A 56277-nucleotide genomic window follows, 5' to 3' on the forward strand; every position below is an offset into this window, starting at 1 on the left:
GCACTGGCCGGAATGGGGCGTCGCCTCCATCTCGCGCAGGAGTGCGTTCATTTCCTCGGCGCGCATCCAGCGGCCCGAGCGGATGGAGCCGTGGCAGGCGACACGGCTCAGGATCGCCTCGATCTTTGCTTGCACCGACTGGCTGGAGCCGAGGTCGGACAGCTCATCAAGGATGTCGTGGATCATCGCCTTGGCATCGACCTCGCCCAGGATGGCGGGGGTTTCGCGCACGGCGATGGCGTCGCCACCAAAGGCCTCGATCCCGAGGCCCATGCGGTGCAGATCGTCCGCGATGTCGAGCAGTTGGGCGCGGTCACCCGGCGAGAGCGTGATGATGTCGGGGATCAGCAGGGCCTGCGCGGCCACCCCGTTTTCGGCCATCTGCGCCTTCAGCTTCTCGTAGACCAGCCGTTCGTGTGCTGCGTGCTGATCGACGATGACCATGCCCGTGGCGGTCTGTGCGACGATGTAGTTTTCGTGGACCTGCCCGCGCGCGACGCCCAGCGGCAGGTCTTGCGGGTCCGCCGCGACCTCGGTTTCGACGACCTGCGCGCTATAGTCCTGCGCCATCTCGGCAAAGCCTGTGCTTGGACGCGGCCCGAGGCTGGGCCGATCCATCTGGTAGATGCGGGGTTCGACCGGCTCGGGGCGCATCGCCCCCAGAGTAGCGCCTGCGACGGTCGAGGAGGCGCGGTGCCCGGCATCGGCCAGCGCGTGGCGCAATCCCGACACGATCAGCCCGCGCGCAAGGCCGGGGTCGCGGAACCGTACCTCGGACTTGGCGGGGTGTACGTTCACGTCGACCAGCTGTGGGTCGCAATCCACGAACAGGGCCGCCGCCGGGTGGCGGTCGCGGCTGAGGAAGTCGAAATAGGCGGCGCGCAGGGCACCCGTCAGCAGCTTGTCCTTGACGGGTCGTCCGTTTACGAAGAGGAACTGCGCCACCGCCGCGCCACGCGAATAGGTGGGCAGCGCGGCATAGCCGGTCAGGTGCAGCCCCTCGCGTTCGGTGTCGATGGCGATGCTGTTTTCGGCGAATTCGCGGCCCAGCACATCCGACAGACGCCCGCGCAGCGCGGTCATGGGATCGCCTGTCTGCGCCTCGGCCTTGAAGACGGTGCGCGGATCATTCGACACATCGCGCAGCTCGAACCGCACGAAGGGTTCGGCCATGGCCAGCCGCTTGATCACGTCGGTGATCGCCTGCGCTTCGGCCCGGTCGGTGCGCAGGAATTTGAGGCGCGCGGGCGTGGCGTAGAACAGATCGCGCAGGGTGATGACGGTGCCGGTGTTGAGAGCGGCGGGTTTGACGGCGCTGATCTGGCCGCCTGCGACGGTGATCTCTGCCGCCGCCTCACCGGGCACGCGGCTGGTGATCGTCAGGCGGCCGACAGCCCCAAGGCTCGGCAGCGCCTCACCCCGAAACCCGAAAGTGTGGATGTTGAGCAGGTCGGAACCGTCGATCTTGGACGTCGCATGACGGCTGAGCGCGAGGGGCAGGTCAGCGGCGGCGATGCCGCAACCGTCATCGGTCACCCGGATCAGCGTCTTGCCCCCGTCTGCCACGTCAATCCCGATACGGCGCGCGCCTGCGTCGATGGCGTTCTCGACCAGTTCCTTGACCGCCGATGCAGGGCGTTCGACCACCTCGCCCGCGGCGATGCGGTTGACGGCCGCCTCGTCCAATTGGCGGATTACTGGTCTTATGTTGGGGGTCTGGTCGTTCATCCCACAAGACTTAGCACGCCTGGGCGCGATTCGACCAGCGGGTGTGGCGGGTGATCAGCCGCCGATGGCGTTGCGATACCAGGCGACGATGGCGGCCCGCTCGTCCTCTTCCATGTAGCTAAGATTGGCGGGCGGCATGGCGTGGCTGACCCCCGCCTGAAGGTAGACGGCGCGGGCGTAGCGGCTCAGATCCCCTTGGGTTTCCAGCGCGATCCCCTTGGGTGCCCAGAGCAATCCGTTCCATACCGGTTCCGCCGCGTGGCACATGCTGCACCGGCCCAGAACGATGTCGTGGACCTGTTCGAACCCATCCGCTTCGGCAAACCGCGTGACAATCGCGGCCTCGCGCTGCGGGTTCGGCGCGACACTGAGCCAGACAATGGCGATAAAGATCAGCGCGGTGGCGGCCCATGTCCAATGCGGGTTGCCCTTGCGCGCGTGATGCGTGTTGAACCAGTGCCGGATAGTGACGCCCATGAGGAAGACGAGGCTGGCGATCACCCAGTTCCATTCGCTCGCAAAGGCCAGCGGGTAGTGGTTGGACAGCATCAGGAAGATCACCGGCAGGGTGAGGTAGTTGTTGTGGGTCGAGCGCTGCTTGGCGATCTTGCCGTATTTGGCATCCGGCGTGCGCCCCGCCATCAGGTCGGCCACCACGATTTTCTGGTTCGGGATGATGATGAAAAACACGTTGCCTGACATGATGGTGGCCGTGAAGGCCCCCAAGTGCAGCAAGGCAGCGCGCCCCGTGAAGACCTGTGTGTAAAACCACGCCATACCCACCAGCACCACGAACAGCGCCACCATCAGCACCGTCTGATCGGCATCAACGAACAGCTTGCACAGCTGGTTGTAGACCATCCAGCCAAAGCCGAGCGAGGCGAGCGAGAGGGCGATGGCCTGCCATGTGGCCAGCTCCATCACATTGGGGTCGATCAGATAGAATTCGGCCCCGAGATAGTAGACCAGCACCAGCAATATGAAGCCGCTGATCCAGGTCCAGTAGCTTTGCCATTTGTGCCAGATCAGCCTGTCGGGCATGCCTGCGGGCGCCACGAGGTACTTCTGGATGTGGTAGAAGCCGCCGCCATGGACCTGCCACTCCTCGCCATCCGCGCCGGAGGCGAGGTTACGGTCGCGGTGCAGGCCCAGATCAAGCGCGATGAAGTAGAAGGACGAGCCGATCCAGGCAATAGCGGTGATCACGTGCAGCCAGCGCACCGCGAATTCGATCCATGCGCCAAGCGCGGCTAAATCATACATGGCTGGCGTCCCTTTGGTGTCCCGCCCGCCAGAATAGACAGGGCGCGCGGGATACGAAAGGGTGGACGGGGCTCTGCCCCCGGCCTGCGGCCTCCCCCGTGGTATTTTTGGTCAGAAGAAACCCTAGTCGTAGCGCAACTCGGCCGCCTTGCCCTTGAACACCGTGTAGGCCAGCGCCGTGTAGCCGCCGATCATCGGCAGAACAAACACCGTGCCCACGAGGATGATGAACAGGCTTTCGGGGGCGCTTGCCGCCTCGTAGATCGTCAGCTTTTCGGGGACCACATAGGGGTAGAAGGAATAGGCCAGACCGCCAAAGGCCAGCACGAAAAGGGTGATGGCATAGAGGAACGGCGTGCGTGCGCCCGTGTCTGTGGGGTTGGGCAGACGTTGCAAGGACCGCCAGAGCAGAAAGACGGTGAGCGCGGACAGGATGGGCAGTGGGGCCAGCAGGAAAATCTCCGGAAAGGTGAACCACTTGTCAAAGATGCGCGGGCTGACCAGCGGGGTCGCCAGCGAGATTGCGCCGAGGCCCAGCACGAGGCCCCATATGCCCCCCTTGGCCCAGTCCACAGCCTTGGATTGCAGGGTGTATTCGGTTTTCAGGATCAGCCAGCAGGCCCCGATGAAAGAATAGGCGACCGTCAGGAAGACAGCCGTAATCATCGCAAAGGCCCATGTGCCCAGCGTGCTTTCCAACCCCATCACGTATTTGCCGAGCATGAAGCCCTGAGACAGGGACGTCATGAGCGAGCCGAGAAAGAACAGCCAGTTCCATGTCGCCTTGTGCGGGGTCGGCGCCTTGACCCGGAATTCAAACGCCACCCCGCGCAGGATCAGCCCGATCAGCATGATCGCCACCGGCAGGTAAAGAGCGGTGAGGATCGTGCCGTGGGCGGAGGGGAAGGCCACCAGCAACAGGCCGATGGCCAGGACAAGCCAGGTTTCGTTCGCATCCCAGAACGGCCCGATGGAGGCGACCATCGTGTCCTTTTCCTCATCACTGGCGAAGGGGAACAGGACCCCCACGCCCAGGTCAAAGCCGTCCAGCACCACGTAGATCAGGATCGACACGCCCATGAGTGCGGCGAAGGTGAAGGGCAGCCATTGGGCCGGGTCGCCAAAGAGGTCCATCATGTCACTACTCCGCCGGAACTTGGCGCGCGATCGCTTCGCCCGATTGTGGGGTGCGGCGGCGCGGCACATCTCCGTCCACGCCCTTGCGCGCAAGGTAGAACAGCACGCTGATATAGGCGGTCAGCAGCAGCACGTAGATGGCGAGGTAGGACGCAAGTGTCGTCGCCACGAAGGGCGCGGGCACATCGGCCACGGCCATTTCGGTGGTCATGACCCCCTGCACCAGCCACGGCTGGCGCCCGATTTCGGTGGTGTACCAACCGGCCAGCGTCGCCACCCAGCCCGAGAAGGCCATGGGCACCATCGCCAGCGTGACGATCTTGGGCAGCCCTTCGGGCCCGCGCCCCTTGCGCAGCATCAGGAAGGCCGCGCCCCAGCTGAGGAACAGCATGGCAAAGCCGGTGCCGACCATAATGCGGAACGACCAGAACACGGGCGCGACGGGCGGGTGCATGACCTCTCCGTCCTCGGTCACAAAGTCGTTGAGGCCGGGCACGACGCCGTCCGCTTTGTGCTTGAGGATGATGGAGGCCATGTTGGGAATGCCGATCTCCATCCGGTTTTCGCGCGCTTCCTCATCCGGGATCGCGAACAGCAGCAGGGGCACGTTGGACTGGGTTTCCCAGTTACCTTCCATCGCAGCAACCTTTTGCGGCTGGTGTTCCAGCGTGTTGAGGCCGTGCATGTCGCCCATGAAGATCTGCACGGGGATCAGCAGCGCACCGAGGTAGACGCCGGTTTTCAGCGTGGCACGCACGCCCTGCGATCGGTCCCCAAGCAGCCAGCGGAAGGCCGACAGACCCGCGACAAGGAAGGCCACGGTCAGACCGGAGGCCAGCAGCATATGGGTAAAGCGGTAGGGCATCGAGGGGTTAAAGATGATCGCCATCCAGTCGGTGGCATGGGCCACGCCGTCGATCATTTCGTAGCCCTGCGGCGTGTGCATCCAGCTGTTCAGCACGATGATCCAGAAGGCGGACATGGTGGTGCCGAAGGCCACGAGGAAAGTGGCCGTGGTGTGCAGCCAGCCCGGCACGCGGGAGAACCCGAAGAGCATGATGCCGAGGAACACCGCCTCGAGGAAGAAGGCGGTGAGCACCTCATAGGCCAAGAGCGGGCCAGCGATGTTGCCCACGGTTTCCATGAACCCGGGCCAGTTGGTGCCGAACTGGAAGGACATGGTGATGCCCGACACGACGCCCATGGCAAAGGACAGGGCAAAGACCTTGACCCAGAAGCGGTAGGCATCCATCCACTTGCCGTCGCCCGTCGCGTTGAAGCGCAGTTTGAAGAACAAGAGCACCCAGCCCAGCGCGATCGTGATCGTTGGGAACAGGATGTGGAACGAGATGTTCGCCCCGAATTGGATACGGGACAGGATGAGGGTATCCATGGATGGCCTCCGCTCGGAAAACAGTTGAGATCGTATATCTTGACGCTGATATAGACCGTGCGCGCGCAGGGTCAGCGGGGGTGCGACAGGGTGCACATGCGCGTTTTGTCACACAAGGTTGTCGGGTTTGCAGGCGCGGGGTGAAGGGACCGCGAGGGGTAGTGGCCCAGATGCGGTGTTCGTTATGCGGGACAAAGCTACCGATCCCTATGCTGCCGGTAATGACTGCTTTTTACGAGTTGATTGTTCACTTGGGGAAACAAACGACACGTGCCGTTTTGATCACGCCTCTACTTCCTTAACGAAGTAATCATGACTAACCCCAGCAACCATTAGAACCTTTCCAAGCGGGATTTGCGCAGCCCTGGCACGATTGTAGACCCCTATCAGATCTTTAGTGTCAGGATCAGCGTTCAGGGCATCGCGAGCTTGCTCGCGGCGATGCTCCTCCCGCATATCAATGACTTGAAAGGGGTCATAGAAGCGCTTGGCGTTCGACCGCAGGCAAGAGTTGATTACAGTGTCATCATCTAATTCTTGGCAAACAAGCCTTTCCAGAAGCAGGCGCAAGTCGACACTTTTGGGAGCGCGCAACTGCTTCACAATACTGCTGTCGCGCGCGTATTTTACGATTAGGTATTCGGTCGCTTTTCCCATCACATCGCCCTCTGCCTAAGCCTCACCGATATTGACCGTCGGTCTTGTAGCCGACTTTCGCGTCACGTGCAGCATTTGGCAGTTAGGGCTCATTGCCGACCGCGGAGGCAGCGCAGCATTGCCAATGGCCTGACATGAGAGGCACGTCGAGGGTGGTCCAAAGCTACTCTTCGTTGTGCCGGTCAATTTTTCGGTCCGATAATGCGAAGGCGGACATTTACGACCAGCATCGCAGCAACAGTGTAACTTGGCCGCTTGCTATACTTGGGATGCCGCAATGAGCGGCAGATATTCGGGCGAATGCCTCTTTGGACAAGACGAAGACCGGAGGCTTCAGCGGTTTTTGTCAGGTGTTCGCCTTCTCAGGTCGCGCCGATGTTCTGATACGGGTTTTCAAGGCCGATGTTCGGAGGTGCGAACCGTCCGTTCATTTGAGAGCTGCAAGGAAGCGATCAATCACCGGGTTTCGCTGGGACTGGGCTCGGACGATGGCTCCAAGAGGGCGATGAAATTGCGGGTGATCGAAGGACAGGAAGGACAATCGGTCTTCCAGGTAGGGCCGCGTTGTCGCACGTGGCATTGTGGTTATCAGATCGGTGGACGCAATGATTTCAAGCACAGACCGGATGGAGTCGGTCTCGCAAACGATGCGCATCACTCCGACGCCGGATGCGACCATTGCGGATTCGGTCTGCTGGCGCAGCAACGATCCGCGCGAATGCGCAAGCCAGCTATGATCTTTCAGGTCCGACGGCATGACACGTTTCAGCCGCGTCAACGGATGATCCACCCGACACAGGATGCCCACCCGGTCGTCGATGATCGGCTGAAACTCCAACCCGTCCGACGGCTCGGCAAGGCTGTTTGGACCAAAGACCACATCCACCTGGCCGCGCTCGACCATTGAGCGCAATTCATAAACAAGACCAGTGCGCAACTCCACGACACAATCGGGGTTCTCGCGCATGAACTGTGCCAGCGATGTGCTGAGGAAGCGGCCGGCGACAATCGGTGGGGCTCCGATGCGCAATTCCCCAACCGCCCCGCGCGCTGATTGTTCGGCCAACACGCCGGCCTGTTCCTCTGCCAGTCGGATCGCCTGTCCGTTCCGCGCAAGCCTGTGGGCCAGCGCATTCGGAACGGATTTGCGCCCGTCCCGATTGAACAGTGCCGCGCCCAAACGCTCTTCCAGTGCCTTCATGTTGCGGCTCAGTGCTGGCTGGGTCAGGCCGATGCGATCTGAGGCTGTTTGAAAGGAGCCCGCCTCCACGATGATCGAAAGCTGTGCCAGGTGTTTGGGATCAAGTTTCATATCATTTCTTTATGTAAGCCGCCCGATGTTTGATTATTTTGGATGATAAACGTTTGCTAGAATAGGTCAAAATCAAGGGAGGGACCCAATGTTCAATTTCAGGATTACTGTCGCCGTCGCCTGTCTCGCTGCGCTGACCTTCGCCCCTGTGGCAAATGCCCAGATTTTCAAAGGGGAGACCGCAGGTGTAGGTGACCCGGTGCACACCATGTTCGTGACCTTTGCCAACCAGGCTGGCAAGGCAGGCGTGGAAATTCAGGTCAATGCCGGGCAGACACTGACCAAGTCGATGCTAAAAGGCGGTCGCCAGGAGATCGACTTTTTCTCGACCGTGCCGTCGCTGGTGAACCTGATGAAGGGCCAGAAGCGCATGTATGAGAAGGTCGAGGATTCCGCTGCGGCCGCGGGTGAATTGCGGTCCATCCTTGGCTTCAAGGCGGGGGCTTACCACCCGGTCACGCTGTCAGGTTCGGGCATCGAAACCTGGGAAGACCTCAAGGGCAAAACAATCTTTACCGGCCCACCTGCCGGGTCGGCTTCGGCCACGTCCGAGGCGCTGATCAAGATCATCACCGGGTATGAAGCTGGCACCGATTACAACGCGGTGCGTCTGAGTTGGGGGGAAGGCTATGCCGCACTTGCCGATGGCAAGATCGACATGATGGTACGCCCTGCCGAGATCGGATCGTCGAACATCGAACAATTCGGCCTGTCCGGTGAGTTCCGCGTGCTGTCCATTCCTGAGGAAGTTGTCGGTTCCGAGCCGATGCAGGCGCTCTTTGGCCGTCCCGGGCGGGGCATGATCCAGTTTGATGGCGGCGTCTACAAGGGTCAGCTGACATCGGGCGAGATCACGGCGCTGGGTTTCACCCAGTTTGTGGGGACGCATTCGGGCGTTTCCGAGGAGGTGGTCTACAAAGCGACCAAGGCGTTCTGGGATAATCTGGACGAGGTGCATGCAACCGCCTTTTTCCTCAAGGCAGTAACGCCGGAAACTGCGTTCACTTCTGTCAATGTCCCACTGCATCCCGGTGCGGCGAAGTACTATGACGAGGCCGGTATCGCGATCCCGGACGAATTGCGCCCGTAAGGCCAGTGTAATGGGGCGGACGATCAAAGCGCCGCCCCACAGAAACCTTTGGACACAGGTAGTCATGCCATGACCGCACCCGCTCATCCAAAAAGCGGCACAGATAAGCTGTATGCACTGCTATCGGCAGTAGCCTGTTTCTTGCTGGGGGCCATGGCGCTCTACAGTTCGGGGATTGACCTTGTGGAGCCCAAGTTCCATCGCGCAGCGGGCTTTGCGCTGGCATTGTTTGTCGGTGTTGCGGTGTCTCGTGCGCGGCGGGAGGAGACCGGCCCCGCGATCGGCGCGCGTGCAACCGTTCATCTGGCTATCGACGCTCTGCTGATCGCAGGTGGTTTGTGGTCCATCTGGTCCTTCTATTCCGTTCAGGCCCAGATGGAGACAGCACTCTATGACGTGACCACGGCAGATGCCTGGCCCGCCCTTGCAGGGCTGGTGGTGTTTCTGGAGCTGTGTCGCAGGCTCTGGGGCTGGGGTCTTTTTGGTGTCGGCACCTTCGGGGTGCTTTATCTGTTGTGGGGTCAGGACCTGCCCGGCATCATGGCCCACACCGGCTTTTCACTCAAAGAAGTGGCAGAGGCCCTTTGGTACAACACCAACAAGGGGGTATTCGGGTCGATCACGAATATCGTCCTGAGCACCGTTTTTATCTTTATCGTCTTTGGCGTCTTGCTGGAGGGCACCGGCGCAGGGGACACACTGCTCAAGTTCGCCTTTCTTGCCACGCGGCGCACGCGCGGCGGCCCGGCCCACGCGGCGATCCTCGCATCTTCGATGTTCGGCACAATGTCGGGCTCAACCGTGGCCAACATCGTGGGCACAGGCACCTTCACCATCCCGATGATCAAAAAACGCGGGTTCACACCGACCTTTGCCGCGGGGATTGAGGCCACGGCCTCATCTGGCGGACAGATCATGCCGCCGATCATGGGGGCCGCAGCCCTGGTCATGGCGGACCTGACCGGGGTGGGATACCTCAACATCATCGTTGCAGCCCTGTTCCCGGCGCTTTTCTACTACTTCAGCCTGTTCTCAGCGGTGACCGTCGAAGCCCGACGTCAAGGGATCGAGGTGCAGGCCATGTCCGTGGATGACAAGATCACCCGGCTGGATCTGATCAATTCGGTTCTGTTCATCGGTCCAATTGCCACGATCATAAGCCTGCTGGTTGCCGGGTTCTCAACCTCTGCCGCAGGCTTCTATGCCGTGGTCGTCCTGCTGGCACTGTCGGTCGTCAATCCGCAAGTGCGCCGCGATCCGATGCGTGTCTGGCGCTCGTTCCTGAAAGGTGCTGCGTCCGGTGCGACCCTGCTCATCGCTATTGCGGCGATTGGCATTCTGGTGGGGTCGCTTGATTCAACCGGCCTCGGCCTGAAACTGGCCAATGTGATTGCCGCCGTTCGCGGTGAAAGCCTGTTCTCCGCGCTGCTGGTGGCCATGGCGGGGGCGTTGATCCTGGGCATGGGGATGCCCACACTGCCAGCCTACCTGATCATCATTCTCGTAATGGGCCCGGCCATCCAGGCGCTTGGTGTGTCAATGCTAACGGCCCATATGTTCGTCTTCTACTACGGTGTGGCGTCCTCACTGACTCCGCCCGTGGCAATTGCCGCCTATGCGGCAGCGCCAATCGCAGGGTCGAACCCTTTGATGACGTCGTTCATGTCGTTCCGTCTCGGGATGGCAAAGTTCATCATACCATTCGTCTTTGCCTTTTATCCGACCATCCTGATCATCGAGGAATTTAGCCTGCTGCCCTTCTTGTGGATTGTGGCGCGGACTTGCTTTTGCATTTGGTTGTTCTCGTCAGCCCTGTCCGGCTATGACCGGCGCAAGTTGACGGTGGTCGAAATCGCGGCGCGCTTTGCCATTGCCTTCACTATGCTGGCCACGAACCCGGCAATTCATCTTCCGGCAGTGGTGGTTGGTCTTGCGCTGATCGCGTGGGACGTCCGCGCCGCGCGCGCGCCCACACCAAAGGCGGGTACATCCACATGACCAAGCGCCCCAACTTTCTGTTCATCATCACGGACCAGCATCGGGCTGACCATTTGGGTTGCAGCGGCAATGATGTGGTGCGGACACCGAACATCGACGGGATTGCCGCGAAAGGCACGCGCTGGGAGCGCTGCTATGTCGCCAACCCGATTTGCATGCCCAACCGGGCATCAATCATGACGGGCAGGATGTGTTCCGCCCATGGGGCGCGGCATAACGGGATACCGCTGTCCAAGGATCACACGACCTTTGTGGAGCTCCTGCAGGACGCAGGCTATCGCACAGGGCTGATCGGCAAATCACACCTGCAAAGTTTCACCGGGCTGCCCGCGACGAACACGTACACGCCCGCCGAAGGGCTGCACACGCCCAGCCCCCACTTGCGCGACGCGCACAAAAACAACCGCCATGGCCCGGAGTATGATCTTGAGGTCGCAAACAAATGGGATCGACCCTTGGCGGCGCGCTCGGATGGCGATTTCTATGGCTTTGAGCATGTCGAAGTTGCCGCTGATCACGCCGACAAGGCCTGTGGCGACTACCTGCTTTGGGCACGGGCACAACGGGCGGACTTTGACAGTCTGGTGGGCCCTGAGAATGCCTTGCCTGACAATCGAATTCAGGCACCCCAGGCCTGGCGCACGGCTGTGCCGGAAGAGCTTTATTCGACGTCCTGGATCGCAAACCGCGCCGAGGCCTACCTCGCAGAGCGCGCCAAGGATAGCACGCCGTTCTTCCTGCAGATGTCCTTCCCTGATCCGCACCATCCCTTCACTCCGCCCGGCAAGTATTGGGACATGTACAACCCGTCTCAGATTGTCCTGCCCGATACGTTCGGCAAAGGCGATCTGCCGCCGATCCGTGCCATGCGCGAGGCGATGGAACAAGGCACCGATCCGCGCGATAACCAGAACCCTTTTGCGGTCACAGAGGATGAGGCACGCGCCATCATCGCGCTGACTTACGGCATGATCACGATGATTGATGATGCGATCGGCCGCGTGTTGCAGCGGTTGGAGACCTTGGGGCTGGCAGAGGACACAGTGGTGATCTTTACCTCGGATCACGGGGATTACATGGGCGATCACGGCTTGATGCTGAAATTGCTGTTGCATTTCCAAGGCATTATCCGCGTGCCATTCGTCTGGCACGATCCGCAGGCGCCGGGTACAGGGCGGTCTGTCAGCGATCTTGCGTCGTCGATCGACATTGCCCCCACCATCCTCGCACGTGCTGGTGTTCAGCCGTTCAACGGCATGCAGGGACGAGACTTGCTGGGGTCTTTGCCCCCTGAGGCCGTGATTATCGAAGAAGACAGTCAACGCACCATGACCGGCTTTGACCGCCCCCAACGCGTTCGGACAGTTGTGACAGACACGCATCGCATGTCGTTGCGAGAGGGCGAAGACTGGCACGAACTCTACGACCTTGCCGCCGACCCGGGAGAGACACGTAACCTTTTTGATCTGCCAGAGGCGGCGGGGGTGCGCCAGAAGATGACGGAGGCCATGCTGCGCCGGGTCATTAATCTACAGGACCGCTCACCACTTCCCGCTTACAGAGCATAGGGCCACAGGATCGCTCCTCCATCTGTTAGGAGCACCTGATCCTGCAACGGATCCAAGTGGCAGGTATGGGCAATCGCGGGCATGGACAGCATCACCCGATCCCCGCCGCCTGGAACATCGACGCAATAGCCATCGGGCTCGTCCAGAAAGCGCACCAGCCGGATGCGGCCCTCATATCCCTCGGCCAACGCAGCACCTTGCGCCACGGCAGTCCCCGCTGTGACGGCTGCCACCACAGCAAAACCCGCAAGCCCCGCAACGCTAACACCGGGCCCTCGCACAGCGTCTTGATGAGCCCGCGTGTTTGGCAAGCACATCAATTGAAAGCGAAGTCCAGAGGCTACCAGTCTCTTATTTGGCTCAGCGACTACCAAGCGGCCCATCCCCGCCGTTGGCCAATGGGTCAAGATAGTGCGGCGCGGCCCGTCAAAGCCGCCATCCGCTGCAAGTGCAAAATCTCGAACGAACGGAACTCACAGTCCGCTGGACTATGTTGCCGTTCGCATGGAGTTGGTCCTATCCTGACTGAATGGCGATACTAGTGTCCCTCTCAGGGCTTTCCGGAGTCGGCAAAACAACGATCTCACAGAGCTTGTCCGCGCAGAGCAAGGCCATGCATCTACGTGTAGACTCTGTTGAGGCTGCGCTAAAGAGAAGCGTGCTGAACATTCGCTCAGCAGAAGATGCAGGTTACTTGGCAATCGCTTCTGTCGCGAAAGACAACCTCTTACTTGGTTTCGATGTAATCGCGGACACGGTGAACCCGGTTGAAGTCACAAGGGAGTTGTGGGCCCTGACCGCTGCTGCCGCATCGGCCCAACTCTTGAATGTAGAAGTCGTGTGTTCAGATACAGATGTCCATCGGCAACGGGTCGAGACCCGCAAGAGCGACATCGAGGGGCTTGAAGTCCCCAGCTGGAAGGCCATTTCTCAACGTGAGTTCTAACAGTGGCGCACGGACCGACTCATCGTGGATACAGCCATCAGTAGCATCCAACAATGTGCTGCGACTATTGCATGCGAGATGGAAAAGATGAGGTCGACGGTTCGGTAGGTTTGGAACCTTCCTGGACATTAGCCGCGGGATGTCGCTGTGACGGCAAGGTAGACCTCGCCGCCCCTCGCCCCTCGCTGACGCAGTATCGCTTTGCATATGCGGCTGGTTTCTTGGTGATCAGCGCAAAGGGCTGGTTTGCAGATGCAAATCCAGCTGCCTTGGCGATGATTTCAGACGCGTGTTCTGTGTAACTCGGATGCTCAAGCTGCGACGTCTTCGTTTACGGCATCCGCAAACGATTTGAAGAACTTGGCGGCGAGTTTCTTGGCTGTGCTCTGGATCAGCCGGCTGCCAAGTTGCGCGAGCTTGCCGCCAATATCAGCCTTGGCTTCATAGCGTAGAATGGTCGTGTCAGGCCCGTCCGCTGTCAGCGTTACATCTGCCCCACCTTTGGCGTGCCCCGCGGCACCGCCATTCCCTTGCCCGGTCAGAGAAAACGCATCCGGGGCACCTGCGGTATCAAGTTGTACGTCGCCGCTGAACTTTGCCTTTACCGGGCCAACTTTCAGCACAACCTTTGCCTCAAGTTCCGTGTCTGAATGTTTGATCAACTCTTCGCAACCGGGGATGCACTGTTGCAAAATTTCAGGATCGTTGAGTGCTGCATACACACGGTCTTTGGGTGCATTGATGATGATTTCGTCTGAGAGTTCCATGGTTTGTCCTTTTGTCAGCAACAGGGGAATCTAATGTTTTCAGCTTGTTGCGGTGTCAGTGCCAACTTGCGGCGCAACCGTCTTGTTATTCTTATGAGGGCGTTCATGATGTCCCCTCCAGTTTTGTGGCGCTCAGCGCGTCGTAGGCTTCGGGCGTGTCCACATCCGTGTAAAAACCGGCCGCAGGCAGTGCGTGAAACTGCACGTGGTCCGGGTTTGCCCGTGTGAAGGTCTTGCATCCCGGCGATCTTGGATCAGCCAGCAAACGGTCGCGCAGCACACCCGGCACAAGGATCGGATTGCCGCGTTGCCCGTCCAGCAAGGGGATTGAGATGCGCCGGGGATCAGCTGCCTTGTGTGCGTCCAAAAGAGTTTGAAGGTCGCGGCTTGTCAGGGCGGGCTGGTCGCCCAACCCGATGAGGATCTGTTTGGCCTGTGTCACAGCACGCAAACCACAGGCGACCGAGGTCTGTTGACCCTCCGCGTAGAATGGGTTGTGGGCGACTTGAATGTCACAGCCATCCAGGCATGCCACTATCGCGTTAGCCTCATGCCCGGTCACGACCAATACGGGCCCGTCGGTAACCGCATGGTAGGTCGTTACCATATGCCGGATCATCGGCACACCATTGATGGGTAACAGCAACTTGTTGCGCGCGCCCATGCGCCGCGACAGACCTGCAGCCAATATGATCGCTATGACGTCACGCATTGGTTTTCTGCACTGAAAGACGACGTTCTTTGACAAGTTGCGCAAGGATCGACAGGGCAATTTCTTCGGGCGTGACTGCGCCCAGATCAAGCCCGGCAGGGGCATGGACACGGTCAATGAACGTCTGTGCAATTCCGGCTTTGGCCAGCTTTTCCGAAAGGGCCGTGTATTTCCTTTGGCTGCCGACAAAGGCCACATAGTCCGGGTCCGCAGCACATGCAGATGTCAGCGCGTCGATGTCGCCTTGCCCCTGGGTCGCAATCACGACAAAGCGCTGCTGATGCGGTTTGCTGTCATCCAGCGCGGTTGTGACGGACCAATGAAACTGCGGTGCAAGTGCTGCAAGCGCCTGTGCGACCGGAGACACGCCCATGACCACAAGCTGCGGCGTTGGAATGCAAGGTTCTATGAAGATATCGACCGTCCCGCGTGATGGGCAGCCATTGCGGGCAAAGCGTGTGCCATCAACCTCGTCGCCAGCGCTCACACCTTTTTCGGCAAGCAACTCTTCGGGTGCGACCGAGATGAGCTGCGGCGTGCCGTCGCGCAATGCCTGCACGGCGGCGCGTTTCACTGCTCCGCGTGTACATCCGCCTCCCAGCCAGCCTTGCAGGATCGTCCCATCCGCACTCAAGAGCGCTTTCGCCCCCGGTTTGGCTGCGGTGGCCCCCGCCGTCCGCACAATGGTGGCAAAGGCAAAGAGCTCATGACGCTCGCGCAACTCTTGCGCGGTATCGGCCAGATCGGTCGAGAGGACTTCAGCGGGTGTCATAGCGCCACCAGATCCTTCTCCAGTGATGCCAGGTCAGCCAGCGTATTGGCCGCTTTGAAGACATCGAGATGTGGCACAGCCGCCGACATGCCCGCAGCGATGGGGGTGTAATCAGCCCAACCTTTGAGGGGGTTCAGCCAGATCACCTTGCAACCGCGTTTGCGCAGTTTCTTCAATGCGTCGCCAATCATCTCGGGCGCTGCGGTGTCGTAGCCATCCGACAGGATCATCACGACACTGCGCCCGTCGACAAATGCTTTGGCGTAGGTATCGGCAAACCGCATCAAGGACGGACCGATCTTTGATCCACCGCCAAAGCCGTCTGCCATCAGTGACATGCGTCCGATTGCGCGCATGGCATCCTTGTCGCGCAACGCTTCGGTGATGCGCACAAGGCGGGTGTGAAACAGGTAGGCATCCGCAGCGGTATCCGCGCGCATCAACCCGGCGAGGAACGCCAGGAAAACCTTGGCATAAACGGACATCGACCCGGACACATCACACAGCGCCACGATCTTGCGGGTGCGATCCGGGCGTTTCTTGCGCAGCAGGCGCACAGGTTCACCGCCCGTTGCAAGGCTCGCGCGGATGGTTTTGCGAAAATGCAACCTGTCCCCTTTGCGCGCGGCAATGCGGCGACGCGAACGTTGGTCGCGCAGGGCAGCACCGATGCGGCGGGCAACGTCTGCGGCCTCTGCGATTTCTTCGGGGCGCACCAGATCGCGGAGGTCTTTGCGCGCCAGATTGCGCTGTTCGGTTGCGATCAGCTTGCCGGTGCCGTCGCTTTCCGCGTCGCCGTCGCCACCGTCATCCGGGGCAGTCGCTGATCCCGCGGCCCCTGCATCTTCTCCCTTGGTGTCTCGTGAGGAATGTACACCGTCACTTGTTGAGGCTTTGGCCGTCGGCACAACCCTTTGCCGTACCCGCCCCATGTCCATCCAATAGCCGTCGAACAGGTCGTCAAACCGCTCTGCTTCTTCCTTACAGCCCGTGCAAACGGCGCGCAGGGCACGACGACAGTCATCGGGACGGATTGCGTTCACATGGGTCAGGGCCGCCAGCGCGACATCCGCCTCGGCGACGCCCAATCGCAATCCATTCTCACGCAGATACGCGATGAAACCGGCCATGCGCGCGGCCGGTCCCGGGTCACGGCCAGAAAATCTCGTTACCCTGCTCATGCGGCTTTGCCTGCGATGCGACCAGCAACTTCGCGGGTGATATTGGCCTGATCGCTTTGGGTTTTTAGCAAAGTCGTAAGTGTCGATTGCAACACCACCGGGTCTTCGGTGAGGTCCGCAATGCCAAGCCCGATCAGGGCGGCCGCGAAATCCAGCATCTCGGCGATGCCGGGGGTTTTCTCCAACTCCTCTTCGCGCAGCTTCTGCACGAAACCAACAATTTGGCCCGCCAAGTGCGCCTCAACCTCCGGACAGCGGGCCTTGAGGATAGCCAGTTCCGTCGCACGGTCTGGGTATTCTACATACGTGTACAGGCACCGACGACGTAGGGCGTCAGAAAGGTCGCGCGTGCCGTTTGATGTCAGAATGACGATGGGCCGGGTGACGGCCTTGATCGTACCCAATTCAGGTATGGAGACCTGAAAGTCGGACAGCATTTCCAGCAGATAGGCTTCGAATTCCTCATCCGCGCGATCGATTTCATCAATCAACAAAACGGGTGGAGTGTCCTGGGTGATGGCAGCCAGCAAGGGGCGTTCCAACAAGAAGTCGCGCGAGAAGATCCGGTCTTCCACGGCTTTCCCGGTCTCGCCGTCCTCTGCAGCGGCGCGGATGGTCAAGAGTTGGCGCTGGTAGTTCCACTCATAAATGGCTTGGGCCGCGTCCAACCCTTCGTAGCACTGCAAGCGCAACAGACGTGTGTCTTTGACCGCGGATAGCGTTCGCGCGATCTCGGTCTTTCCGACGCCAGCGGCCCCTTCCAACAACAAAGGGCGGCCCAACGACAGCGCCAGATGCAATGCAACGGCTAAGTCGTCAGAGGCGACATAGCCTTCAGCGGCAAGAGCGGATTTGAGATCAGTCCAGGTCATGATGTGCGCTATCTTCGGCAAAGGGGGTGCACGGTGTCGCGCACCCCATCGTTGGTTTAGCCGTGCAGGCCCAGATCATTGGCGGTCTTCCAGATCCGCCAGTGGTCGTGCGGCATGTTCGTATGCGTGTTGCCGAAGGCACGGAACGCATCCTGAACTGCATTGGAGAAGCATGGCACACCGCCCACGTGCGGGCTTTCACCGACACCCTTTGCACCAATCGGATGGTGCGGCGATGGCGTGACCGTGTAGTCGGTCTCGTAGTTGGGCACTTCCCACGCAGTTGGCAAGAAGAAGTCCATCAGCGTGCCGGTCTTGCAGTTGCCCATGTCGTCATAGGCAATCTCCTGCCCCAATGCGACGGCGAGCGCCTCTGTCAAACCGCCATGGACCTGACCTTCGATGATCATCGGGTTGATCCGCGTGCCGCAATCATCCAGCGCATAGAAGCGACGGATATCCGGCACACCGGTGTCCACATCGACATCCATCACGCAGACATAGGCCCCAAACGGATAGGTCATGTTGGGCGGGTCGTAGTAGCTGACCGCCTCCAGCCCCGGTTCGATCCCCGGAATTGCCTGGTTGTAGGCAGCAAAGGCGATTTCCTTCATCGTCTTGAACTTTTCGGGCGCACCTTTGACCACGAACCGATCCACGTCGAATTCGACATCATCATCGTGAACTTCCAGCAAATAGGCGGCGATCATCTGGGCCTTGGCGCGTATTTTGCGGCCCGCCATTGCGGTGGCAGCACCAGCAACGGGGGTCGAACGCGACCCATAGGTGCCCAAACCATACGGTGCGGTATCTGTGTCACCTTCTTCGATGGTGATGCTGTCCGCAGGCAGGCCGATCTCGGATGCAAGGATCTGCGCAAACGTGGTCGCATGGCCTTGCCCCTGAGAAATCGTGCCCAGTCGCGCAATCGCAGACCCGGTCGGGTGAATGCGGATTTCGCAACTGTCGAACATACCAAGCCCGAGGATATCGCAATTCTTGACCGGTCCAGCGCCCACGATCTCGGTAAAGAACGACAGACCGATCCCCATCAGCTTGCGGGTCTTCCCAGCCTTGAAATCCTCGACCCGCTGGGCCTGCTCGGCGCGCAAGCCTTCGTAGTCGACGGCCTTGAGCGCCTTGTCCCAGGCTGTGTGATAATCGCCAGAGTCGTATTCCCAACCAAGAGCGGCGGTATACGGGAACTGCTCTTTCTTGATGAAGTTGATCCGGCGCAGCTCTGCCGCGTCCATGTCCAACTTGATCGCGAGCACTTCGATCATGCGTTCGATGAAGTACACCGCTTCGGTCACCCGGAACGAACAGCGGTAACTGACGCCACCGGGGGCTTTGTTGGTGTAGACGCCGTCGACCTCCAGATATGCGGTCGGGATATCGTAAGACCCGGTGCAGATGTTCATGAACCCGGCAGGGAACTTCGTGGGGTCCGCACAGGCATCAAAGCCACCGTGGTCGGCGGTCACATGGCAGTGCAGGCCGGTGATCTTGCCCTCTGGCGTGGCACTGATCTTGCCTTTCATCCAATAGTCGCGGGCGAAGGCGGTGGTCATCAGATTGTCCATCCGGTCTTCGATCCATTTGACCGGCTTACCCGTCACAATGGAGGCCACGACCGAGCAGACATAGCCGGGGTAGGCCCCAACCTTGTTACCAAACCCACCTCCGATATCCGGGGAAATCACGCGGATATTGTGCTCTTCCAAACCGGAGATCAGGGAAACGATCGTCCGAATGGCGTGCGGCGCTTGGAACGTGCCCCAAAGCGTCAGCTTGCCGTTCACCTTGTCCATTGATGCCACGCAGCCGCATGTCTCCAACGGGCACGGGTGCGTGCGGTGGTAATACATGCTTTCTTCGGCGACGATCTCGGCGTTCGCGATCACTTCCTCTGTCGGCTCTTTGTCACCAGCGTCCCAGGTAAAGATGTGATTGGGATGCTTGCGCGGACCATGGGCGCCGTCAGTGGCTTTGCCGTTCTCGTCCACGGTGTCCTCGCGCAGGACGACGTCTGATTTCAGCGATTCAAACGGATCAACCAGGACGGGCAGTTCTTCGTACTCGACCTCAACCAGCTCAATGCCATCAGCGGCCGCGTAACGATCTTCGGCCACAACAAACGCAACTTCCTGACCCTGGAACAGCACTTTGCCGTCCGCCAAAACCATCTGTTTGTCGCCCGCAAGCGTCGGCATCCAGTGCAGACCCAAAGGTTCCAGATCGGCAGCGGTCAGCACCGCCAGAACACCGGGAACTTCCAACGCGGCCGCGGTATCAATGCTCTTGATCCGCGCATGGGCGTAGGGAGAGCGCACAAAATCGCCAAACAGCATGCCGTCAAGCTTCAGGTCATCGACGTAATTCCCCTTGCCCTGAGTAAATCGGGCATCTTCGACGCGCTTGCGCGAGCAGCCCATGCCCTTGAGGTTGTCGACCCGTTCTTCGCGTGTGACTTCGTCTTTCATTCCGCCGCCTCCTTGGCTGCATTCATCTCGGCAGCAGCGGCCTGAATGGATTTCACGATGTTCTGGTAGCCAGTGCAGCGGCAGATGTTGCCCGCCATTCCAAACCGGATTTCTTCCTCGGTGGGGTTGGGGATTTCTTCCAGCAGCTTGGTCGCGCGTGTGATCATCCCCGGTGTGCAATAGCCGCACTGCAATCCATGATGTTCCTTGAACGCCTCTTGCAGTGGATGCAGATCGTCCGGCCCACCGATGCCTTCGATGGTTGTGATGTCCTTGCCGTTCGCCTGGGCGACAAACATGGTGCAGGCTTTGACGGACTTGCCGTCGATGGTGACGGTGCAGGCGCCGCAATGGGACGTTTCGCATCCAATATGCGGCCCGGTGATGTTCAGCCGTTCGCGCAGCGTGTAGATCAGCAGTTCGCGGGGTTCAGCGAGGAATTCCTCTTCCTTCCCGTTCACCGTGATTGCGTAATGTTGTTTCTTTGGCATGATTGGCCTCCCTATGCTCGCGACCAAGCGCGTTCGATGGCGCGGCGCAAAATGACGCCAGCAACGTGGTTCTTGAACGCGACAGGACCGCGATTGTCCTCCGATGGATCGATGTCGCCCAGCATGGCAGCAACAGCAGCATCCAAGGCCGCAGCATCCACAGTCGTGCCGACAAGAGCCGCACCAGCGGTTTCGGAATAGATCGGCGTGTCGCTCAGGTTTGTCATCGCGATCGAGACCGACGAACAGGTGCTTCCGCCCTTCACGATCTGAACCGCAGCGGCGGCTGTCGCGTAGTCTCCGATCTTGCGCTTTTGCTTTTCGTAGGCGTAGCCACCTTTGGGCAGCGGGATGGTCACGGTCGTCAGGACTTCTTCGTCCTCACGGGCAGTCATATAGGCGGCTTCGTAAAAAACACGCGCAGGGATGTCCCGCTCGCCATCCATACCAACGACGGTGAACACCGCGTCCAGGCACTGCATCAGCCCAGGCATGTCATTGCCGGGATCCCCATTCGCGACGTTGCCCCCCACGGTGCCCATATAGCGCACCTGAGGGTCGGCGATCTGAAGCGCGGCCTCTTTCAGGATCGGGGCGACATCTGCAAGATCGGCATTATCGATGATATCCGCCTGCGTGACGAGCGCGCCGATCCGGATACTGTCACTGCCGATCTCAATGCCGGACATACCATCGACGTCTTGCAGGTCGATCAAGTGGGGCACGTCGGCCATACGCAGTTTCATCATGGGGATAAGGCTGTGCCCACCCGCCATGACGCGCGCGTCATCTCCATGTTCTTCGAGGATAGACAGGACACCGGCCATGTCCTTGGGGCGATAGTATTCAAATGCCGCTGGAATCATCGGCTCTCCTCCCTAAAAGCGATTACTCTGGCTCGGAAGGATCACCGCATACGCTGGTATGCTGCAGCACTACAAAATCAATGAAATACCGGTCTTTTGCACGAAATGCACCGGCTCAGGCACGAGCTGCACCGGCCTGCGACGCCAATGCATCCTGAATCACTTTCAGCTTCGAACGGCTGACCGGCGCAGCGGGCAAATTCTCTCCATCAAAAAGGCATCGGCCCTTTTCCTTGGTCCGTTCGAACTTTGACACGCGACTTGGGTTCACAAGATAGCTTCTGTGCGTTTGCAGGAACCCCAATGGCGAAAGACGCTTGGACGCCTCAGTGACGGGCCAAACACAAAACAGCCGCTCATCAGCGGTATAGACTTGGGTGTAGTGTCCATCCGCGCGCACAAATGAGACGTCTTCGGCGCGAATGAATACCTTTCCGCCGTCGCGTTCACACGGAATCTGCAAGTGATCGACAGTCTGGATTGCAGGCTGGGCCTCCTCCTTCGCTTGCTCGCTTGGAGCGATAAGATACGTCACGCTGACCCACAGGCAGGCACCAAAAATCACAAAGCTGAAAAAGATGACACCCAGCGCGAGGGTCTCATTGTTCATCGATGGCCCGAAATCAGACACGTTGGGTTCAGCAACAAAGTTGGTCCCAGCCATGGCCAGAAAATGGACCGAACAGACCGCTGCGGCAAAACACACTGTCCCAAGCAGAATATTGCGGTTTGTGCGCTGCCCATAGGCAATCCAAAAGGCCAACATGCAAAGACCAATCGCCACAGCGGATGACAGGATAACACCTGACGGCGTGTAGATGGCACGGCACAATTCGAGCCCCGCCATGCCGATGTAGTGCATCACAAGGATCCCCACGCCGACTATACCACCTGCGGTCACAATGATCTTTGGGGTGCGATCTGCAAAGTGAAGCAGGATCAAGGCCGCCCCAACAAGCAAGATGGCGGACAATGCGGAAACAAGCGTAATTGCAGCGTCATAGTAGAACAGAATTGGCAGCTTCAGCCCCAGCATGGCAACAAAATGCATTGCCCAGATGCCTCCGCCCAAAGCAATCGCCGCCAGCGCTATGGACGCCTTCTTCTGGAACATCGGCTTTGCAGAAAGGTCCCTTGTCAACGACAGGCCTGTGAACCCCGCAACAAGTGCAACCACACATGACATCGCGATCAAGAAACTGCTGTGACTGACAGTCAAAATTTCCATGGCACCTAAAATGACCAAGTCTTAGGCACATTGCAAACACTGCAAAGCGCCGCTCGCAAAACCCCTGCCTTATGTCTGACTGTCCATCGTCAGGGATTTTGGGACAGATGGCAGGCTGCGCGAACAGAGGATCTGGCGCATCTGTGTCGTGCAATGGAACGATCACGCAACGTGACTGTCAGCGCATGCATCCGATGTCAGGCAGCGTGGAGCCCGTGCTTGCCAATCGGCAGAGTGCGGATGCGATCCCCCGTGACCGCATAGATCGCATTGGTCAGCGCCGGGGTCACCGGAGGCACGCCAGGCTCGCCCAGGCCGCCCGGAGCCGCGTCGCTGGGGATGAAGTGGACCTCCTGGGCGGGCGCGTTTGCCAGTTGCATCATCGGGTAGTCGGGGAAGTTCAACTGCTGGATCGCCCCGCCTTGCAGCGTGATTTCGCCCCAGAGCGCCGAGGTCAGGCCATAGATGACCGCCCCGGTGATCTGCGCCTCGCCCGCGGACGGATTGATCAGCCGCCCGCAATCGACGACAGACCAGACCTTGTGTACCCGCACGCCGCCGTCTTCACTCACGCTCGCCTGCACGGCCTGGGCCACGATGGTTTCGAAACTCTTGACCATGGCCACGCCCATCCCGGGCCGGTTGGGCAGGTCATTGCCCCAATGCGTCACCTCGCCCAGACGTTCGAGCACGGCGCGGATGCGCGGATCGCTGGTGTGATCGAGGCGAAATGCCAACGGATCGGCGGCGGCTGCGACGGCGAGCTCGTCCATGAAGGTTTCGTTGAAAAACCCCATCTGGGTGAAGTCGACCGCCCGCCAGGTGCCAACCGGGACTGGGCTGGGGCAGATGACCCGCCCGATGTCGCGGTTCGGCACGTCGTATTGAAAGGCAAAGGGCCGTTCGCTATCGGGCATGCCGGACTGCGCATCGACATAGTGATGGCGCAGGGCGGTGATCCGACCGCCCTCGACCGCACCTTCCATCCGGCTCAGTATGGCGGGGCGGTAGGTGTCGTTCGCCATGTCTGTTTCGCGCGACCAGATGACCTTGACCGGCGTGTCCAGTTCGCGTGCAATCCGAACGGCGACATTGACAAAGTCCATCTCGCCCCGACGTCCGAACCCGCCGCCCAGATAGACCGGATGCATGGTGACGTTCGTAGGGTCCAGTCCCAGCGTCTCGGCCGCCGCGTTGCGGGCAAAGAGCATGTTCTGGTTGCCTGCCCAGATCTCCGCCCGGTCCCCATTCAGCGCCACGGTGCAGTTCATCGGCTCCATCGTCGCGTGGGCAAGGTAGGGCACGTCGAAAGCCGATTTCAGCGCCGTCCCTGTGGCCAACGCGGCAGGCACGTCGCCCTCTTCGTCCATCATTTCGAATTCGGCGCGGTCGAGGTCGGCATTGTGCTGTGCGCGCACGCTGTCCGAAGACACGTCCGTCTGGCCGCCCTCCCAGGTGATCTGCAGCTCGTCCAGCATGCGGCTCGCGGTCCAGTAGCTGTCGGCGATCACGGCGACGACGTCACCCAGGTTCACCACGCGGCCCTGGCCTGTGCGCGGCGCAACGCCGCTTTCATCCACGGTCGCCGCCGTCGCCCCGCGCACCGGCGGCAGCGCAATGGTGGCATAGACCATGTCGCGCACCGTCACGTCGATGCCGAACTCCGCCGTGCCGTTCACCTTGGCCGGCAGGTCGAGGCGTGGTTTGGATTGTCCCACGATGCGGTAATTGGCGCTCTCTTTGAGCGCGGGCTTGAGGTTCGGCGTGAACTCAGCCGCGCGGGTCGCCAAATCGCCAAAGGTGGCCCTGCGGCCCGAGGTGTCGTGGGTGATGACGCTGTCGCGCGCCGTTAGGCTGCGTACCGGCACGTCCCACTCGGCGGCCGCCGCCTGCATCAGCATCTCGCGCGCCGCAGCACCCGCCCGACGCATCCCGTGATGCCCCGTCAGCCGAATGGCGGTGCTGCCGCCGGTCATCTGCCCGACCAGCCCGCCCGCGATCTGCAGAAAGGCAAAGTCGATCATCGGATACATGAAGGCGGGGATGTTCGCGCCTTCACCAAGGATGTAGCCGCGCCCGAGATCGCTGTTGATGTAATCGTCGGTCACGGGCGCCTGGGCGATGGTCACGGTGTCCCAATCGGCTTCCATCTCTTCGGCCAGCATCTGCGCAAGGCCGGTCCCCGCGCCTTGTCCCATCTCGGAATGCGGGAAGAACACAGTGATCCTGTTGTTGGGCGCGATCTTGACCCAGGTGTTCAGCGTGACCTCGTCCCCGGTTGCTGCCTCGGCCATCTTGAGGCGGTTGGGCGACAGGGTGATGCCCAGGGCAAGGCCCCCGCCCACGACCCCAGCAGTCGCGAGGAACGAACGACGGGTCCACGTGCCCAGGTTCGAGCGGTTCTTGATCTTTTCGTCCATGTTCTAGCCCTCCCGACGCATGGCTGCCGCCGTGTGCACGGCAGTGCGGATGCGGTCATAGGTGCCGCAGCGGCAGATATTGGTGATGGCGTCGTCAATGTCGGCATCCGTGGGATCGGGCGTCTGGTCCAGCAGCGCCTCGACCGCCATGATCATGCCGGATTGGCAATAGCCGCATTGTGGCACCTGATGTTCCAGCCACGCGCGCTGAACCGCACTTGGCGCATCTATCGGGGCCACGCCCTCGATCGTCCGAATGCTCGCACCCTCGACAGCCGACACTGGCAGCACGCAGGTCCGCGTCGCCACGCCGTCCACATGCATCGTGCAGGCCCCGCACGCCGCGATGCCACAGCCGAACTTGGAACCCGTCAGTCCGATCCGTTCGCGCACCACCCACAAAAGCGGCATGTCAGGATCGGCATCGACCGTGACCAACTCCCCGTTCAATTGGAATGACGTTGACATAGACACCTCCGACCGTGTTGATCTTCTCACATATGGAAATAGATACGACGGTCGTAATGTCCAGAATTCGGAGAAAAATTTCCGGGAGATGATGCTCGCCATTCCCGTCTGCGTGTCACAAGGTCCAAGGATGAAAGAACAAATCGAGAGCCTTCACAAGGCTGTGACCCTGCTGATGCAGGCGCTGAAGATCGCCGAGAAGAATGTGCAGGTGGCGCATCGCGAGCTGAATTTCGTCGCCGCGGACATCGCGACATTGCGCTATCTGACCGATCACCCGGACTGCATGTTGTCAGATCTGGCCAACCATCTGGGCGTGGTGCCAACCACGGCAAGCAGCGTCGTTGATCGCCTCGTCGAACGCGGCTTCGTGACACGCGAACGCCCCGAAACCAACCGACGTTCGATCGCGCTTCGGATGACAGAGGAAGGCCAGCACGCCTTCGCCCTGATCGATGCCGAGGAAAAGCAAACGATGAAAACCATGCTCGATGCGCTGCCCGAAGAGGATCGCGCGCAGTTCGTGAAATCGATGACGCATATCGCGGACACTGTATCAGGTCGGGAAGAAGGCTGATTTGAGACGGTTGGCCGCCGCGTGCTGTGCAGTGTCCTGACACTGTGAGGGCCACCAGATCTGTTCACGGCAACGATCCGCGCGGCTCAGATGGCATGGTGCCGCAGGTTTAAGACCTGCTTAGCTTTTGCAATAGCTGCAAGAACTGGGGTGCACGTCTGTAATCCTCGTTTCGCGCAGCCGCTCCACAAGGCTGTCTTCAATGTCATCGAGGACTTCGGCAACGCGTGCTTGCAGGCCGGTTTCGACGCTGCAACGTGACGGTTCTGCGTCGCCACCGCTTCCCGACACAAGCTGCTCGTCCAAGGCCAAGTAAACGTCCGCGAGCGTGATGCTGTAGGCGGGCTTGGCCAGCCGCCAACCACCCGCGTGTCCCTTCTCTGACAACAAAAGACCCGCCTCGCGCAGCTTGCCCAGGACCCGTCGCACAACCACCGGGTTCGTTCCGGCGTGGTCGGCGATGTCCGCAGACGTTCGAACGCGGTCCGGTTCACCCGCCATGTGGCTGAGCGTGTGCAGGGCGAGAGACAAACGACTGTTTCGCTTCATGCGCAATTCCTCTCCAAGTCAGCATAATACGTAACAATAGCAGTTGCATTCGTCTAGTAACTGCGTAGGTTGCGTGACTGTCGTTGCCCGTTTTGGAGATCAGACATGCCCGATAATCGGCTTCCCGTCACCGTCCTGTCCGGATTTCTGGGCGCAGGCAAAACCACGTTGCTGAACCGGGTCCTCAACAATCGCGAGGGCAGACGGGTCGCGGTCATCGTCAACGACATGTCCGAAGTGAACATCGACGCCGACCTCGTGCGGGCTGATACCGAGCTAAGCCGAACTGATGAAACACTGGTGGAGATGTCCAATGGGTGCATCTGCTGCACTCTGCGTGACGACTTGTTGGACGAGGTGCGCAAGCTCGCAGCCCAAGATCGTTTCGACTATTTGCTGATCGAGTCGACGGGGATTTCCGAGCCACTTCCCGTCGCCGCCACTTTCGATTTCCGCGACGAATTTGGCGACAGCCTCTCGGACGTGTCCCGGCTCGACACCATGGTGACAGTTGTTGATGCGGTGAACCTGCTGAACGACTTTTCCAGCCATGACTTCCTGAAGGATCGTGGCGAGACGCTGGGCGAAGAGGATGACCGGACATTGGTCAATCTGCTCGTCGAACAGATCGAATTCGCCGATGTGGTCATTCTCAACAAGGTCACGGATGCAGGGCCAGAGCGCACCGATGCCGCACGGAAGATCATCCGCAGCCTGAACGCGGATGCCAAGATCATCGAAACGGACCATTCCGATGTTGCAGCAGAAACGATCCTCGACACCGGCATGTTCGACTTCGAGAAGGCGCACGAGCACCCGATGTGGGCCAAGGAGCTTTATGGCTTTGCCGACCACACGCCCGAAACTGAAGAGTACGGTGTCGCATCATTTGTCTATCGTGCGCGATTGCCGTTCATCCCGGAAAAGATCCTCAGCGTCTTGAACGGTGACCTGCCCGGCGTCATTCGCGCCAAGGGGCATTTCTGGATTTCGACCCGGCCCGGATGGGTTGCCGAGTTTTCGCTTGCCGGTGCACTGTCGAGCGTCAAACCGCTTGGCACATGGTGGGCATCCGTACCAAAGGAACAGTGGCCAGCCCATGAAAGCGCGCGTGCCTATATGCAGCAGCATTGGGAAGAGCCATGGGGCGACCGGCGGCAAGAGATTGTCTTTATCGGCGCTGGTATCGATTGGACTGCCCTCAAGGCGCGGCTTGATGCATGTTTGGTCCCTGCCACCGCCGCCAGTGGGCCAGATGATTTGCCAAACTATCCCGATCCGTTTCCGGCATGGCGACAGAAGGAAAACGCCGCATGACGCGCGCGCGCGCTGTGGTCAGAAACGCTGCCATCGGTGTTGCCGTCGCTGACAAACCGGAAGACCTCAAAACATTTCTTCAACCCGGATGCGCGGCGGCGATCTGGCGCAGGCAGCCAGCGCCAGAGGTCCAAGCGTGGATCGATGCGCTTGACCCATCCAGGCTCCCGCAGGGGCGGATCGTCTTGCGCCCCGAGGGCGCTCCATCTGCTGTGACAGCGCTGTGCGAGGCGGCGCAAACACCGGATTGCCATGAACGCGATCACCTGATCGGTGATATCAGTTCCTTGGCCAAGATTTTTGCCGACTTGATGCGCACGCCGTACCTGCGTCTGCGCCTCCAAGCTGTCACGACAAACGCCTGCCGCAAGTTCCATATTGACGCGATCACCGCGCGCCTTGTCTGCACCTATCGTGGTCCCGGCACGCAATATGGGATTTCGACTGACGGTCAGGATCCAAAGCGCGTCTTTTCCGTGGCCACAGGCGCGCCAATCCTTCTGCGCGGAACAGTCTGGCCTGAAAAACCAGCCTCGGGTCTGCTCCATCGCTCTCCACCCATCGAAGGGACCGGCGAGACACGCCTCGTCCTCGTGCTGGACGCCGTCGACGGCCCGGAGGTCGAGATTTGACCCGAAATCTTGGATCGACCTCGCTCAGTCGCAAGCGTCGCGCGGCTGATCCCATGCGCAGCTACGACGCATTGCCCGCACCACTGAGGAACTGGCTCGCTCAAGCAACGCTGCCGTGGTCACCCGCGTCCGCCCGACGCGTTTGGAACCGGGCCTGCGCAAAGGGTCTGAGTGCCGAAGACGCGCTTTCGCTCATGTCGCAAGCAGAGGCCAGGACCCTGGCCCGTGACCGCTTTGCAATTTCCAGCAACCTGCCGACGAACACTTGAAGGAACTTACATGTCTGTTTTCAGCCGCTTTACCGCTGCAGCCTTGATCACGCTCAGCACAACCTTGCCTGCCGCAGCACAGGATGACACGCTCACCATTTCGGTCACATTCGGCCCCACAGCCGAGGTGCCGGACCCGCGCGCAGGCTACAACGGCTGGATGTCCAACCAGACCGGCGTCACGGAAACGCTGATGGGCATTGATTATGACCTCAACCTCTATCCCCGACTGGCCGAAAGCATCGAACAGACCGCCCCAACAGCATGGCGGCTGACGCTGCGCGAAGGTCTGACGTTCCACGATGGAGCCCCGGTGACTGCGCAGGCCGTCGTCGATGCCATCGCTCCAATCTCGGACGAGGCTGATCCCGCCTTCAACAAGCGCATCGCGGGCGTTCTCGATCTCGCAGAAATGTCTGCCGACGGTGACCGCGTCGTGGTTTTTGAGACCAACAGCCCAAATGCGGCATTCCAATGGAGTCTGTCTGATCCCGGCGTTGCCATTCTTGGTGCGCCCTCGGATGCGTTTCCGATCAACGCAACGGGCCCCTACATCTTCCGCGAGGCCGTGCCCGAGCAGCTCTACCGCGTAGAGGCAAACGCGGACTACCGGCTGGGCGAACCCGGCTTTGACCAAGTGCGCGTTGTCGCTTCGCCGGACCCTGCCACGGCGTCACTCGCCTTCGAAGCGGGCGACGTCGATATGGTGATCAACTACCCGGAGACAGATTTCGAACGTATTCAGGAAACAGGTGCGCAGGGGTTCACTGCGCCCACGGCACGGCTGTACTTCTACTCCATGAATACAGCGTCGGGTCCGTTGGCAAACCCGCTGATCCGACAGGCCGTTTCGCTCGCCATTGACCGGGATGGCATTGTCGAGGCGGTTCTCTCGGGGGTCGGCGGCGTGCCGGCGGGCACCATCTATCCCGCAGGCAAAAGCTGGGCGGCGGATATCGCACCCGCATATGATCCCGCGCGGGCCGAAGAACTGCTGGCCGAGGCCGGTGCGGTCAAGCAGGGTGGTGTTTGGACGCTGGACGGTGAACCGATTGAAATCGAAATCCTGACCTACTCTTCGCGCGCGGCCCTGCCGCCGACGGCCGAAATCACACAGGCGTTCCTGCAGCAGATCGGCATCACCGCAAAGGTGCGCGTGGGTGAATACGGCGCCAGCAACGAGGCCATGCTGGCCGGTAACGGTGACATGTTCCTGCAGGCCTGGGTGATGCTTCCGCAAGGTGATCCCGGATCGATCCTGGGTTTTCTCCTGGCCAGTGACGGCGGGTCGAATGTGGGCCGTTATGAGAACCCGGCCTTGGACGATCTGCTTGTGAAGGGGCAGACCACCTTCGCGCAGGCAGACCGTGAAAGCATCTACAACGAGGTTCAGCAGATCATTGCCACGGACGTGCCGTTGATACCCGTCTTTCATGTCAGCCAGGCAGTGGTCGCGCGGGCTGGTCTGACAGGTTATCAGGTCCACCCGACCGAGACTTATTGGATCACACACGAGACACGTTTCGCCGAATGACAATTCAAGCCCTTGGCCTGAGCGCAGAACGCGCGGGTCGCATCATTCTTCATCCCACGAATGTGGACTTCAAGCCCGGCGAACGCGTCGGGCTTGTAGGTGCTTCGGGGTCTGGAAAATCGACGCTTGGCCATGAACTTGTGGACACTCTGCGTGCGCAAGGGTCCAGCGTTGCCCATGTGCCGCAAAGCCCGGATGAGGCCCTTGATCCGCTGCGAACGATGGCCTTCCATTGGCGCGAGGCCGAGCGGGCTCTCGGCCTTGCCCCGGACGATGCGCGCCGCCAGCTTCTTTTCGAGGCCCTGCAAATCGAACGCGGGGATTTGGGCAAACGTCCCTGGGGCTGGAGCCGTGGGATGCAGCAACGTTTTGTTATCGCCATGGCCCTGATCGGAACGCCCACCGTTCTGGTCATGGATGAACCCACATCCGCCCTGGACCCGGTGGTTGCCGCAGACACGATGGACCTTCTCGAAACCTACTTGCAGGACCGCCAGACGGCGCTCCTGCTGATCACCCACGACCTGGGGCTTGCTGCGCGTCGCGTGTCGCGGTTGATGGTGATGGAGGCCGGACGGATTGTAGAGGATGCGCCGACACCGCAGTTTCTCTCGGCACCTGAAACGCCGGCGGCGCGGGCCTTGTGTGCACATCGGAACTGGCTGGAACTGCCATGCTGAAGGTCGACGACATCTCGGTCAGGCACGGTGTGGCGACCACATTGCGCAACGTCTCCTTTTCGCTCGACGCGGGGCGCACTCTGGCCGTGGTTGGCGAAAGCGGTGCAGGCAAGTCCACCCTGATCGGCGCGATCCTCGGGCTGGTGCGCTGTTCGGCGGGCAAAGTGTCGTGGAACGGCGCTCCGGTCTCGCAATGCGCTCCCGCACTGGTCATGCAGGAACCACGTGCGGCCTTTAACCCGCGTCTTTCATTGCGGCGCTCCGTGATGGAACCCGTAGTGGCCCAAAAGCTGATTATAGATGCCGCCCGATTGGAGCGCCTGTGTCATGCGCTCGAAGTGCAGCCGGACCTGCTCGACCGCCGTCCTGATCAGGTCTCCATCGGGCAGGCCCAGCGCATGGGCATCCTGCGCGCCTTGATCGCCACCCCGCCGCTGGTTCTCTTTGATGAGCCTTTGTCCGCCCTCGACGCGGTGACGCAAAAGCACACCGCGCGTCTGATTGCCGACATGCAGGCAAGGGAAGGCTTTGCCGCCCTGATTGTGACCCATGATCTGGGCTATGCCGCAGCCTTCGCGGATGAGATCGCCGTTCTGCGCGCGGGTCAGATTGAAGAGTTCGCAGCGGCACAAGCCTTTGTTGAAGCGCCGCAGACAGAGTACGGACGCAAGCTGCGCGACGCCGCCTTCGCACTCGGCGCATTGGCGCGTGTCGCATGATCGGCTTTCTGTCCGGGCTTCTGCTTCGTGCCATCGTGGTCTTGACCGGGACGGCGTTGGCGACCTTCTCGCTGTTGTGGCACGCGCCGGGCGATCCGGCGCTTTCGATTGCAGAAGCGCGCCATGGAACCGTGGTGTCCAAGGAAGTGCTGGATTTCATCCGCGCCGAGGCGGGGTTTGATGACGGCTTTTGGACGGCGTTCCGGGCGTGGCTGACACCCCTCGTCCAGGGAGACTTTGGCCAGTCCTCCGTCAACGGTCGGGACGTTTGGCCCGACCTCGTGACGGCCATGTCCTACACCTTCCCGCTTGCGCTTGTCGGCTTGGGGATCGGACTGGCGATCTCGGTCCCTCTTGCGTTGATTGCCACGCGCCGACCCGGCAGTTGGATGGACCGCGGGGCTGTTGCTCTTGCCTCTGTCGGAGTGGCCATCCCGGCGTTCTGGCTCGGTCTGCTGTTGATCCTGCTGTTCGCTGTTCACCTGGGCTGGCTGCCGGCCATGGGGGCCGCGACGACTGCACACGGTATCCTGCCCGCGATGACGCTTGGTTTTGGCGTGGCCGCGTCGCTCACACGCATCATCCGATCAGGCATTCTGGAGGCACGCGGACAGCCTTTCCTGCCAGCATTCTGCCGACGCGGTGTGACAGAGCGCGATATTGCCCGCGACCACGTTGCCCCACACGCCGCTGTGCCCGTCATCACGGTCCTGGGGCTGGAACTCGCCTTTTTGCTCGAGGGCCTTGTCGTGGTCGAGGTGATCTTTGCACGCCCTGGCATCGGCAGCTTTCTCGTCAGCGCCATCTTCGCGCGCGACTTTCCCAAAGTGCAGGCGGTGGTGGTCCTGGCGGCTGTGATCTTTGTGGCCGTGAACCTGTTGATCGACGTGATCTACCGCAGCCTCGACCCAAGAATGGATGGGCGCGATGCGTAGTGTTGGTGTTCTGGTCGTCCTGTTCCTCCTTCTGGCGGTGTTCGGGCCATGGGTCGCGCCGCACGACCCAACGGCGATCAACATTCCCAACAGACTGCGCCCGCCGGGCGGTGAGTGGCTCTTGGGTACGGATGCACTGGGCCGTGATATTTTCTCAAGGACACTGCACGGCGCGCGCTGGTCGCTTGGGCTTGCCTTTGTCGTCTCGCTTCTGGGTCTGATCATTGGCACGGTCATTGGCCTGATTGCAGCGCAGGGCGGTCGGCTGGCGGACTGGATTGCCATGCGCATTACGGATACGTTTCTGGCCTTTCCCGAGCTTATCGCGGCCGTGGTCATCGCTGGCGTACTTGGCGCGGGGACCGGGACATTGATCTTTGCGCTCACCGTCACCGGCTGGATGCGCTATGCCCGTGTGGCACGCGGCATCGGCCTGTCGGTCAGCAGCAGGGGGTACGTCGTGCAGGCCCGCCTGGCGGGTCTTTCGCCGCTGGCGATTGCGCGCTGGCACTATATGCCATCCCTCCTGCCATCGCTGACCGTGGTCTGGACCGGGATGCTTGCCCGCGCAATCCTAGGCATTTCCACGCTTGGTTTTCTGGGGTTCGGCGTGCAGCCCCCGATGCCGGAATGGGGCACGATGCTGTTGGATGCGCGCATTCACATGCGCTCGACCCCGCTGCAGATGATCTGGCCGGGACTTACGGTTGTGATCTCGGTCCTTGCGATCAATCTTGCAGGCGACACACTGCGCGACGCGCTGGCCGAGCGGGACGCCAAGGCGTGACGCGGCAAGACAATCCGACACTTGGGATCAGCCTGCGCATCCTGTCCGGTGTCCTGTTCACCGGGATGGTCATCTGCGTAAAGGCTTTAAGCGAGGCCGCACCGCTTGGGCAGATCGTCTTCTTCCGATCATTATTCGCCCTCATTCCGCTCGTTATCTTCCTGATGGTGCGCCACGAATTTCCATCCGGTCTCCGCACGACACGCCCGGTGGGCCATCTGGTGCGCTCGTTCTTTGGGACGGCGGCGATGTTTGCATCGTTCGCGTCAGTGGCCTTGCTGCCATTGGCAGAGGCGGTGTTGCTCGCGCAACTCGCGCCGGTGCTGACGGCGATCACCGCTGTGGTGGTGCTGTCAGAGCGGTTGACGAAATGGCGTGTGATGGGGCTCGCCTTCGGGTTGGCCGGGGTCGTTGTGCTGGTCTGGCCTGACATTGGCGGCGGCACCGCAGATGCGCGCCGCCTGTTGGGGATCGGCCTCGGGCTTTTGACGGCGCTTCTGACGGCTTTCGCGCTGATCATGGTCCGAAGCCTCACCCGCACAGAAAGCCCCGGCGCCATCGCCTTTTACTTTGTCGTCGCCTCCATGACTGGTGGAATTCTGACACTGCCATGGGGATGGGCATTTCCCGATGCGCAGACGCTGGCGTTGCTCGTGCTCGCCGGGCTTTTCGGCGGTTTCGCACATATCGCGATGACGCTCTCGTTCAGCTTCACACAGGCGTCCCGGCTGGCGCCTTTCGAGTATGTCGCCCTCCTCTGGCCAGTCCTTGCAGACCTGCTGATATTCAAGCTACCGCTCGGCACGAGCTTTCTGTTTGCGGTGCCACTTGTTCTGATGGGGGCTGTCATTGCGGCTCTCGAGAAGAGACCAAAAGTGAAACAGCCTTAAGCAATCACAGGCTGTTTCGATCCAGATTGACGCTCAGTGACCGAAACATTCTGGTGCAACATCCGGCACCCATTTTGCCCCCCAAATCAATCGTCGAAATTGTATCGCCCGACCTGATGCCCCGTCGCGGAGTTGTGGCAATACAGGCTGTCCCCGCTACGTGTCGTGCCTGCGGGCAGCCTGCCAATCAGAAGGTGCGCATCCTGCGCATTACAGAACGAGATTTCATTGAAGTAATTTGCAAACCAAAACTCCGAACCTCTGAGCTCAGTGGTCCTGGGCGCGCCGTTGTAACCCCGTGCCTCGGCCACAGTCAGGGCATAGTCGATGGCAACGCTGCCGGTCCAGCTATCGTGGCATATCATGTCATCAAGTGCATTTCCGCTCAGGTCCGCAGCATAAACTGTCTTGTTTCCCCCCTTGCAAAAGCTTCCGCCCCCGCGCCTGTACCCGCTTTGACTGTTCCAGACCGGGCCTTGGAAGCCACCCACCGCGTCGGCGTAGTCCAGCCACCGATGACCGGTGTTTGTGTCATGGCACGCCATGTCCGCGCGTCCGTCGGAATTGAAGTTTCCAATGACAATCGATCGGCTTGGCGCTGTGCACCAGCCGCTGTTCATTGCCCAATCAAAGCCCGCCAGTTCATTCCTGGCGTAATCAATCAAAACCGTCCCATCATGGCGGAAGTGACAAAGCATATCGTCACGACCATCCGCGTCGAAATCCGCAACGTGAATGTCGCCGACAATGCGTTGCGTTGGATCTCGTAACGATGCAGAACGGCGGGGCCTCCAAGTTTGACCCGTTCAACGCGCCGGACCTATTGGCAAAATCAATGAATCTACGACCGTTCCTGGTGTCAAAACACATCAGGTCGTCGCGACCGTCGCCATCAAAGTCACCAATGTGGAGTTCCCGGCTGGATAGCCTGCAGAACGGACCGGACGTGCTTGCCCAGTCACCATCTGCAAACACGGCATCAACGACGTTGTCGGCATAGTCGATGCGGCGACGGCCGGGCTGCTGCGCACCGTCCTTTTCATGGCAGAGAAGATCGTCCAACCCGTCGCCGTTGAAGTCGCCCAGGTACAGTCGGTTTTCAGTGCCGCTGCACCAGCTGGTGTTATTGAAATAGTCGCCGTTCACGCCGTACAGCTTTTGCAGATACTTCACATCAAAATCGCTTGGCGGCGTATTCAAGAGCGGTCGGGGGCACAGCGTGGTATCGGGATTGAATGTATCGTAATCCGCCTGAGGCCTGGGGTGGTGATAGTGCATGATCGAATTGGAAGTATATCGCCCAATAACCAGATCAGGGTGCACGCGGGCCGGCGCTGTGGCGTCAAGCGTCAGGCATTCTCCGCTATCGGGATGTCGCTGCTGATGCCAGCGGCCCAGCACATGACCCAATTCGTGATGCACACTGTACGTGTTGTCCGGGCGAATACGGATGCGCCTGACGGCAGATATCGGCGTACCGTCGCTTTCCTTGATGCCGCGCAGCCCATCGGTTCCATTGCCTTCGTCCAGGGCTATGACGATACGCGGTACTTCCGTGCTGTTCTTGACAAAACGCACCGCGCCCGACGTCAGCTCCTCCCACTGAAGAATGTTGTCGAAATCGGCTTCAGTACGCGTCGAACCTGCGGGTATCTCGATTTCATAGTAGACAACGCCGTTGGGCCAGCGCCGCGACAAAAGCTCTTCCGAAACAGCCGCGTTGTCATCGGGATGCAATGAATCCGGGGTCCAGCCTTGTGCTTTCGCGTCTGTCGCAGACAGGAGCATACCCGCGACCGCAACGAGACAAATGAGCCCGGAGAATACGAATTTATGCATTTTGCCTAATCCCAAATACTTTGATCAATCAAACCAATATTGAACAGATTTTGATGCCCGTTCCGTGGCTTCTAATATGCTGCATCTCACTATAGATGATGTGCGCTACTCCCGATAGAAATTCGGAAACTTTTCTATCGGCCAAATTTCTTTTGACACATCAATGCCAGTTTTTCCCGGCGACTCGGTCATTGCGCATATTAAAGTGCGACACGGCGCATTAGCGGCAGAAACACCGACCTTTCATCTGCCTCACCGCATGGATCAGAAGTCGAGTTCACAGAGCGCGAGACAGACCCGTCCATGGCGTCTCAGGGCGCCGATGCAAGGGCGGCCCGCTAAGCTGTCGACGCACCAGCAAGAGCACGGTGCAGCAGAGACTTGAGCAGATCTGCATCGGACTCTGATATCGGGGCGAGGATTTCACCAATCGTCTCTGCAACGGCGTGTTGGATGGCGCGCACGGCATCCTGGCCTGCATCGGTAAGGAAGACCACGGTGACGCGCGCGTCATGGGATGCGGTTTTGCGCGCCACCAACCCCTTGCTCTCCAACGTGCGGATGGTCCGGGTCATTTGCGACTTGTCTCGTGCAACACGCTTGGTGAGTTCATGCAATTCCGGACATCCCATCTCGGCAATCGTCAACAGAACAAAGCCGCCCCCCGGACCAACACGTTCAGTATCAAACACATGGGCCTTGGCGTGAACGCCACTGTGAATGCGTCGCATGAAGCGATCAATGAGAAGAGCCAGCTCTGTGTCTTGCATCCGACGGCTTTTTGTTGACTCTATCCACCAATTATATTTAGTGGATTCTGTCTACCTTATGATTTCATCACCATGTTCACCTTCGACTGTGACCAAGGGGCGCGCAAATGACAACCAACCACGGAACAATCCTGAAAATCGCGGCGGTGCTTTGGGTCATCTGGGGGCTGGTCCACATGTTCGCCGGTGTGATGACGATATCGCAGGATGCGGCGGGCTCGGTTTCCGGGATCGCGGATGCGGTCGATCCTGCACTGATTGCAGGAGAATTTCATCCCGCGGTTGGCGCGGTCCTCAATCAACACGGGTTCAATCTCCTCTGGATTGGAGCGTTCACCGTTGTGGGTGGGGTCTATATCTGGCGACACTCCGTGACCGCGATCTTCATGACGGCCATCGTCGGCTGGGTCACTGACGTTGGATACTTCGTGTTCATGGACCTTGGTGGCTTTGTGAACTTTGTCCCCGGCACGGTCATGACCATCATTTCGTCTGCGGCGGTCGTTCTGAGCCTCTGGGCCTATTTTTCAGGGCTGCGCGCGACGCAAAATCGATCTTTTCCGTAAATGGGGCAGGTCACGCGACGCTGCCGCCTGGGTGCGGACAGATGGGGCAACGGATGCAACCAATGAGGTGGGCAGACAGATGCGCACAACCTGGAACATGAACAAGGGCAAGCGGGTGTTCTTCAGCTTTGGCCGGTCACTCATCGCTTTGAGCCTGGTCGTTGCGCCCGGCGCGTGCTGGCCCGAAGAGGACGCCGCCGCCACGGATGATACGGCACCCGTGCGCGTCTTGATCACCACGCTTGTCGCGGATTTCGAAGAGGTCACCGTGCGGCGATATCCGGGTGTTTTGGAGCCGAGCGAGGTCAACCTGTTGTCCTTTGAAGTCGGCGTGCGTCTGGGTCGGATTGGGCTCGATGTGGGCGAACGCGTCAGCGCGGGACAATTGCTTGCAGAACTGGAGCCCGAGCAATTCGAGACCGTGATCGAAAACCGCCGGGCCGCCGTCGAAGAAGTCGCGGCGACCCTGGCGCAGGCCGAAGACGACCTGCCGCGTTCTCAGGCGCTGCTGGACAGCGGCACCATCACCGTTGTGCGCCGGGACGAGGATGCGACGGCGGCAGCCCAGGCACGGGCGCAATTGATACAGGCGGAAAAGAACCTGTCGACAGCAGAACAGGACCTGGCTGACAGCAAGCTCTATTCCCCGTTCAATGGCATCGTGGATGCGCTTGAGGTTGAAATTTTCGCGACTGTGAGCGCGGGCCAGACGATCCTGTCGCTTTACCAGCAAGAAGAATACGGGGTGTCGTTCTCGGTCAGCTTTGACGTGATCAGCCGCGTCGTGGTTGGCACCCCGGCGAACGTCCGGCTGGCGGATGATCCAACCGTGGCCTTGCAGGGCGTGGTCAGCGAGCTGGGCGAACGTACGGGTCAGGTGTCGTCCTTTCCGGTTGTCGTGCGACTGGCCGAAGCGGTCCCTAGCATCAAGGCGGGCATGGCGGTCGAAGTGGCGCTGGAATTCGCTCTGCCTGCGGCCCGCGGCCACCTGCTGCCGATGTCGGCGGTGATCCCGGGCACGGACATCCCGGAGCGCGCCGGGCCCAACGACCTCATTCCGCTCAACGTCTATGTCTATGATCCCGCCACCAGCGCCGTTCAGGTGCGCCCCGTGACCATGGCGGGCATCCGTGACAACCGCTTTCTGATCATCGACGGTCTCAGCCCCGGAGAGCGGGTGGCTACCAAGGGCGTTGCCTTTCTGCGCGCAGGGATGGAGGTGTCGCTGCTGCCCCATGGCCATGGCAGGTGGGGCGCTGTTTGAACCGATGGCCACGATGATGATCGGGGGGCTGATCGTCGCCTCCCCGCTCACCCTGCTGGTCGCACCGCCCTTGTGTTATGCGCTGCTGCGCATCGGGCGCAGCCCGGCCCCGGTTGCGGTCTAAGCGATGGCCAAGGCCAGCATACCCGGTCCGATGCCCCCGCCACGAGACTTCGGATGGCCGCTCAAGGCACCCGAGACCTCCCACTTCGAGATCATGCAACGCGACAATGGGCAGTTCATGGTCGTGCTCAACCACGCCCTGTTGCGTGGGGTGTCGGCCAAGATGCTGGCGTGGTGGTTCCAGACCTTCACCCGGTTGCAGGTGACGCTGGAAGGCGTGCCGGGATATGAGGGGCAAACGGTGCCCGCCTATCTGCTCTGGCATCCCAGCGACCATTTCAATGCCACGCTAAAGGGCAAGACGGGTCCGCATGGTGCCCCCACCGCCGGGCGCACCCGCATCCATATCCAGGAGGCGATGCAATACCAGACCTATGGCTGGGATTATCCGGTCAACACAGAGTTGTCGGTGACCTATGTGGGCGATGACGGTTGGGCCATGGGTCGCATCCTGCCGGTCTTTGGCCCGGTGCTCATGCTGCGCATCCACTTTCGGGATGTGGTTCAGGGGGACACGCATCTGGGCGTGCACTACCACTACGAGATTGTCATCGGGGGTACGCGGCAAAGACCCGGTGTCCCGCTTTATCAACCGGCGGATCACGCACAGTTTCGGACCACAATTCTTTGAGGCCTGGCATGCCCACAACGTGATCGAAGTGGGCACGTTCGAACATTTTTTGCCTGCGCTCTATGCCCAGCGGGACGCTGGAACCGCGCTGCGATACGCGCCGCACCATCCCGATATCAGCCAGACCGCCGCGCAAGTTGGGCATGACGCTGATCTGGTTGCGCAGCGCGTTGCGGCATTCACCAATTCCGACGATCCCATGGCCACGCTGGCCTACAACAAACGGACGTTCCTGTGATGCGAAACCTGTCCACAACACGGGTCTGACCATGGCGCCTGTATCGCAGGACACTGTCTTGAAGGGACATGAGCGTCTGTCAGATGCCGGTCCGTGGGTGCCTGTCACACCAGGTCCCGTCAGACATTGTGTCCTCCAACCAGAAAAAGGAGGGCGAGAACGCCCTCCTGCCAGTCAGCTCCGACTTTGTCCGGCTCAGCTTCTTACAAAGCTCAAAAGGTCAGGGTTCACCACATCCGGGTGGGTCGCGAAGAAGCCGTGCGACAGACCGTCATAGACCTTCAGCGTTCCGTTCGGCAGCAGCTTGATTGCTTTCTCGGCAGAGTTCGCGATTGGCACGACCTGATCGTCGTCCCCATGCATCAAAAGTGTCGGCACGTTCATCGCCTTCAAGTCCTCGGTCTGGTCCGTCTCTGAGAACACGGCGATGCACTGGTAGTGTGCAGAAGCGCTGCCCATCATCCCCTGACGCCACCAGTTCTGAATTTGGCCCTGGCTGACCTCGGCACCCTCGCGGTTGAAGCCGAAGAATGGACCCGATGGCACATCCAGGTAGAACTGCGCACGGTTGGCGGCCAAGGCGGCACGCAACCCGTCAAAGACCTCCATTGGAACGCCATCCGGATTGGCGTCGGTCTGCAGCATCAAGGGCGGGATCGCACCCAACAGGGCGGCTTTGGCAACCCGGCCCGGCTCTGCCTTGGCAACATAGGCCGCAACCTCGCCGCCACCGGTGGAGTGGCCGATATGCACGGCGTCTTTCAGGTCCAGCGCGGCGGCCAGATCGACCACATCGTCGGCATAGGTCGCCATATCATGGCCCCGGTCGGTCTGATCCGAGCGCCCGTGACCGCGGCGGTCATGGGCAATCACCCGGTAACCATGGGCAAGAAAGAACAGCATCTGGTTGTCCCAGTCGTCGCCGCTCAGGGGCCATCCGTGGTGAAAGACGATGGGCTGTGCATCGCGCGGGCCCCAGTCTTTGTAGAAAATCTTGGTGCCGTCGCGGGTTTCAATCGTAGACATAATCGTTTCTCCTTCGTTTTGAGTCAGGGTTCGAGCCGCAAGTGCGGCGGGCATTGCAGCGAGCAACGCGGTTGCTGCACCGGTCTGCAAAACAGTGCGTCGTGTCACTTCGGTCTGGGTCATGTCGATCGGCCTCGGTGCTTGTTTCGGTGACCCCAATATTGCAATTGCGATGCCCTTCAGCGATTGTCACAAATGACAAAAACAGGTGCAAAAGTGACAAAATCAAAAAAGGATTGGGTCGCCGAAATCGGCCTCTTGATGTACCCCGACTGCCAGTTGTCGGCGGTTTACGGCCTCACGGACTTGTTCAGGATTGCGGGGGAATGGGCTGACGGGGCGCGAAGTGTTCGGGTAACGCATTGGCGGGCGGAGTGTCAGGGACAGCCCGTGTGCATCTGGGATTCCGATCCAGGCCAGCCCCATCGGCTTGATTACGTCATCACGCCGCCCAGTATCGTGATGCCGAACGATATGCAGCCGATGTCAGAAGAAGCCGAATGGCTGCGCGCGCAACACCAAGAGGGCAGCCGGGTGTGCTCGATCTGCGCTGGCGCGTTCGTTCTGGCCGAAAGCGGTTTGCTGCACGGCAGGCGGGTCACGACCCATTGGGCCTTTGCCAAACAACTTGCAGAGCGTCACGCAGACATCGAGGTCGCTGACCGAAATCTGGTGCTGGATGATGGGGACGTGATCTCGGCGGGTGGCATCCTTGCCTGGACCGATCTTGGGCTGACCCTTGTCGAGCGCCTTTTCGGACGCAGCACGATGCTCTCCACCGCGCGATTTCTGGTTATCCAGCCGCCGCGTGCCTCGCAGCTCCCGTACACCGAGTTTGTCCCCGATTTCGATCACGCAGACGCGGCGATCCTGCGGGTCCAGCATCACATCCACGCGGACCTGACCGCCCCGTTGAACCTTGGCGAACTCGCCCAGATCGCACATCTGGGAAAGCGGACCTTCATGCGCCGATTTGCCAAAGCCACATCGCTCAATCCGACCGATTACATTCAACAGGCGCGGGTCGCCAAAGCCCGGGGCATCCTCGAGCTTACCAACCGCCCATTGGACCAAATTGCATGGGAGGTCGGCTACAAAGACCCGTCCGCGTTCAGCAAGCTGTTCCAGCGTGTCTCGGGCCTCACAGCATCAGAATACCGTCATCAATTCGGCGCGACACCAAACGAGACTTAGCAGGCACCAGAACTTGGCGGAGCGGTCGTTGATGCGGCTGCCGCAGATGGTCAGTTTCAGTTCACCTCGGTTCTGCAGCCACGGCGACAGTCCGGTTCGGTAAAAACGCCGCGCTGAGGTGAGACAGGGGCGGATCACCCGCCCCTGTGTTATCAGATCAGGCCCAGCCAAGTTGCGCCAACGCATGGCCATCGTTCCAGATCTTGGTCATATGCGCGATCTTCCCGCCGGCGAATTCCATGGCATACACGTAGTCTGACGCGACCTTGGCGCCGGTCGGATCGACTGGCCCGCCCGGACCCGACTGTGTGCCATGGAAAACCGCAAACGCCAGCACGATGCTACGGTCTTCGTCGGATGCGAACCCTTTCAGCTCATAGGTTCCATCCGGGATCGGCGTTAGCAGGCCCTTCATCCACTCCGTATAGGCCTCGAGCGTGTGCGTGTCCGCCAGCGCGCCGGACTGGCACGCAAAACTGGCGTCTGCACTGCAATATGCCGCGCACCCGTCCCAGCCCTTGCCGGTCTCGCAGGCTTCAAAAAAGGCTTTTGCTGTCTCTGTCATGCTCATTGCGTGTCTCCTTGTGTGCAACCTCGGGACAATCCCCTTGGTGTCATGGGATGAAGGTACGAAGCCGCAGAGAACGGCGATATCGTTCAAATGAACCAATTGATGCAGGAGGGATGTAGGGTATGGTCCCCCTACATTTTGCCGAGGATATTATGTCGGACACGGCGCAATCGATTGAAACACTGTCAAAACGAGAGGCCGAAGTGGCCGCCGCCTATGCGGACGGCGCCAGCTACAAGGTCATCGCCCGTGACCTTGGCATATCCCCGACCACGGTTCGATCTCATTTGCGCACGGTCTATGGCAAACTGAATGTCACGTCGAAAATCGCCTTGGCGCAGGCACTCGCGGACCCAGGGGCCACATCGGCTGAACTTCAGGATGCGGCGGGGCTGACCGCCGATCTGGCACTGGAACTTGACGAGGCCATGCGGCGCGAGCGGACGATGGCGCGCGTTCTGCGGATCATCAACGAGAGCAGTGGCAACCTTGATGAGGTGATTGACGAGGTGCTGGAGCAGGCGCTGGAAATCTGCGAGGCAGAGTTCGGCATTCTGATGGAGCATCACGGTGATTTCACCTTCACGGAAATGCGCTCCAGCAACATCAGTGCGCCGTTTGCCGCGTGGCTGTCAGAGCAAGGGCTGTTCAACCCAGGCCCCGACACAGCCGTTGGGCGGGCCGCCCGGTCGCAAAAGCCGGTCAGCATTGCGGATGTGAATGCCGAGGATGTCGCATACGAGGACAACCCGCTGCGCTTTGCAACGGTCAAGTTTGGTCAGGCACGGTCGCTGGCGGCGATCCCGATGACGGCCGGCGGGCGGTTGATTGGGGTGTTCAGCGTCTACCGGACCCGCGTGCATCCGTTCAATGACCGCGCGCTGGAACTGGCGCAGGCCTTTGCCGATCAGGCGGCCATCGCCATCGAGAACTCTTTTCACATCAAAGAGATGGAAGCACGGCTTGAGCGGTCGTCCGCGTCCCGTGAAATTCTGGACGCGATTAGCGCGGCACGGGACGATGAAGGACCGGTCTTTGACGCCATACTCGGCAATGCCCGCAAACTGTGCGACGCGCCATTCGCAGCCCTGATACTGGGACAAGAGGGGGACGACCATCAGACGATGATGGCGCATCACGGCGCGCTTGAAAGCACCGAGGATTTCTACAGTCAGGGCAAAGTGCCAATGGACCCGGACAAGTCCTTTGCCGCGCGTGCGATTATCGAAAAGCGCCCTGTACATCTGCACAACATGATGCAAACCGATCAATACCGCGCAGGTGTGCCCAACGTTGTCGCGCTCTGCGACGTGCAGGGCATTCGCACCAACCTCTTTGTCCCACTCATTCGGGACGGGGTCGGCATCGGCTGTTTCATCATCTTCCGCCACGAGGTGCGCCCCTATACCGACGAACAGATCGCCCTGGTCGAAACCTTCGCCACCCAAGCCGTGATCGCACTTGAGAACGTCCGACAGTTCCGCGACCTGCGCAAGCGTCTGGATCGCGAGGCGGCGACACGCGAAATCCTGCAAGTCATCAACCAAAGCCGCGATGATGCGCGGCCCGTCTTTGACACTATTCTGAGGAACGCCATCGACCTGTGCGGCGCGAGCGCCGGTGCCCTGACGCTCGGCACCAAGGGCGATACACACCAGCGCATGGCCGTCTCTCGGGGCGTGAGCCAGGCAACGCTTGATGTCTATGCGCGCGGCGAGGTGTCGATGAACCCCGACATTTCGATGGCGGCCAAGGCGATCCTGTCCGGTGAGGTGGTCCATGTGGCCGACATGGCCGACACCGATGGGTATCGCAGTGGCGTGTCGCATTACACCTCCGTGGTGGACGACACAGGCATCCGCACCAACCTGTTTGTGCCCCTGATGACACCCGAAGGGGGCGAAGGCACCCTGGTGCTGTTCCGCAAAGAGGTAAAGCCCTACACGCCCGACGAAATCGCGCTGGTTGAAACCTTTGCGGCACAGGCCGCGATTGCCCTGGAAAATGTCCGACAGTTTCGCGCCGTTGAAACGCGGCTCGAGCGGGAAAAAGCCTCCAGCGATATCCTGACAATGATCAGCCAAAGCCGTGATAACGAAGCGCCGGTGTTCGAGTTGATCCTGAGACGGGCCGCTGATTTGTGCAATGCACATGCGGCAGCCCTTGCGATGGGCCAAGCCGGGGACGCGCATCAAACGATGGAGGCGTCCTATGGGCTCGATCCTGCGACGGCCAAAGTCTATGACGACGGGCTTGTCTCGATGGATCCGACACTATCCGTGGGTGCGCAGGCCATCCTGTCACAGCAAACGATTCACGTCCCCGACATGGCCGAAACAGACGCCTACAAGAAAGGCGTATCCGTTTTTGTCTCGGTGGTGGAAGAGAACGGCACACGCACCAATCTGCTTGTCCCGCTGATCACCAGCGAGGGCGCCATCGGGGTACTGATCCTGTTCCGCAAAGAGGTCAAGCCCTACACCGCTGACGAAATCGCGCTGGTTGAGACGTTTGCCGCGCAAGCCGTCATCGCGATCGAGAACGCGCGCCAGTTCCGGGCGTTGCAAGCGCGTACATCCGAGGTTCAGGGTCTGAATGCCTCGCTGGAGGCCAAGGTCGACGCGCAGGTCGTCGAAATTGAGCGGATGGGACGGCTGAAACGTTTCCTGCCGGCGGCCGTGGCGGACACGGTTGTGTCCTCGGGCTCGGAAAAGATGCTGCAAAGCCATCGCGCCCTGTTGGGTGTCCTGTTTTGCGACATCCGCGGCTTTACCGCGTTCTGCGAAACGGCCGAACCGGAAGAGACGATCGAGGTGCTGCAAACCTACCACGAAGAGATGGGCAAACTGATCAACCTGCATGGCGCGGGCGTTGACCTGCGCATGGGTGACGGCGTGATGGTGCTGTTCAATGACCCGGTCCCTTGTGATGATCCTGCCGGAGACGCGGTGCGGCTTGCCATTGCGATGCGCGCGCGGATGGCTGAGCTCTGTACCGGCTGGAAGCGGCTTGGCCACCGCCTCGGCTTTGGAGTTGGCGTCTCCCTCGGCTATGCCACCGTTGGGTTGGTGGGGTTCGAGGGCCGGTTTGACTACACCGCATCCGGAACGGCCATCAACCTCGCGTCACGGCTGTGCGACGAGGCGGTCGACGGGGAAATCCTGCTCAGCACACGGGCCGGGATTGCTGTCGAGGATACGTTTCCTGTCGAGACCCGCGGGGAACTCACTCTGAAAGGAATCCGCGAGCCGATAGAGGTATTTCGGCTTTCCAACGACCCGTAAACAACGTTTCCATACAACGCGATATCACTTGGTTCCAAAAATGCGCCCGCCTGACGTGATGAAAAACCGCCAACCAAAACCCGGCTATTCACATTGCCCCGGTGTTCGCTGCTCCCGCGAAGCCAGTGAGACGTCATTCATAACAATCCTATCCAACCCGGCCTTGTCCACATGGCCGCCATTGCCTCGGTCGATGGGGTAGGTCTTGGTGTGCGGACAAAGTGAGCATTCGCTGCGGATGCGCCAACGGCAGCTAATGCACGCAGGCAACGTAACTGAGTTACTATTCGGATGCCTTCACGACTGTCACCCAAAGTGCAAACGTTCTGCGGTCGTCAATTTGAACCATTCGCTGATGTAGTTCACGTTCCCATGGCCCTGCTTTGGCTTTTGCATCACGCAAGGCACTATCAAACGCTTTGGCCGCTGTCGCTGTTTCACCTAGCTGGGACAATGCGATTCCTCTTTCCAGTTGGATGATGGCACCCTTTGCTTGTTCGATTGGGGCGAATCTCATCCAAGCGCCTGCGGTCAGAGAGATATTGCAAAAGCGGAGTTTCTTGGCACCTTCGTAGCGATCATTTCTACACCCTCCAGCCATGAGACCTGCGGTCATTCCGCTCAGCCAAACGCTTAGGAATGCCCAAATGAAGATGGCGTTGGCCCAAGACTTAAGCCTTGATTTTTGTGCCTCCGTTGGCTTCTCCATACGTTTTGCTACAACTCTCTGATAAAGAACTGGAAGTGTGAGCTGACAATCGTTCGTTGTACAACATCGGTCGAATTGGACTCGAACCGGTCATTCGCTTCACCAGACACCACCATAGCCTCCACCCCTCAAGCCGCCGACAATCCCGCTTCCAATGCTGACAACACCTGTGCGATCTCGTCTTCGGTCACCACCAGCGGTGGCGACATCATGATGTTGTTGCCGCCGATCCGCACCATCGCCCCGGCCTCATAGGTGGCTTTGTGAATGCGTTTGATCGTGTCTGCATCCAGCGGCGTCTTGGCGGCTCGGTCACTGACCAACTCCACACCCGTCATCAGGCCGTGCCCGCCTCGCACGTCGCCCACGATGTCGAACCGGTCCATCAGCGCCACACAGCCCTCGAACAGCTGCGTGCCGCGCGGGCCTGCATTGGCCTTAGTGTCCAGACGCACCGTCTCTTCCAGGCAGGCGGTCACTGCGGCGGCACCAACCGGATGGGCCGAGTAGGTGTAGCCGTGGAAGATCGCACCGTCCGCGTCCGCAGTCTCGAACACCTCCGCCACGGCCTCGCTCATCAATGCCGCCCCCACGGGGAAATAGCCCGAGGTGATGCCCTTGGCGCAGCTCATCATGTCCGGTTTCACGCCCCAATGGCGCGAGCCTGACCAGTCGCCCGTGCGGCCAAACCCCGTGATTACCTCATCCGCGATCATCAGGATGCCGTGCCGGTCGCAAATCTCGCGCATGAGCGGCATGAAGGTCTCGTGCGGAACGATGACGCCGCCCGCGCCCTGAATGGGCTCCATAATGAAGGCAGCAATGCTGCCGGGGCCCTGAAACTGTATTTCATCCTCCATCGCCGCCGCGATGTTCTGGGCCAGAATGGCCGGGTCCGTCTCATCAAACGGATTGCGGTAGATGTAGGGCGACGGCAGGTGGAAACAGCCGGGCATCAGCGGCTCATAGGCGATGCGAAACCGGTTGTTGCCGTTGACGGATGCGCCGCCGAAATGGGTGCCGTGATAGCCCTTTTTCAGCGACAGAAACTTCGTGCGCCCCGGCTCTCCCTTGATCCGGTGATACTGGCGGGCCAGACGCAAACAGGTCTCGACCGAATCCGAGCCACCCGAGGTAAAGAACACGCGCGCCATCCCATCGGCCTCGAAAAACGAGCGCACTGCATAAGAGGCCTCGATCGCCGTGGGGTTCGAGGTGCCGAAAAAGGCGGAGTAATAGGGCAGATCGTAAAGCTGCTTGGCAATCGCGTCCTTCACCACGTCATTGGAATAGCCGAGGTTCACGCACCACAGCCCGCCAACCGCATCGACCGTTTTGTGACCATCAATGTCCTCGATCACGGAACCCTCAGCCCCGGTGATGATGGTGGGCGCATGGGTCATGGCCTCGCCCGGATGGCCCATGGGATGCCACATGTGGCGGGCATTGTTGGCACGCAGGAAATTGTCGTCTTTCATGATGACCTCCATCCGATCCACACAGCGTTGCCCTCACCGGGCCACAAAAAAGAAGCAGAGCAAGCACCCTGCTTCTTCTGACCGAAAATACCCGGTCTTATGTATCAAGCGCACCAAGCGAGAGCGGGGTGCGAGCGGTGATTAAGGTTTTAGCGCTGCTTCTTATGAACCTTTTGCTTGTCGAGAGCGCTTCACGTTGCCAAACCAAGTTTGTTGTCAACCTCGAACAAAACCGCATTTTCGCGACCATCCACAAGTGCAGTTATACCGCCATTCGTTGTTATAGACCGGCTCCAATAAGTGAACCGAGGGGAATTGTAACCAGGGACGTCATAAGCAATAGCAACGAAGACTTCGCCCTTCCAAAACTGGATTCCATCACGCGCGACGCTCATAGAAGCTTCGAAAGCGCTAGTTGTTTCTCCCGGAAAGACACAACCGAACCTAACATCTTTCGATGCCGTTTTACTCAATTCGTCAGTTCTCCGTGTCTCAGCATCACTTACCTCTTTAGCCACATCATCAGCGTGACCAGCGTCGCCACCATGTCCCAATATGGAGATTCGCACGTTGAGGCATGGACCGTTACCAACGTTAGTGAGGCGACACTTGAGAGGGAGATTGTAATTGGCGTCACCTGCTTCAGAATCGAGAACCAATGGTTGGATTGCATTTGTGCTGACCGCCTCAACCTTAAGCCATCCTCTATTTTGAGTAATGCCCATTTCTCTAGTGACCAAGACGGCGTCATCAGCCGCCTTGACCGCACGGCGAGTTTCAACGAGAGTATCCCTAATCCACCACACACCGATCGCAGTTACGAAAAGCATAAGACCCGAAACCACAAGCATTCCAAGCGCCCAAAGCGCCATTTCAGTTTGGGCTATAAGGTCTTTCTCGGCGCGTTCGTGTTCGTTACTGGCCTCTATTTCCTTAATTATGCATTCCGTTTTCGCGCTGTCCTCAGCGATGGAGAGGCATTCTTTTACATGTTCTTGGGTATGGCGGGCGTAGGTGTCGGTATTGGCTGCGTACTCGCCTATGGCTTCGCCGTGCTTCCGCCCTGAGTCATAGATCAACATGACTACAAGTCCTGTTATGACAAGCAATGCGGCCCCAGTTACAACCTTAAATCCTGCGCCCCGATTGCTGTTAGACATTGCAACATAAACGCCGCTGAAAACTTCCCTCGGGATAGCTTATTGGCGACGTTAACCTCTTTTTCACTGATTCCAATATCGGCCAGCCTTTCAACAAGTTGGGCGTAAGTCACGCCCTTACGCTTCAGCTCTGACTTGAGCAGGTTTGTGGCCCGCGTCTCCCATTCGTTCCGTTCGGGCATATCGCCTCCGATAAAATAGTACTGTTTTTGATATTTAACCTATTGTAAGCAGTATGTCATTACACTATATTCGATATGTAATCAACGGATATAGTAGATCATGGCCCAGCACTTCCTCCTTTCAGCAGCTTCTCGGACGCTTTCACTGCGCTCGATCTACAAAGATGGCGAGGATGCGGCTTACCAGACGTTCTGTGAGATGCGCTGGCCCGAGACAGGCGGCGAGGCCGTTTGCCCCGTTTGTTCTCACGATGAAAGCTACAAGATCACCACGCGCCGCAAGTTCAAATGCAAGAACTGCCACCACCAGTTTAGCGTTACTTCTGGCACCACCTTTGCATCGCGCAAGATGGAGTTCGTGGACCTGCTGGCCGCGATCTGCATTGTTGTGAATGCATCTAAGGGCGTGTCCATGGTGCAGCTTTCCCGCGATCTGGACTGCCAGTACAAGACCGCATTTGTTCTCGCCCACAAGCTGCGCGAGGCAATGGCAGCAGAGGTCCAGACAGGCGAAGTTTTGAATGGTCACGTGGAAATCGACGGCGCGTATTTTGGCGGTCACATCCGCCCTGCCAACGCTAAGGAAGATCGCGTAGATCGCCGCAAGAAGGAACACCAGACTGGCAAGCGCCGGGTCGTGATTGCAATGCGTGAGCGTCAGGGCCGTGTGCTGCCTTTCGTAAGCAACAGCGAAGCCGAAGGCGTTGCGCTGGCAAACGAGAACATCGACCGCATGGCGACCATTTCAGCCGACGAAGCCAGTCATTGGGATTTGCTGCACGCTGGCTGGAACGTAGACCGCGTGAACCATTCCGAAATTTACAGCGACCACGGCAAGCACACCAACCTTGTCGAAAGCTATTTCTCCCGCCTGCGCCGCATGGTGGATGGTCAACACCACGGCGTCAGCCCTCAGTACCTTTACCAGTATGCAAACCATGCAGCTTGGCTGGAGGACAACCGCCGCACCGACAACGGCACGCTGGCAAACATCGTTGTCAGCAACGCGATGGGTTCGCCCGTGTCGCGCCAGTGAAAAGGCTACTGGCAGCGGGCGGCATGAGCCACATTCGCCCGTCATGGTGCACAAGCCCCCGGCAGCGCATCTTCCACAGCACGTTACTTGTCCGCTTGCTGACCCGCCAGAGCGGCGTTTCTGGGCTGTGCTGAGCCACCACCTGAACCAACTCTGCCAGCGGCTTAGGCCCGTCTCTGAGCGCGTCTAGCAACCATATGCGCATATGGCCCTGCTTGGCCCGATCTGAGCGACGTGGCGGCATTACTCGGGGCATATCAATGCCGCGCATCAGCAGCAGCGCCTCGACGTGCTCCAGTCCCTCGCCATTACCCCGGATGATCTGTTTGCGTAACGCTAGCAACGCACCGTCTATGCTTTTGCCCTGCATGGGGATTTAATACAGAAATCCGGTGCGCTATACTTGGTGCGTTTGATACATAAGACCGAAAATACCACGGGGGGAGGCCGAAGGCCGGGGGCAGCGCCCCCACCCCGCTTATGCCAGGCGCTAGATCTCGTCCGGCAGCACCAGGTTCAGCACAATCGCCACCAGCGCGGTGGGGGCCACCGCCGAGGTCATCAGCGTCTTGACCACGCCGGGCAGGTACTGCACCGCCGTCGGCACCAGGTTCAGACCCAGACCCGCCGCCAGCGACACGGCGATGATCACCATGTTGCGGCGGTTCATCTTGACCTCGCTCAGCACGTTCAGGCCTGCGGCGGCCACCATGCCGAACATCACGATTACGCCGCCGCCCAGCACAGGCAGGGGCATAGAGGCGATGACCGCCCCGATCTTGGGGATCAGCCCGCAGATGATCAGGAACAGCGCCCCGATGGTGACCACGTGGCGCGACATGATGCCGGTCATGCCCACGATGCCCACATTCTGGCTGAAGGACGTGTTGGGCAGGCCACCGAACACCGCGGCCACGGCCGTGCCCAGACCATCGGCATAGGTCGCACCTGCGATTTCCTTGTCCGTGGCCTCGCGCCCTGCGCCCGCCTTGGTCGTGGCCGAGGCATCGCCTACCGTCTCAATCGCTGACACGATGGACACCAGCGTGACCGCGATCACAGCGCCAAGGCTGAATTCAAAGCCGTAAGGCAGCGGCTGCGGCGCCATGAACACCGCCGCGTTGCTGACAGCGCCGAAATTCACCATGCCAAAGGCAAAAGCGACGACATAGCCGACCACCAGCCCGATCAGGATCGCCGCGTTGCTGATGATGCCCTTGGTAAAGAACTTGAGCACGAGCGCGACGATCACCACGCTCAGCGCGACGGTCCAGTGCATGAGCGAGCCAAAGCTTTCGGCCTCCATCTGGAAACTGGCCGCACCGCCCGCTGCGTATTTGATCGCCACGGGGATGAGGTAAAGGCCGATGGCCAGGATGACGAGGCCGGTCACCAGCGGCGGAAACAGCCAGCGCAGGTGCTGGATGACAGAGCCGAGCAGGAAGTGGACCACGCCGCCGATCAGGCAGGCCGTCAGCGCGACGCCCAGGCCTTGCGTCGCGGCCACACCGGCCAGCACGCCCACAAAGGCAAAGCTGGTGCCCTGCATGATGGGCAGCCGCGCGCCCACCGGACCGATGCCCACGGTCTGAAACAGCGTCGCAATGCCCGCAAACAGCATCGCCATCTGGATCAGGTACACCTGTTCCGGCCCGCCAAAGGCCAGCCCCGCAGCCCCGGCCACGATGATCGACGGCGTCACGTTCGAGGCAAACATCGCCAGCACGTGTTGCAGGCCCAGCGGCACCGCCTCGTGCAGGGGTGGCGTGTCGTTGGGGTCGGAGAATTCCCCGTATCTCATATCAGTCATTGAACTTAGTCCCTGTTCCCAGCCGTCTTGGCGCGGCTGCGGCGGACTATGGGATCACAAGATATGGCGGATCAAGCAAAAACTCTTCGAGATTTGGCGTAGGGCCGATCCGATCGACAACTGCAAACAAACCGGGCGCTTGCAGCGGGGTCAGCACGCCGTGCCACGTGTTTTTGTGCAGATTGATCCCCTGCCCCGGCGCCGTCAGAAATGCCAGCGGTGTGCCGGGCCTGCCGCCCACATCTGGCGCGACGGTCACCAGAAACCCGTGTTGCGACATCGGGATGAAGGCTTGCGAGCCTTCGGGGTGCCGCTCCATCAGATCAAGTGTGTAGGGCAAGCTGCGCGGCCGGGCCTGAAACAGGCTGATCCCGCCGCGTGCATCGCCAAAGTCGAGGTGGGCACGGTCGTGATAGCGCCCGCACATGCCTGCATTGATCATCTTGTCGGGATCGCCCGCACAGTCCAGCACATCCCCGAACGGGGCAAAGGCCGCTGCCGTCAGCGGCTGACACCGGATGTCAGAGCGGGACATGGCGGTTGACGTCTTTATAAAGCAGATAGCGGAACGGCCCGTCGCCCGTGGCGATACAGGCCTGCGGGCAGAACGCGCGCAGCCACATGAAGTCGCCTGGCCCCACGCTGACCCAATCGGTGTTCAACAGATACTCCGCCGTCCCCTCCAGCACATAAAGCCCGTGTTCCATCACATGCGTCTCGGCAAAGGGGATGCGCCCCCCGGGTTGGAAATTGACGATATTCACGTGGCAATCGTGGCGCAGATCAAACGGATCAAGAAAGCGCTGCGTCGCCCAGACCCCGTCAGTGTCGGGCATCTCTACTGCGGGCACATCGGTTTCGTGGGTCACCAGCGCCTCTGGCGGGGTGAACCCGATGCCGGGCACATAGCGTTTGCGAATCCAGTGGATGCCGCAGGGTGTTTCGTCCCGGTTCCACAGGCTCCACCGCGCGCCGGGGGGGATGTAAGCATAGCTGCCGGGCCGCAATTCGTGCAGGTCGGCCCCCAGCGTCAGATGCGCGGTGCCGTGGGCGACAAACAGGACGGCCTGCGCGTCCACATCCGGTTCGGGGTCGTTGCTGCCGCCTTCGGGGGCGAGTTCAATCGCGTATTGGGCAAAGGTCTCTGCAAAGCCAGACAGGGGCCGGGCCAGGATCCACACGCGCGTGTTGTCCCACCCGGGCAGGAATGAGGTGACGATGTCACGCTGCGTGTTGGCAGGTATGACCGCATAGGCGTCGGTGAAGATCGCCGTGCCCTCGGGCGATTGGCTTTGATCCGGCAAACCGCCGGGGGGAAAGGCGTAAGTCGTCATTCCATCGCCTCGAGCCGCAAGCGCGCGATGCGTTCGACCTGTCGACAGGCCTCGGCAAACTCGGTCGCCGTGTCATTGCCGATGCGCCGTTCGAATGCGCGCAGGATACCCGCCTTGTCGTGATCCTTGACCGCGATAATGAAGGGAAAGCCGTGCTTGGCCACATAGGTGCTGTTCTGGGTGTCGAACTGGTGGCGTTCGTCGTCCGTCAGGGCATCAAGGCCCGCGCTCGACTGTTCTTCGGTGCTGTCGCTGGTCAGCCGCTTGGCCGCAGCCAGCTTGCCCGCAAGGTCCGGGTGGGCGCGCAACACCTCCATCCGCTGATCATCCGAGGCTGCACGGAACACGCGGCACAGGGCGTTGTGCAGTCCCTGCGGCGTGTCATGGGCGGGGCCAAGTTCGAGCGCATGCGCCCCTTCGGCAATCCAGGGTGAGTGTTCAAAGATGCCGCCAAACGTATCAACAAAGCGGGCCTTGTCCATCAGATGCCAGCCGCGTGCCGGCTGCGGCGGGTGCGTTTCGGCCCAATGCGCGGCGATGTCGGCGCGTCGGGCGCACCAGACGCCCTCGTGCCCCTGCACATAGTCGATGAAGCGGCGCAGCGCCTGCACCCGCCCGGGACGCCCGATCAGTCGGCAATGCAAGCCGATGCTCATCATCGCAGACCGCCCTGCAGTACCCTCGGCATAAAGCGCATCAAAGCTGTCGCGCAGGTAGGCGAAGAACTGATCGCCCGCATTGAACCCCTGCGGCGTGGCAAAGCGCATGTCGTTGCAATCGAGCGTATAGGGCAGGATCAATTGATCGGTGTCCCCCACCCGCATCCAGTAGGGCAGATCGTCGTCATAGGTGTCGCTGATCCAGTCAAACCCGCGTTCCGCCGCCAGCGCGACGGTGTTCACGGAACAGCGCCCGGTGTACCACCCCTTGGGCCGCTCGCCCGTCACCTCACTGTGCAGGGCGATGGCGGCGTCCATATCGGCGGCCTCGTCCTCGGCCGTGTGATCCTTGTAGTCGATCCATTTCAGCCCGTGGCTGGCGATTTCCCAATCGGCCTTTTGCATTGCCTCGACCTGCGCGGGGCTGCGCGCCAGGGCCGTCGCCACGCCGTAGACAGTGACGGGCACATGGGCCCCCGTGAACAACCGGTGCAGCCGCCAGAACCCGGCGCGCGCGCCGTAGTCATAGATGCTTTCCATGTTCCAGTGCCGCTGGCCGGGCCAGGCCGCTGCACCCACGATCTCGGACAGGAACGCCTCGGATGCGGCATCGCCGTGCAGCAGGCAATTCTCGCCGCCCTCTTCGTAGTTCAGCACAAAGGAGATGGCGATACGCGCCCCGCCGGGCCATGCCGCATCGGGTCGGTCCGCACCGTGACCATGAAAATCACGCGGGTAACGCGGTGGCATCTCGGCCATGGACTTCCCTTCGCAATCGGAGTGAGATGCCCGCAATCTGAGAGATAAAGGGGCGGGATGCAATGGCTGCGGGATATCTGACAACCCATGTTCTGGACACGGCGCGCGGGGTGCCCGGTGCTGGCATAGAAATTGCACTCTACCGCGTGTCGGGCAATTCCCATCGCAAGATTGCCGAGGCCGAGACCAATGCGGACGGGCGCACCGACGCGCCGATCCTGCCTGCGGGCAAGATGACGGCGGGGCAATACGAGCTGATCTTTTTCTGTGGTGACTACATTGATGCGCACGGGCTGAGCGGGGATGCAGTCAAGTTCCTCGACCAGATCCCGATCCGGTTCGGCATCACGGATGAAGAGGCGCATTACCACGTGCCGCTGCTGCTATCACCCTACGGCTATTCGACCTATCGCGGCAGCTAAGCCTCCAGCGCCTCGAGCAGCGTGATATGCGCGGTGCCGAATTTGCGGTGATCGAGCAGGGCATAGCCGGGTGGCGCGGGCATTTGCGCGCTTTCCTCCCACACCACCAGCGCGCCGGGAGGCAGCCAGCCATGCACGGCGGCCAGCGCCTTTTCCCCGAGCCCCTTGCCGTAGGGCGGGTCGAGAAAGACGAGGTCGAAAGGCCCCTGTGGCGTTGTATTTGGCCGTGTTGCATCACCACGCATCACCTGCGTTTGCTCTGCGGCGTCCAGCTTGGCGATATTCTCCGAAATCAGGCGCTGTCCGGTGCGCCCGTTCTCGACAAAGACAGCATGGGACGCCCCGCGCGACAGTGCCTCGAAACCCAGCGCGCCGGTGCCCGCAAACAGGTCCAGCACGCGCGCGCCCTCGACCGCGCCCCGACTGCCCAACATTGAAAAAAGCGCCTCGCGCACCCGGTCGGGCGTGGGCCGCAGATGTGCACCCGGATCACCCTTGCCCAGCGTGGCCAAGGGCACGCCGCGCCACCGGCCCGCGATGATCCTCACTTGAGCAGCGCCTTGAGGTCGCCCTTGGGGTCCGCCACCACCGCCGGGTCTGCCGTCTTGCCCGCCTCGATCAACCGCTTGCCAATCATGTAGCCGCGCGGATCGTTGGCGGCATCGACCGCCAGCAGCGTATTGCCCTGATAATACCAGAACGATTTGGCCGCCCCGCCGTCGCGGGTCACAACGCGGTCATAGCCGGTGTTCAGCCCCGCGATCTGCAATTTGACGTCATACTGATCCGACCAGAACCAGGGGCGCGCGACGTAGTCCTTGGCCGCGCCCATGATGTTTTCCGCCACGCATTCCGCCTGATCAATCGCGTTGGGCACGCTTTCCAGCCTGATGCGCGTGTCGCGATAGGGAAAGGAGGCGCAATCGCCCGCCGCCCAGACATGCGGGGCCGAGGTACGGCCCTGTGCGTCGGTCCTGATCC

Annotated in this window: 56 protein-coding genes (2 of these 56 only partly in view); 22 read left to right on the forward strand and 34 right to left on the reverse strand. The window is 60.4% G+C overall.

What is annotated here, in order from left to right:
* The 6 genes from mutL to ACMHLQ_RS10060 form a co-directional block, all read right to left on the reverse strand.
* A protein-coding gene (mutL, locus tag ACMHLQ_RS10035; RefSeq protein ID WP_415404635.1) for a DNA mismatch repair endonuclease MutL crosses the window boundary here: on the reverse strand, positions 1–1728 show its 5' portion. It extends 69 nt beyond the left edge of the window; the window shows 1728 of its 1797 coding nt (coding positions 1–1728); its start codon is at positions 1726–1728; its stop codon lies off the left edge, out of view.
* A 54-nt stretch (positions 1729–1782) separates the two neighbouring features.
* On the reverse strand, positions 1783–2991 hold the full coding sequence (locus ACMHLQ_RS10040) for a urate hydroxylase PuuD (protein ID WP_415404636.1): 1209 nt from the start codon (positions 2989–2991) through the stop codon (positions 1783–1785).
* 123 nt (positions 2992–3114) lie between these two features.
* Positions 3115–4125 carry a cytochrome d ubiquinol oxidase subunit II gene (locus ACMHLQ_RS10045; protein WP_415405261.1) on the reverse strand — a complete coding sequence of 337 codons (1011 nt, stop codon included), beginning with the start codon at positions 4123–4125 and terminating at the stop codon, positions 3115–3117.
* Between the two features lie 7 nt (positions 4126–4132).
* Positions 4133–5521, reverse strand: a complete 1389-nt coding sequence (locus ACMHLQ_RS10050) for a cytochrome ubiquinol oxidase subunit I (RefSeq protein ID WP_415404637.1) — start codon at positions 5519–5521, stop codon at positions 4133–4135.
* 282 nt (positions 5522–5803) lie between these two features.
* Positions 5804–6178 (reverse strand): hypothetical protein, encoded by a 375-nt coding sequence (locus ACMHLQ_RS10055; RefSeq protein WP_415404638.1) that lies wholly within the window; start codon positions 6176–6178, stop codon positions 5804–5806.
* A 427-nt stretch (positions 6179–6605) separates the two neighbouring features.
* Complete coding sequence (locus ACMHLQ_RS10060; protein WP_415404639.1) at positions 6606–7490, reverse strand: LysR family transcriptional regulator; 885 nt, start codon at positions 7488–7490, stop codon at positions 6606–6608.
* A gap of 88 nt (positions 7491–7578) precedes the next feature.
* On the opposite strand from ACMHLQ_RS10060, the gene ACMHLQ_RS10065 reads away from it, so the two are divergent.
* The 3 genes from ACMHLQ_RS10065 to ACMHLQ_RS10075 all read left to right on the forward strand — a co-directional run bounded on the left by ACMHLQ_RS10065 (position 7579) and on the right by ACMHLQ_RS10075 (position 12146).
* Positions 7579–8580 carry a TAXI family TRAP transporter solute-binding subunit gene (locus tag ACMHLQ_RS10065; RefSeq protein WP_415404640.1) on the forward strand — a complete coding sequence of 334 codons (1002 nt, stop codon included), beginning with the start codon at positions 7579–7581 and terminating at the stop codon, positions 8578–8580.
* 69 nt (positions 8581–8649) lie between these two features.
* The gene (locus tag ACMHLQ_RS10070; RefSeq protein ID WP_415404641.1) at positions 8650–10578 is read left to right on the forward strand and encodes a TRAP transporter permease; all 1929 of its coding nucleotides are present in this window, start codon (positions 8650–8652) and stop codon (positions 10576–10578) included.
* The gene (locus tag ACMHLQ_RS10075) at positions 10575–12146 is read left to right on the forward strand and encodes a sulfatase (protein WP_415404642.1); all 1572 of its coding nucleotides are present in this window, start codon (positions 10575–10577) and stop codon (positions 12144–12146) included. The genes ACMHLQ_RS10070 and ACMHLQ_RS10075 overlap by 4 nt, the downstream gene beginning before the upstream one ends.
* Here the strand turns inward: ACMHLQ_RS10075 and ACMHLQ_RS10080 are convergent.
* Entirely contained in the window at positions 12134–12379 is a 246-nt protein-coding gene (locus ACMHLQ_RS10080) for a hypothetical protein (protein WP_415404643.1), read from the reverse strand. The two genes, ACMHLQ_RS10075 and ACMHLQ_RS10080, sit on opposite strands and share 13 nt — an antisense overlap.
* Before the next feature lie 296 nt (positions 12380–12675).
* On the opposite strand from ACMHLQ_RS10080, the gene ACMHLQ_RS10085 reads away from it, so the two are divergent.
* Positions 12676–13092 (forward strand): AAA family ATPase, encoded by a 417-nt coding sequence (locus tag ACMHLQ_RS10085; RefSeq protein WP_415404644.1) that lies wholly within the window; start codon positions 12676–12678, stop codon positions 13090–13092.
* Positions 13093–13403: 311 nt separating this feature from the next.
* Here ACMHLQ_RS10085 and ACMHLQ_RS10090 read toward each other — a convergent pair whose 3' ends face one another.
* From ACMHLQ_RS10090 to ACMHLQ_RS10140, 11 genes are all read right to left on the reverse strand, one after another.
* Positions 13404–13859: a CoxG family protein gene (locus tag ACMHLQ_RS10090; RefSeq protein WP_415405262.1), complete on the reverse strand. Its 456-nt coding sequence runs from the start codon at positions 13857–13859 to the stop codon at positions 13404–13406.
* A 103-nt stretch (positions 13860–13962) separates the two neighbouring features.
* Positions 13963–14571 (reverse strand): nucleotidyltransferase family protein, encoded by a 609-nt coding sequence (locus ACMHLQ_RS10095; RefSeq protein ID WP_415404645.1) that lies wholly within the window; start codon positions 14569–14571, stop codon positions 13963–13965.
* Positions 14564–15343 (reverse strand): XdhC family protein, encoded by a 780-nt coding sequence (locus ACMHLQ_RS10100; RefSeq protein WP_415404646.1) that lies wholly within the window; start codon positions 15341–15343, stop codon positions 14564–14566. The genes ACMHLQ_RS10095 and ACMHLQ_RS10100 overlap by 8 nt, the downstream gene beginning before the upstream one ends.
* Positions 15340–16524 carry a vWA domain-containing protein gene (locus ACMHLQ_RS10105; RefSeq protein WP_415404647.1) on the reverse strand — a complete coding sequence of 395 codons (1185 nt, stop codon included), beginning with the start codon at positions 16522–16524 and terminating at the stop codon, positions 15340–15342. The genes ACMHLQ_RS10100 and ACMHLQ_RS10105 overlap by 4 nt, the downstream gene beginning before the upstream one ends.
* Positions 16521–17396 carry an AAA family ATPase gene (locus tag ACMHLQ_RS10110; RefSeq protein WP_415404648.1) on the reverse strand — a complete coding sequence of 292 codons (876 nt, stop codon included), beginning with the start codon at positions 17394–17396 and terminating at the stop codon, positions 16521–16523. Before ACMHLQ_RS10110 ends, ACMHLQ_RS10105 begins: the two co-directional genes overlap by 4 nt.
* Positions 17397–17452: 56 nt before the next feature.
* Entirely contained in the window at positions 17453–19879 is a 2427-nt protein-coding gene (locus ACMHLQ_RS10115; protein WP_415404649.1) for an aerobic carbon-monoxide dehydrogenase large subunit, read from the reverse strand.
* Positions 19876–20370: a (2Fe-2S)-binding protein gene (locus tag ACMHLQ_RS10120; protein WP_415404650.1), complete on the reverse strand. Its 495-nt coding sequence runs from the start codon at positions 20368–20370 to the stop codon at positions 19876–19878. The genes ACMHLQ_RS10115 and ACMHLQ_RS10120 overlap by 4 nt, the downstream gene beginning before the upstream one ends.
* A gap of 11 nt (positions 20371–20381) precedes the next feature.
* A complete protein-coding gene (locus tag ACMHLQ_RS10125; RefSeq protein WP_415404652.1) occupies positions 20382–21236 on the reverse strand; it encodes an FAD binding domain-containing protein in 855 nt (284 codons plus the stop codon).
* 115 nt (positions 21237–21351) lie between these two features.
* Positions 21352–22464: an MHYT domain-containing protein gene (locus tag ACMHLQ_RS10130; protein WP_415404653.1), complete on the reverse strand. Its 1113-nt coding sequence runs from the start codon at positions 22462–22464 to the stop codon at positions 21352–21354.
* Between the two features lie 197 nt (positions 22465–22661).
* The gene (locus ACMHLQ_RS10135; RefSeq protein ID WP_415404655.1) at positions 22662–24884 is read right to left on the reverse strand and encodes a molybdopterin cofactor-binding domain-containing protein; all 2223 of its coding nucleotides are present in this window, start codon (positions 24882–24884) and stop codon (positions 22662–22664) included.
* 3 nt (positions 24885–24887) lie between these two features.
* Complete coding sequence (locus ACMHLQ_RS10140) at positions 24888–25352, reverse strand: (2Fe-2S)-binding protein (RefSeq protein WP_415404656.1); 465 nt, start codon at positions 25350–25352, stop codon at positions 24888–24890.
* Between the two features lie 163 nt (positions 25353–25515).
* Between ACMHLQ_RS10140 and ACMHLQ_RS10145 the strand changes: the two genes are divergently transcribed.
* Complete coding sequence (locus ACMHLQ_RS10145) at positions 25516–25929, forward strand: MarR family winged helix-turn-helix transcriptional regulator (protein WP_415404657.1); 414 nt, start codon at positions 25516–25518, stop codon at positions 25927–25929.
* A gap of 120 nt (positions 25930–26049) precedes the next feature.
* On the opposite strand, the gene ACMHLQ_RS10150 is transcribed toward ACMHLQ_RS10145, so the two are convergent.
* The gene (locus ACMHLQ_RS10150; protein WP_415404658.1) at positions 26050–26478 is read right to left on the reverse strand and encodes an Rrf2 family transcriptional regulator; all 429 of its coding nucleotides are present in this window, start codon (positions 26476–26478) and stop codon (positions 26050–26052) included.
* Positions 26479–26583: 105 nt separating this feature from the next.
* Here ACMHLQ_RS10150 and ACMHLQ_RS10155 point away from each other — a divergent pair, with 105 nt between their 5' ends.
* Genes ACMHLQ_RS10155 through ACMHLQ_RS10195 form a run of 9 tightly spaced genes read left to right on the forward strand, consistent with a single transcriptional unit; the run spans position 26584 to position 34241 of the window.
* Positions 26584–27795: a GTP-binding protein gene (locus ACMHLQ_RS10155; protein ID WP_415404659.1), complete on the forward strand. Its 1212-nt coding sequence runs from the start codon at positions 26584–26586 to the stop codon at positions 27793–27795.
* A complete protein-coding gene (locus tag ACMHLQ_RS10160; protein ID WP_415404660.1) occupies positions 27792–28427 on the forward strand; it encodes a DUF1826 domain-containing protein in 636 nt (211 codons plus the stop codon). Before ACMHLQ_RS10155 ends, ACMHLQ_RS10160 begins: the two co-directional genes overlap by 4 nt.
* Positions 28428–28480: 53 nt before the next feature.
* Positions 28481–28696 carry a DUF6525 family protein gene (locus ACMHLQ_RS10165; RefSeq protein WP_415405264.1) on the forward strand — a complete coding sequence of 72 codons (216 nt, stop codon included), beginning with the start codon at positions 28481–28483 and terminating at the stop codon, positions 28694–28696.
* Between the two features lie 10 nt (positions 28697–28706).
* On the forward strand, positions 28707–30230 hold the full coding sequence (locus tag ACMHLQ_RS10170) for an ABC transporter substrate-binding protein (RefSeq protein ID WP_415404661.1): 1524 nt from the start codon (positions 28707–28709) through the stop codon (positions 30228–30230).
* Positions 30227–30910, forward strand: coding sequence for an ATP-binding cassette domain-containing protein (locus ACMHLQ_RS10175; RefSeq protein ID WP_415404662.1), 684 nt, complete (start codon positions 30227–30229; stop codon positions 30908–30910). The genes ACMHLQ_RS10170 and ACMHLQ_RS10175 overlap by 4 nt, the downstream gene beginning before the upstream one ends.
* Complete coding sequence (locus ACMHLQ_RS10180) at positions 30904–31629, forward strand: ABC transporter ATP-binding protein (protein ID WP_415404663.1); 726 nt, start codon at positions 30904–30906, stop codon at positions 31627–31629. The genes ACMHLQ_RS10175 and ACMHLQ_RS10180 overlap by 7 nt, the downstream gene beginning before the upstream one ends.
* Positions 31626–32564, forward strand: coding sequence for an ABC transporter permease (locus ACMHLQ_RS10185; RefSeq protein ID WP_415404664.1), 939 nt, complete (start codon positions 31626–31628; stop codon positions 32562–32564). The genes ACMHLQ_RS10180 and ACMHLQ_RS10185 overlap by 4 nt, the downstream gene beginning before the upstream one ends.
* Positions 32557–33351, forward strand: a complete 795-nt coding sequence (locus tag ACMHLQ_RS10190; protein WP_415404665.1) for an ABC transporter permease — start codon at positions 32557–32559, stop codon at positions 33349–33351. The genes ACMHLQ_RS10185 and ACMHLQ_RS10190 overlap by 8 nt, the downstream gene beginning before the upstream one ends.
* Entirely contained in the window at positions 33348–34241 is an 894-nt protein-coding gene (locus tag ACMHLQ_RS10195; protein WP_415404666.1) for a DMT family transporter, read from the forward strand. The genes ACMHLQ_RS10190 and ACMHLQ_RS10195 overlap by 4 nt, the downstream gene beginning before the upstream one ends.
* An 86-nt stretch (positions 34242–34327) precedes the next feature.
* Here the strand turns inward: ACMHLQ_RS10195 and ACMHLQ_RS10200 are convergent, their stop codons facing one another.
* The 3 genes from ACMHLQ_RS10200 to ACMHLQ_RS10210 form a co-directional block, all read right to left on the reverse strand.
* On the reverse strand, positions 34328–34906 hold the full coding sequence (locus tag ACMHLQ_RS10200; RefSeq protein ID WP_415404667.1) for a hypothetical protein: 579 nt from the start codon (positions 34904–34906) through the stop codon (positions 34328–34330).
* A gap of 37 nt (positions 34907–34943) precedes the next feature.
* The gene (locus ACMHLQ_RS10205) at positions 34944–36080 is read right to left on the reverse strand and encodes a M12 family metallopeptidase (RefSeq protein ID WP_415404668.1); all 1137 of its coding nucleotides are present in this window, start codon (positions 36078–36080) and stop codon (positions 34944–34946) included.
* A 338-nt stretch (positions 36081–36418) separates the two neighbouring features.
* Entirely contained in the window at positions 36419–36811 is a 393-nt protein-coding gene (locus ACMHLQ_RS10210; RefSeq protein WP_415404669.1) for a MarR family winged helix-turn-helix transcriptional regulator, read from the reverse strand.
* A gap of 146 nt (positions 36812–36957) precedes the next feature.
* On the opposite strand from ACMHLQ_RS10210, the gene ACMHLQ_RS10215 reads away from it, so the two are divergent.
* The 4 genes from ACMHLQ_RS10215 to ACMHLQ_RS10230 all read left to right on the forward strand — a co-directional run bounded on the left by ACMHLQ_RS10215 (position 36958) and on the right by ACMHLQ_RS10230 (position 39672).
* Positions 36958–37416 (forward strand): hypothetical protein, encoded by a 459-nt coding sequence (locus ACMHLQ_RS10215; protein ID WP_415404670.1) that lies wholly within the window; start codon positions 36958–36960, stop codon positions 37414–37416.
* A gap of 79 nt (positions 37417–37495) precedes the next feature.
* A complete protein-coding gene (locus ACMHLQ_RS10220) occupies positions 37496–38680 on the forward strand; it encodes an efflux RND transporter periplasmic adaptor subunit (RefSeq protein ID WP_415404671.1) in 1185 nt (394 codons plus the stop codon).
* 154 nt (positions 38681–38834) lie between these two features.
* Complete coding sequence (locus ACMHLQ_RS10225; protein ID WP_415404672.1) at positions 38835–39434, forward strand: hypothetical protein; 600 nt, start codon at positions 38835–38837, stop codon at positions 39432–39434.
* A 19-nt stretch (positions 39435–39453) separates the two neighbouring features.
* Complete coding sequence (locus ACMHLQ_RS10230; RefSeq protein WP_415404673.1) at positions 39454–39672, forward strand: hypothetical protein; 219 nt, start codon at positions 39454–39456, stop codon at positions 39670–39672.
* Between the two features lie 195 nt (positions 39673–39867).
* On the opposite strand, the gene ACMHLQ_RS10235 is transcribed toward ACMHLQ_RS10230, so the two are convergent.
* Positions 39868–40698 (reverse strand): alpha/beta fold hydrolase, encoded by an 831-nt coding sequence (locus tag ACMHLQ_RS10235; RefSeq protein WP_415404674.1) that lies wholly within the window; start codon positions 40696–40698, stop codon positions 39868–39870.
* A 216-nt stretch (positions 40699–40914) separates the two neighbouring features.
* Here ACMHLQ_RS10235 and ACMHLQ_RS10240 point away from each other — a divergent pair, with 216 nt between their 5' ends.
* Positions 40915–41892 (forward strand): GlxA family transcriptional regulator, encoded by a 978-nt coding sequence (locus tag ACMHLQ_RS10240; RefSeq protein ID WP_415404675.1) that lies wholly within the window; start codon positions 40915–40917, stop codon positions 41890–41892.
* Positions 41893–42049: 157 nt separating this feature from the next.
* Here the strand turns inward: ACMHLQ_RS10240 and ACMHLQ_RS10245 are convergent, their stop codons facing one another.
* On the reverse strand, positions 42050–42463 hold the full coding sequence (locus ACMHLQ_RS10245; RefSeq protein WP_415404676.1) for an ester cyclase: 414 nt from the start codon (positions 42461–42463) through the stop codon (positions 42050–42052).
* Positions 42464–42585: 122 nt separating this feature from the next.
* Here ACMHLQ_RS10245 and ACMHLQ_RS10250 point away from each other — a divergent pair, with 122 nt between their 5' ends.
* Entirely contained in the window at positions 42586–45747 is a 3162-nt protein-coding gene (locus ACMHLQ_RS10250) for a GAF domain-containing protein (RefSeq protein ID WP_415404678.1), read from the forward strand.
* 283 nt (positions 45748–46030) lie between these two features.
* On the opposite strand, the gene ACMHLQ_RS10255 is transcribed toward ACMHLQ_RS10250, so the two are convergent.
* The 4 genes from ACMHLQ_RS10255 to ACMHLQ_RS10270 form a co-directional block, all read right to left on the reverse strand.
* Positions 46031–46456 carry a hypothetical protein gene (locus ACMHLQ_RS10255; protein ID WP_415404680.1) on the reverse strand — a complete coding sequence of 142 codons (426 nt, stop codon included), beginning with the start codon at positions 46454–46456 and terminating at the stop codon, positions 46031–46033.
* A gap of 128 nt (positions 46457–46584) precedes the next feature.
* On the reverse strand, positions 46585–47934 hold the full coding sequence (locus ACMHLQ_RS10260; protein ID WP_415404681.1) for an aminotransferase class III-fold pyridoxal phosphate-dependent enzyme: 1350 nt from the start codon (positions 47932–47934) through the stop codon (positions 46585–46587).
* A gap of 191 nt (positions 47935–48125) precedes the next feature.
* On the reverse strand, positions 48126–49016 hold the full coding sequence (locus ACMHLQ_RS10265) for a hypothetical protein (protein WP_415404683.1): 891 nt from the start codon (positions 49014–49016) through the stop codon (positions 48126–48128).
* Positions 49017–49054: 38 nt separating this feature from the next.
* On the reverse strand, positions 49055–49276 hold the full coding sequence (locus ACMHLQ_RS10270; RefSeq protein ID WP_415404684.1) for a DUF6471 domain-containing protein: 222 nt from the start codon (positions 49274–49276) through the stop codon (positions 49055–49057).
* Between the two features lie 100 nt (positions 49277–49376).
* Here ACMHLQ_RS10270 and ACMHLQ_RS10275 point away from each other — a divergent pair, with 100 nt between their 5' ends.
* Entirely contained in the window at positions 49377–50312 is a 936-nt protein-coding gene (locus tag ACMHLQ_RS10275) for an IS1595 family transposase (RefSeq protein WP_415404685.1), read from the forward strand.
* Positions 50313–50802: 490 nt separating this feature from the next.
* On the opposite strand, the gene ACMHLQ_RS10280 is transcribed toward ACMHLQ_RS10275, so the two are convergent.
* From ACMHLQ_RS10280 to puuE, 4 genes are read right to left on the reverse strand one after another with little or no spacing between them, the layout of a single operon-like run.
* A complete protein-coding gene (locus ACMHLQ_RS10280; protein ID WP_415404686.1) occupies positions 50803–52122 on the reverse strand; it encodes a uracil-xanthine permease family protein in 1320 nt (439 codons plus the stop codon).
* Positions 52123–52168: 46 nt separating this feature from the next.
* Complete coding sequence (locus tag ACMHLQ_RS10285) at positions 52169–52657, reverse strand: ureidoglycolate lyase (protein ID WP_415404687.1); 489 nt, start codon at positions 52655–52657, stop codon at positions 52169–52171.
* Positions 52644–53456 carry a bifunctional allantoicase/(S)-ureidoglycine aminohydrolase gene (locus ACMHLQ_RS10290; protein ID WP_415404688.1) on the reverse strand — a complete coding sequence of 271 codons (813 nt, stop codon included), beginning with the start codon at positions 53454–53456 and terminating at the stop codon, positions 52644–52646. The genes ACMHLQ_RS10285 and ACMHLQ_RS10290 overlap by 14 nt, the downstream gene beginning before the upstream one ends.
* Positions 53453–54865, reverse strand: a complete 1413-nt coding sequence (puuE, locus tag ACMHLQ_RS10295; protein WP_415405265.1) for an allantoinase PuuE — start codon at positions 54863–54865, stop codon at positions 53453–53455. The genes ACMHLQ_RS10290 and puuE overlap by 4 nt, the downstream gene beginning before the upstream one ends.
* 71 nt (positions 54866–54936) lie before the next feature.
* Here puuE and uraH point away from each other — a divergent pair, with 71 nt between their 5' ends.
* Positions 54937–55296, forward strand: coding sequence for a hydroxyisourate hydrolase (gene uraH, locus ACMHLQ_RS10300; RefSeq protein WP_415404689.1), 360 nt, complete (start codon positions 54937–54939; stop codon positions 55294–55296).
* On the opposite strand, the gene rsmD is transcribed toward uraH, so the two are convergent.
* Positions 55293–55844, reverse strand: a complete 552-nt coding sequence (gene rsmD / locus ACMHLQ_RS10305) for a 16S rRNA (guanine(966)-N(2))-methyltransferase RsmD (RefSeq protein ID WP_415404690.1) — start codon at positions 55842–55844, stop codon at positions 55293–55295. The genes uraH and rsmD overlap by 4 nt on opposite strands.
* Positions 55841–56277 carry the 3' portion of an NAD(P)/FAD-dependent oxidoreductase gene (locus ACMHLQ_RS10310; protein WP_415404691.1) on the reverse strand. The gene runs 766 nt beyond the window's last position, so 437 of the gene's 1203 nt are visible here — the last part of the coding sequence; its start codon lies off the right edge, out of view — the gene reads right to left on this strand; its stop codon occupies positions 55841–55843. Before ACMHLQ_RS10310 ends, rsmD begins: the two co-directional genes overlap by 4 nt.

Source organism: Tateyamaria algicola, from assembly GCF_047715485.1.
Taxonomy (GTDB): domain Bacteria; phylum Pseudomonadota; class Alphaproteobacteria; order Rhodobacterales; family Rhodobacteraceae; genus Tateyamaria.

Bases quoted from the DNA above. Each gene is read 5' to 3' on its own strand.
- ACMHLQ_RS10050 (WP_415404637.1), bottom strand. From the start codon at position 5,521: ATGGATACCCTCATCCTGTCCCGTATCCAATTCGGGGCGAACATCTCG.
- ACMHLQ_RS10070 (WP_415404641.1), top strand. From the start codon at position 8,650: ATGACCGCACCCGCTCATCCAAAAAGCGGCACAGATAAGCTGTATGCA.
- ACMHLQ_RS10085 (WP_415404644.1), top strand. From the start codon at position 12,676: ATGGCGATACTAGTGTCCCTCTCAGGGCTTTCCGGAGTCGGCAAAACA.
- ACMHLQ_RS10055 (WP_415404638.1), bottom strand. From the start codon at position 6,178: ATGGGAAAAGCGACCGAATACCTAATCGTAAAATACGCGCGCGACAGC.
- uraH (WP_415404689.1), top strand. From the start codon at position 54,937: ATGGCTGCGGGATATCTGACAACCCATGTTCTGGACACGGCGCGCGGG.
- ACMHLQ_RS10255 (WP_415404680.1), bottom strand. From the start codon at position 46,456: ATGGAGAAGCCAACGGAGGCACAAAAATCAAGGCTTAAGTCTTGGGCC.
- ACMHLQ_RS10040 (WP_415404636.1), bottom strand. From the start codon at position 2,991: ATGTATGATTTAGCCGCGCTTGGCGCATGGATCGAATTCGCGGTGCGC.
- ACMHLQ_RS10115 (WP_415404649.1), bottom strand. From the start codon at position 19,879: ATGAAAGACGAAGTCACACGCGAAGAACGGGTCGACAACCTCAAGGGC.
- ACMHLQ_RS10135 (WP_415404655.1), bottom strand. From the start codon at position 24,884: ATGGACGAAAAGATCAAGAACCGCTCGAACCTGGGCACGTGGACCCGT.
- ACMHLQ_RS10185 (WP_415404664.1), top strand. From the start codon at position 31,626: ATGATCGGCTTTCTGTCCGGGCTTCTGCTTCGTGCCATCGTGGTCTTG.
- ACMHLQ_RS10215 (WP_415404670.1), top strand. From the start codon at position 36,958: ATGACAACCAACCACGGAACAATCCTGAAAATCGCGGCGGTGCTTTGG.
- ACMHLQ_RS10265 (WP_415404683.1), bottom strand. From the start codon at position 49,016: ATGTTGATCTATGACTCAGGGCGGAAGCACGGCGAAGCCATAGGCGAG.
- ACMHLQ_RS10245 (WP_415404676.1), bottom strand. From the start codon at position 42,463: ATGAGCATGACAGAGACAGCAAAAGCCTTTTTTGAAGCCTGCGAGACC.
- ACMHLQ_RS10225 (WP_415404672.1), top strand. From the start codon at position 38,835: ATGCCCCCGCCACGAGACTTCGGATGGCCGCTCAAGGCACCCGAGACC.
- ACMHLQ_RS10095 (WP_415404645.1), bottom strand. From the start codon at position 14,571: ATGCGTGACGTCATAGCGATCATATTGGCTGCAGGTCTGTCGCGGCGC.
- ACMHLQ_RS10250 (WP_415404678.1), top strand. From the start codon at position 42,586: ATGGTCCCCCTACATTTTGCCGAGGATATTATGTCGGACACGGCGCAA.
- ACMHLQ_RS10090 (WP_415405262.1), bottom strand. From the start codon at position 13,859: ATGGAACTCTCAGACGAAATCATCATCAATGCACCCAAAGACCGTGTG.
- ACMHLQ_RS10260 (WP_415404681.1), bottom strand. From the start codon at position 47,934: ATGAAAGACGACAATTTCCTGCGTGCCAACAATGCCCGCCACATGTGG.
- ACMHLQ_RS10180 (WP_415404663.1), top strand. From the start codon at position 30,904: ATGCTGAAGGTCGACGACATCTCGGTCAGGCACGGTGTGGCGACCACA.
- ACMHLQ_RS10150 (WP_415404658.1), bottom strand. From the start codon at position 26,478: ATGAAGCGAAACAGTCGTTTGTCTCTCGCCCTGCACACGCTCAGCCAC.
- ACMHLQ_RS10280 (WP_415404686.1), bottom strand. From the start codon at position 52,122: ATGACTGATATGAGATACGGGGAATTCTCCGACCCCAACGACACGCCA.
- ACMHLQ_RS10125 (WP_415404652.1), bottom strand. From the start codon at position 21,236: ATGATTCCAGCGGCATTTGAATACTATCGCCCCAAGGACATGGCCGGT.
- ACMHLQ_RS10140 (WP_415404656.1), bottom strand. From the start codon at position 25,352: ATGTCAACGTCATTCCAATTGAACGGGGAGTTGGTCACGGTCGATGCC.
- ACMHLQ_RS10275 (WP_415404685.1), top strand. From the start codon at position 49,377: ATGGCCCAGCACTTCCTCCTTTCAGCAGCTTCTCGGACGCTTTCACTG.
- ACMHLQ_RS10105 (WP_415404647.1), bottom strand. From the start codon at position 16,524: ATGAGCAGGGTAACGAGATTTTCTGGCCGTGACCCGGGACCGGCCGCG.
- ACMHLQ_RS10220 (WP_415404671.1), top strand. From the start codon at position 37,496: ATGCGCACAACCTGGAACATGAACAAGGGCAAGCGGGTGTTCTTCAGC.
- ACMHLQ_RS10110 (WP_415404648.1), bottom strand. From the start codon at position 17,396: ATGACCTGGACTGATCTCAAATCCGCTCTTGCCGCTGAAGGCTATGTC.
- ACMHLQ_RS10130 (WP_415404653.1), bottom strand. From the start codon at position 22,464: ATGGAAATTTTGACTGTCAGTCACAGCAGTTTCTTGATCGCGATGTCA.
- puuE (WP_415405265.1), bottom strand. From the start codon at position 54,865: ATGCCACCGCGTTACCCGCGTGATTTTCATGGTCACGGTGCGGACCGA.
- ACMHLQ_RS10065 (WP_415404640.1), top strand. From the start codon at position 7,579: ATGTTCAATTTCAGGATTACTGTCGCCGTCGCCTGTCTCGCTGCGCTG.
- ACMHLQ_RS10270 (WP_415404684.1), bottom strand. From the start codon at position 49,276: ATGCCCGAACGGAACGAATGGGAGACGCGGGCCACAAACCTGCTCAAG.
- ACMHLQ_RS10175 (WP_415404662.1), top strand. From the start codon at position 30,227: ATGACAATTCAAGCCCTTGGCCTGAGCGCAGAACGCGCGGGTCGCATC.
- ACMHLQ_RS10205 (WP_415404668.1), bottom strand. From the start codon at position 36,080: ATGCATAAATTCGTATTCTCCGGGCTCATTTGTCTCGTTGCGGTCGCG.
- ACMHLQ_RS10045 (WP_415405261.1), bottom strand. From the start codon at position 4,125: ATGGACCTCTTTGGCGACCCGGCCCAATGGCTGCCCTTCACCTTCGCC.
- ACMHLQ_RS10235 (WP_415404674.1), bottom strand. From the start codon at position 40,698: ATGTCTACGATTGAAACCCGCGACGGCACCAAGATTTTCTACAAAGAC.
- ACMHLQ_RS10285 (WP_415404687.1), bottom strand. From the start codon at position 52,657: ATGTCCCGCTCTGACATCCGGTGTCAGCCGCTGACGGCAGCGGCCTTT.
- ACMHLQ_RS10060 (WP_415404639.1), bottom strand. From the start codon at position 7,490: ATGAAACTTGATCCCAAACACCTGGCACAGCTTTCGATCATCGTGGAG.
- ACMHLQ_RS10120 (WP_415404650.1), bottom strand. From the start codon at position 20,370: ATGCCAAAGAAACAACATTACGCAATCACGGTGAACGGGAAGGAAGAG.
- ACMHLQ_RS10155 (WP_415404659.1), top strand. From the start codon at position 26,584: ATGCCCGATAATCGGCTTCCCGTCACCGTCCTGTCCGGATTTCTGGGC.
- ACMHLQ_RS10165 (WP_415405264.1), top strand. From the start codon at position 28,481: ATGCGCAGCTACGACGCATTGCCCGCACCACTGAGGAACTGGCTCGCT.
- ACMHLQ_RS10170 (WP_415404661.1), top strand. From the start codon at position 28,707: ATGTCTGTTTTCAGCCGCTTTACCGCTGCAGCCTTGATCACGCTCAGC.
- ACMHLQ_RS10290 (WP_415404688.1), bottom strand. From the start codon at position 53,456: ATGACGACTTACGCCTTTCCCCCCGGCGGTTTGCCGGATCAAAGCCAA.
- ACMHLQ_RS10210 (WP_415404669.1), bottom strand. From the start codon at position 36,811: ATGCGACGCATTCACAGTGGCGTTCACGCCAAGGCCCATGTGTTTGAT.
- ACMHLQ_RS10075 (WP_415404642.1), top strand. From the start codon at position 10,575: ATGACCAAGCGCCCCAACTTTCTGTTCATCATCACGGACCAGCATCGG.
- ACMHLQ_RS10100 (WP_415404646.1), bottom strand. From the start codon at position 15,343: ATGACACCCGCTGAAGTCCTCTCGACCGATCTGGCCGATACCGCGCAA.
- ACMHLQ_RS10190 (WP_415404665.1), top strand. From the start codon at position 32,557: ATGCGTAGTGTTGGTGTTCTGGTCGTCCTGTTCCTCCTTCTGGCGGTG.
- ACMHLQ_RS10160 (WP_415404660.1), top strand. From the start codon at position 27,792: ATGACGCGCGCGCGCGCTGTGGTCAGAAACGCTGCCATCGGTGTTGCC.